This window comes from Scandinavium sp. (genome assembly GCF_036271055.1).
Lineage (GTDB): Bacteria > Pseudomonadota > Gammaproteobacteria > Enterobacterales > Enterobacteriaceae > Scandinavium.
The window spans coordinates 1-57671 of the sequence record NZ_DATBBJ010000101.1 but is presented as its reverse complement, the minus strand read 5'-3'; the positions used below and the strand labels follow the sequence as shown (position 1 = coordinate 57671).

Annotated in this window: 45 protein-coding genes (1 of these 45 running past the window's edge); 32 read left to right on the top strand and 13 right to left on the bottom strand. The window is 53.8% G+C overall.

The window, feature by feature from the left end; translation table 11 throughout:
• The 4 genes in view from nuoK to nuoN are tightly spaced (at most 27 nt apart) and all read left to right on the top strand, a layout consistent with a single transcriptional unit that may run on beyond the window.
• A protein-coding gene (gene nuoK, locus VH187_RS21985) for an NADH-quinone oxidoreductase subunit NuoK (protein ID WP_097161765.1) crosses the window boundary here: on the top strand, positions 1–255 show its 3' portion. Its footprint begins 48 nt before the window's first position; only the last 255 of its 303 coding nucleotides appear in the window; the start codon falls outside the window, past its left edge; the stop codon is at positions 253–255.
• The gene (nuoL, locus tag VH187_RS21980; protein ID WP_329703562.1) at positions 252–2093 is read left to right on the top strand and encodes an NADH-quinone oxidoreductase subunit L; all 1842 of its coding nucleotides are present in this window, start codon (positions 252–254) and stop codon (positions 2091–2093) included. The genes nuoK and nuoL overlap by 4 nt, the downstream gene beginning before the upstream one ends.
• Before the next feature lie 27 nt (positions 2094–2120).
• On the top strand, positions 2121–3650 hold the full coding sequence (gene nuoM / locus VH187_RS21975; protein WP_329703561.1) for an NADH-quinone oxidoreductase subunit M: 1530 nt from the start codon (positions 2121–2123) through the stop codon (positions 3648–3650).
• A gap of 6 nt (positions 3651–3656) precedes the next feature.
• The gene (gene nuoN, locus VH187_RS21970; RefSeq protein WP_329703560.1) at positions 3657–5114 is read left to right on the top strand and encodes an NADH-quinone oxidoreductase subunit NuoN; all 1458 of its coding nucleotides are present in this window, start codon (positions 3657–3659) and stop codon (positions 5112–5114) included.
• A gap of 59 nt (positions 5115–5173) precedes the next feature.
• Here nuoN and VH187_RS21965 read toward each other — a convergent pair whose 3' ends face one another.
• Complete coding sequence (locus VH187_RS21965; protein WP_329703559.1) at positions 5174–6178, bottom strand: chemotaxis protein; 1005 nt, start codon at positions 6176–6178, stop codon at positions 5174–5176.
• Between the two features lie 63 nt (positions 6179–6241).
• The gene (rnz, locus tag VH187_RS21960; protein ID WP_329703558.1) at positions 6242–7162 is read right to left on the bottom strand and encodes a ribonuclease Z; all 921 of its coding nucleotides are present in this window, start codon (positions 7160–7162) and stop codon (positions 6242–6244) included.
• Between the two features lie 47 nt (positions 7163–7209).
• On the opposite strand from rnz, the gene VH187_RS21955 reads away from it, so the two are divergent.
• From VH187_RS21955 to VH187_RS21910, 10 genes are all read left to right on the top strand, one after another.
• Positions 7210–7668 carry a GNAT family N-acetyltransferase gene (locus VH187_RS21955; RefSeq protein WP_329703557.1) on the top strand — a complete coding sequence of 153 codons (459 nt, stop codon included), beginning with the start codon at positions 7210–7212 and terminating at the stop codon, positions 7666–7668.
• A 46-nt stretch (positions 7669–7714) separates the two neighbouring features.
• Positions 7715–8020 (top strand): stress response protein ElaB, encoded by a 306-nt coding sequence (gene elaB, locus VH187_RS21950; RefSeq protein ID WP_329703556.1) that lies wholly within the window; start codon positions 7715–7717, stop codon positions 8018–8020.
• Positions 8021–8118: 98 nt separating this feature from the next.
• Entirely contained in the window at positions 8119–9408 is a 1290-nt protein-coding gene (gene menF / locus VH187_RS21945; RefSeq protein WP_329703555.1) for an isochorismate synthase MenF, read from the top strand.
• Between the two features lie 78 nt (positions 9409–9486).
• Entirely contained in the window at positions 9487–11157 is a 1671-nt protein-coding gene (menD, locus tag VH187_RS21940; protein ID WP_329703554.1) for a 2-succinyl-5-enolpyruvyl-6-hydroxy-3-cyclohexene-1-carboxylic-acid synthase, read from the top strand.
• Entirely contained in the window at positions 11154–11915 is a 762-nt protein-coding gene (gene menH / locus VH187_RS21935; RefSeq protein ID WP_329703553.1) for a 2-succinyl-6-hydroxy-2,4-cyclohexadiene-1-carboxylate synthase, read from the top strand. The genes menD and menH overlap by 4 nt, the downstream gene beginning before the upstream one ends.
• A 14-nt stretch (positions 11916–11929) precedes the next feature.
• The gene (menB, locus tag VH187_RS21930; protein ID WP_329703552.1) at positions 11930–12787 is read left to right on the top strand and encodes a 1,4-dihydroxy-2-naphthoyl-CoA synthase; all 858 of its coding nucleotides are present in this window, start codon (positions 11930–11932) and stop codon (positions 12785–12787) included.
• On the top strand, positions 12787–13752 hold the full coding sequence (gene menC / locus VH187_RS21925; protein ID WP_329703551.1) for an o-succinylbenzoate synthase: 966 nt from the start codon (positions 12787–12789) through the stop codon (positions 13750–13752). Before menB ends, menC begins: the two co-directional genes overlap by 1 nt.
• Positions 13749–15116 (top strand): o-succinylbenzoate--CoA ligase, encoded by a 1368-nt coding sequence (gene menE, locus VH187_RS21920; RefSeq protein WP_329703550.1) that lies wholly within the window; start codon positions 13749–13751, stop codon positions 15114–15116. The genes menC and menE overlap by 4 nt, the downstream gene beginning before the upstream one ends.
• 250 nt (positions 15117–15366) lie before the next feature.
• Positions 15367–15909 (top strand): YfaZ family outer membrane protein, encoded by a 543-nt coding sequence (locus tag VH187_RS21915; protein ID WP_329703549.1) that lies wholly within the window; start codon positions 15367–15369, stop codon positions 15907–15909.
• Positions 15910–15997: 88 nt separating this feature from the next.
• A complete protein-coding gene (locus VH187_RS21910) occupies positions 15998–17200 on the top strand; it encodes a nicotinamide mononucleotide deamidase-related protein YfaY (protein ID WP_329703548.1) in 1203 nt (400 codons plus the stop codon).
• Between the two features lie 40 nt (positions 17201–17240).
• On the opposite strand, the gene yfaE is transcribed toward VH187_RS21910, so the two are convergent.
• The 4 genes from yfaE to ubiG all read right to left on the bottom strand — a co-directional run bounded on the left by yfaE (position 17241) and on the right by ubiG (position 22122).
• Positions 17241–17495: a class I ribonucleotide reductase maintenance protein YfaE gene (yfaE, locus tag VH187_RS21905; protein ID WP_329703547.1), complete on the bottom strand. Its 255-nt coding sequence runs from the start codon at positions 17493–17495 to the stop codon at positions 17241–17243.
• Entirely contained in the window at positions 17495–18625 is a 1131-nt protein-coding gene (gene nrdB / locus VH187_RS21900) for a class Ia ribonucleoside-diphosphate reductase subunit beta (RefSeq protein ID WP_329703546.1), read from the bottom strand. Before nrdB ends, yfaE begins: the two co-directional genes overlap by 1 nt.
• A 145-nt stretch (positions 18626–18770) precedes the next feature.
• Positions 18771–21056 carry a class 1a ribonucleoside-diphosphate reductase subunit alpha gene (gene nrdA / locus VH187_RS21895; RefSeq protein ID WP_329703545.1) on the bottom strand — a complete coding sequence of 762 codons (2286 nt, stop codon included), beginning with the start codon at positions 21054–21056 and terminating at the stop codon, positions 18771–18773.
• 340 nt (positions 21057–21396) lie between these two features.
• Positions 21397–22122 carry a bifunctional 2-polyprenyl-6-hydroxyphenol methylase/3-demethylubiquinol 3-O-methyltransferase UbiG gene (gene ubiG / locus VH187_RS21890; protein ID WP_329703544.1) on the bottom strand — a complete coding sequence of 242 codons (726 nt, stop codon included), beginning with the start codon at positions 22120–22122 and terminating at the stop codon, positions 21397–21399.
• A gap of 160 nt (positions 22123–22282) precedes the next feature.
• Between ubiG and gyrA the strand changes: the two genes are divergently transcribed.
• Together gyrA and rcsC are read left to right on the top strand one after the other, a co-directional pair.
• Positions 22283–24931: a DNA topoisomerase (ATP-hydrolyzing) subunit A gene (gyrA, locus tag VH187_RS21885; RefSeq protein ID WP_329703543.1), complete on the top strand. Its 2649-nt coding sequence runs from the start codon at positions 22283–22285 to the stop codon at positions 24929–24931.
• A 116-nt stretch (positions 24932–25047) separates the two neighbouring features.
• The gene (gene rcsC / locus VH187_RS21880; RefSeq protein ID WP_329703542.1) at positions 25048–27894 is read left to right on the top strand and encodes a two-component system sensor histidine kinase RcsC; all 2847 of its coding nucleotides are present in this window, start codon (positions 25048–25050) and stop codon (positions 27892–27894) included.
• A gap of 34 nt (positions 27895–27928) precedes the next feature.
• On the opposite strand, the gene rcsB is transcribed toward rcsC, so the two are convergent.
• Complete coding sequence (gene rcsB, locus VH187_RS21875) at positions 27929–28579, bottom strand: response regulator transcription factor RcsB (protein ID WP_329703541.1); 651 nt, start codon at positions 28577–28579, stop codon at positions 27929–27931.
• Positions 28580–28595: 16 nt separating this feature from the next.
• Positions 28596–31271, bottom strand: a complete 2676-nt coding sequence (gene rcsD / locus VH187_RS21870; RefSeq protein ID WP_329703540.1) for a phosphotransferase RcsD — start codon at positions 31269–31271, stop codon at positions 28596–28598.
• An 804-nt stretch (positions 31272–32075) separates the two neighbouring features.
• Between rcsD and VH187_RS21865 the strand changes: the two genes are divergently transcribed.
• The 6 genes from VH187_RS21865 to mgtE all read left to right on the top strand — a co-directional run bounded on the left by VH187_RS21865 (position 32076) and on the right by mgtE (position 39445).
• Complete coding sequence (locus VH187_RS21865; RefSeq protein ID WP_329703539.1) at positions 32076–33173, top strand: porin OmpC; 1098 nt, start codon at positions 32076–32078, stop codon at positions 33171–33173.
• A gap of 101 nt (positions 33174–33274) precedes the next feature.
• Positions 33275–34333, top strand: a complete 1059-nt coding sequence (gene apbE, locus VH187_RS21860; protein ID WP_329703538.1) for an FAD:protein FMN transferase ApbE — start codon at positions 33275–33277, stop codon at positions 34331–34333.
• A gap of 76 nt (positions 34334–34409) precedes the next feature.
• Positions 34410–35471 carry a bifunctional DNA-binding transcriptional regulator/O6-methylguanine-DNA methyltransferase Ada gene (ada, locus tag VH187_RS21855; RefSeq protein ID WP_329703537.1) on the top strand — a complete coding sequence of 354 codons (1062 nt, stop codon included), beginning with the start codon at positions 34410–34412 and terminating at the stop codon, positions 35469–35471.
• Positions 35472–35473: 2 nt separating this feature from the next.
• Positions 35474–36112 carry a DNA oxidative demethylase AlkB gene (alkB, locus tag VH187_RS21850; protein ID WP_329703536.1) on the top strand — a complete coding sequence of 213 codons (639 nt, stop codon included), beginning with the start codon at positions 35474–35476 and terminating at the stop codon, positions 36110–36112.
• Between the two features lie 86 nt (positions 36113–36198).
• Positions 36199–37842, top strand: a complete 1644-nt coding sequence (locus VH187_RS21845; RefSeq protein ID WP_329703535.1) for a multidrug ABC transporter permease/ATP-binding protein — start codon at positions 36199–36201, stop codon at positions 37840–37842.
• A gap of 166 nt (positions 37843–38008) precedes the next feature.
• Positions 38009–39445 carry a magnesium transporter gene (gene mgtE / locus VH187_RS21840; RefSeq protein WP_329703534.1) on the top strand — a complete coding sequence of 479 codons (1437 nt, stop codon included), beginning with the start codon at positions 38009–38011 and terminating at the stop codon, positions 39443–39445.
• Here the strand turns inward: mgtE and VH187_RS21835 are convergent.
• Positions 39429–40655: a SulP family inorganic anion transporter gene (locus VH187_RS21835; RefSeq protein ID WP_329703533.1), complete on the bottom strand. Its 1227-nt coding sequence runs from the start codon at positions 40653–40655 to the stop codon at positions 39429–39431. The genes mgtE and VH187_RS21835 overlap by 17 nt on opposite strands.
• A 275-nt stretch (positions 40656–40930) precedes the next feature.
• On the opposite strand from VH187_RS21835, the gene mqo reads away from it, so the two are divergent.
• Positions 40931–42583, top strand: a complete 1653-nt coding sequence (gene mqo, locus VH187_RS21830) for a malate dehydrogenase (quinone) (protein ID WP_329703532.1) — start codon at positions 40931–40933, stop codon at positions 42581–42583.
• 80 nt (positions 42584–42663) lie between these two features.
• Here mqo and eco read toward each other — a convergent pair whose 3' ends face one another.
• Entirely contained in the window at positions 42664–43155 is a 492-nt protein-coding gene (gene eco / locus VH187_RS21825; protein WP_329703531.1) for a serine protease inhibitor ecotin, read from the bottom strand.
• 167 nt (positions 43156–43322) lie between these two features.
• On the bottom strand, positions 43323–45296 hold the full coding sequence (locus VH187_RS21820) for an alkyl/aryl-sulfatase (protein ID WP_329703530.1): 1974 nt from the start codon (positions 45294–45296) through the stop codon (positions 43323–43325).
• 199 nt (positions 45297–45495) lie between these two features.
• Here VH187_RS21820 and VH187_RS21815 point away from each other — a divergent pair, with 199 nt between their 5' ends.
• Complete coding sequence (locus tag VH187_RS21815) at positions 45496–46131, top strand: helix-turn-helix domain-containing protein (protein WP_329703529.1); 636 nt, start codon at positions 45496–45498, stop codon at positions 46129–46131.
• Between the two features lie 8 nt (positions 46132–46139).
• Here the strand turns inward: VH187_RS21815 and VH187_RS21810 are convergent, their stop codons facing one another.
• Entirely contained in the window at positions 46140–46238 is a 99-nt protein-coding gene (locus VH187_RS21810) for a YoaK family small membrane protein (RefSeq protein ID WP_329703528.1), read from the bottom strand.
• Positions 46239–46325: 87 nt separating this feature from the next.
• Entirely contained in the window at positions 46326–46808 is a 483-nt protein-coding gene (locus tag VH187_RS21805; RefSeq protein ID WP_329703527.1) for a hypothetical protein, read from the bottom strand.
• A gap of 631 nt (positions 46809–47439) precedes the next feature.
• On the opposite strand from VH187_RS21805, the gene tssB reads away from it, so the two are divergent.
• The 8 genes from tssB to vgrG form a co-directional block, all read left to right on the top strand.
• Positions 47440–47937: a type VI secretion system contractile sheath small subunit gene (gene tssB, locus VH187_RS21800; RefSeq protein ID WP_329703526.1), complete on the top strand. Its 498-nt coding sequence runs from the start codon at positions 47440–47442 to the stop codon at positions 47935–47937.
• Positions 47938–47972: 35 nt separating this feature from the next.
• Complete coding sequence (tssC, locus tag VH187_RS21795; RefSeq protein WP_329703525.1) at positions 47973–49523, top strand: type VI secretion system contractile sheath large subunit; 1551 nt, start codon at positions 47973–47975, stop codon at positions 49521–49523.
• 17 nt (positions 49524–49540) lie between these two features.
• Positions 49541–50881 (top strand): type VI secretion system baseplate subunit TssK, encoded by a 1341-nt coding sequence (tssK, locus tag VH187_RS21790; RefSeq protein WP_329703524.1) that lies wholly within the window; start codon positions 49541–49543, stop codon positions 50879–50881.
• Positions 50878–51567 carry a type VI secretion system protein TssL, short form gene (tssL, locus tag VH187_RS21785; protein WP_329703523.1) on the top strand — a complete coding sequence of 230 codons (690 nt, stop codon included), beginning with the start codon at positions 50878–50880 and terminating at the stop codon, positions 51565–51567. Before tssK ends, tssL begins: the two co-directional genes overlap by 4 nt.
• Positions 51564–53279, top strand: a complete 1716-nt coding sequence (locus tag VH187_RS21780) for an OmpA family protein (RefSeq protein ID WP_329703522.1) — start codon at positions 51564–51566, stop codon at positions 53277–53279. The genes tssL and VH187_RS21780 overlap by 4 nt, the downstream gene beginning before the upstream one ends.
• 3 nt (positions 53280–53282) lie before the next feature.
• The gene (gene hcp / locus VH187_RS21775; RefSeq protein ID WP_329703521.1) at positions 53283–53774 is read left to right on the top strand and encodes a type VI secretion system effector Hcp; all 492 of its coding nucleotides are present in this window, start codon (positions 53283–53285) and stop codon (positions 53772–53774) included.
• Between the two features lie 170 nt (positions 53775–53944).
• Positions 53945–56593 (top strand): type VI secretion system ATPase TssH, encoded by a 2649-nt coding sequence (gene tssH, locus VH187_RS21770; RefSeq protein ID WP_329703582.1) that lies wholly within the window; start codon positions 53945–53947, stop codon positions 56591–56593.
• Positions 56590–57671: type VI secretion system tip protein VgrG (vgrG, locus tag VH187_RS21765; protein WP_329703520.1), on the top strand; the 1082-nt coding region annotated here is incomplete at its 3' end. The genes tssH and vgrG, both read left to right, overlap by 4 nt.

The following is a 57671-nucleotide window of genomic DNA, read 5'->3' as shown; positions in this document are numbered from 1 at the left end:
CTCGGTCTGACCGGTCTGGTTATCCGCCGCAATCTGCTGTTTATGCTGATCGGGCTGGAAATCATGATTAACGCCGCCGCGCTGGCCTTTGTGGTCGCCGGAAGCTACTGGGGCCAGACCGACGGTCAGGTGATGTATATCCTCGCTATCAGCCTCGCGGCTGCGGAGGCGAGTATTGGCCTGGCGCTGCTGTTGCAGCTCCACCGTCGCCGCCAGAACCTGAACATCGATTCAGTAAGTGAGTTGCGTGGATGAACATGCTTGCCTTAACCATTATTTTGCCATTGATTGGCTTCCTGCTGCTAGCCTTCTCCCGCGGCCGCTGGTCGGAGAACGTTTCCGCCACCATCGGTATGGGTTCTGTTGGCCTCGCCGCGTTGACCACCGCGTTTGTTGGCGTTGATTTCTTCGCTAACGGCAAACAGGCTATCAGCGTTCCGCTGTGGAACTGGATGTCGGTCGGTGATTTCAATATCGGCTTCAACCTGGTACTCGATGGCCTGTCACTGACCATGCTGTCAGTCGTGACCGGTGTCGGCTTCCTGATCCACATGTTCGCTTCCTGGTACATGCGCGGTGAAGAGGGTTACTCCCGCTTCTTCGCCTACACCAACCTGTTCATCGCGAGCATGGTGGTGTTAGTCCTGGGCGACAACCTCCTGCTGATGTACCTCGGCTGGGAAGGCGTGGGCCTGTGCTCCTATCTGCTGATCGGTTTCTACTACACCGATCCGAAGAATGGCGCTGCGGCAATGAAAGCTTTCGTGGTGACCCGTGTCGGTGACGTATTCCTCGCCTTCGCGCTGTTCATTCTCTACAACGAATTGGGCACCCTGAACTTCCGCGAAATGGTTGAACTGGCACCACAGCACTTCGAAGCGGGCAACAACATGTTGACCTGGGCGACGTTGATGCTGTTGGGCGGTGCGGTCGGTAAATCTGCCCAGCTGCCGTTGCAGACCTGGCTTGCAGATGCGATGGCCGGTCCTACGCCAGTTTCAGCGCTGATCCACGCCGCGACCATGGTAACTGCGGGCGTCTATCTGATTGCCCGTACCCACGGTCTGTTCCTGATGACGCCGGAAATTCTGCATCTGGTGGGTATCGTTGGTGCGGTCACGCTGGTGCTGGCAGGTTTCGCCGCGCTGGTGCAAACCGACATCAAACGCGTACTCGCATACTCCACCATGAGTCAGATTGGCTACATGTTCCTGGCGCTCGGCGTTCAGGCGTGGGATGCGGCGATTTTCCATCTGATGACGCATGCGTTCTTTAAAGCGCTGCTGTTCCTCTCCTCTGGTTCGGTGATCCTGGCTTGCCATCACGAGCAGAACATCTTCAAGATGGGCGGTCTGCGTAAGTCTATTCCGCTGGTGTATGTCTGCTTCCTGGTCGGGGGCGCGGCGTTGTCCGCTCTGCCGCTGATTACCGCAGGCTTCTTCAGTAAGGACGAAATCCTTGCCGGTGCGATGGCAAACGGTCACATCAATCTGATGGTGGCGGGTCTGGTTGGGGCGTTTATGACTTCCCTCTACACCTTCCGCATGATCTTCATCGTGTTCCACGGCAAAGAGCAGATCCACGCTCACGCAGGGAAGGGGATTACCCATCATCTCCCGCTGATCGTGCTGCTGGTTCTGTCCACCTTCGTTGGCGCAATGATTGTTCCGCCACTGCAGGGTGTACTGCCTCAGACCACTGAGCTTGAACATAGCCACGTGATGGCGCTGGAAATCACCTCCGGGATTGTCGCGATTGCAGGCATTTTGATTGCCGCATGGCTGTGGCTCGGGAAACGTACACTGGTTACCGCGATTGCTAACAGCGCACCGGGCCGTCTGCTCGGGACCTGGTGGTACAACGCGTGGGGCTTCGACTGGCTGTACGACAACATCTTCGTCAAACCGTATCTGGGTATTGCGTGGCTGCTGAAACGCGATCCGCTGAACAGTATGATGAATATCCCGGCCATTCTTTCCCGCTTCGCAGGCAAAGGCCTGTTGGTGAGCGAGAATGGTTACCTGCGCTGGTATGTGGCATCCATGAGCATTGGCGCGGTGGTTGTTCTCGCGCTGCTGATGGTTTTGCGTTGAGTTGACAGAAAAGGAATATAAATCGCCATGTTATTACCCTGGCTAATACTAATCCCGTTTATCGGCGGCTTCTTATGCTGGCAGACTGAACGCTTCGGCGAGAAGATGCCGCGCTGGATTGCGCTTATCACAATGGGACTGACGCTGGCCCTCTCCCTGCAGCTGTGGCTGCAGGGCGGCTACTCTCTGACGCAAGCCGCAGGTCTTCCGCAATGGCAGTCTGAATTTATTCTGCAGTGGATCCCGCGCTTTGGTATCACGTTCCACCTCGCCCTCGACGGTCTGTCGCTGCTGATGGTGGTACTGACCGGCCTGCTCGGTGTTCTGGCAGTACTTTGTTCCTGGCAAGAAATTCAAAAATACCAGGGCTTCTTCTACCTGAACCTGATGTGGATCCTGGGCGGCGTGATTGGCGTGTTCCTCGCCATCGACATGTTCCTGTTCTTCTTCTTCTGGGAGATGATGCTGGTCCCGATGTACTTCCTGATCGCGCTGTGGGGCCACAAAGCCTCTGACGGTAAAACGCGTATCACGGCGGCGACCAAGTTCTTCATCTACACCCAGGCGAGTGGTCTGGTGATGTTGATTGCGATTCTGGGTCTGGTGTTTGTGCACTACAACGCGACCGGCGTGTGGACCTTCAGCTATGAAGAACTGCTGAAAACACCGATGTCCCACAATGTGGAATATCTGCTGATGCTCGGCTTCTTCATTGCGTTCGCAGTGAAAATGCCGGTGGTGCCGCTGCACGGCTGGTTGCCGGATGCACACTCTCAGGCGCCAACAGCGGGTTCTGTTGACCTCGCGGGTATCTTGCTGAAAACGGCGGCCTACGGTCTGCTGCGTTTCGCGCTGCCGCTGTTCCCGAACGCATCCCACGAATTCGCGCCAATCGCGATGTGGCTTGGCGTTATCGGTATTTTCTACGGCGCGTGGATGGCCTTTGCTCAGTACGATATCAAACGTCTGATTGCCTACACCTCGGTATCGCACATGGGCTTCGTGCTGATTGCGATTTACACTGGCAGCCAGCTGGCCTATCAGGGCGCCATTATCATGATGATTGCGCACGGTTTGTCTGCGGCGGGTATGTTCATCATCTGCGGCCAGCTATACGAACGTCTGCACACGCGTGACATGCGCATGATGGGCGGTCTGTGGAGCAAAATTAAGTGGCTGCCAGCACTGTCGATGTTCTTTGCGGTCGCAACGCTCGGGATGCCGGGCACCGGTAACTTCGTGGGCGAATTCATGATCCTGTTCGGCAGTTTCCACGTGGTGCCGACCATTACCGTGATTTCCACCTTCGGTCTGGTCTTTGCTTCCGTTTACTCGCTGGCGATGCTGCATCGCGCTTACTTCGGTAAAGCGAAGAGCGAAATTGCGGCGAAAGAACTGCCAGGGATGTCGCTGCGCGAGCTGTTTATCATCCTGCTGCTGGTTGTGCTGCTGGTTCTGCTCGGGTTCTACCCGCAGCCGATCCTCGACACCTCTCACGGCGCGATGAGCAATATCCAGCAGTGGTTTGTTAATTCTGTTTCTACTACAAGGCCGTAAATCGCCATGACAATAACTCCACAACAACTGATCGCACTGCTACCGCTGCTGATCGTCGGCTTGACGGTGGTGGTTGTGATGCTCTCCATTGCGTGGCGACGCAATCATTTCCTGAATGCCACGCTTGCGGTTGTCGGTCTTAACGCCGCACTGCTGTCGCTCTGGTTTGTTGGTCACGCAGGGGCAATGGACGTCACACCGCTGATGCGTGTAGATGGCTATGCCATGCTTTACACCGGGCTTGTGCTGTTGGCGAGTCTCGCCACCTGTACCTTTGCCTACCCGTGGCTTGAGGGCTATTACGACAACAAAGAAGAGTTCTACCTGCTGGTGCTGATTGCTGCACTGGGTGGCATTCTTCTGGCGAATGCTAACCACATGGCGGCGCTGTTCCTCGGTATCGAGCTTATCTCGCTGCCGCTGTTCGGCCTGATTGGGTATGCGTATCGTCAGAAGCGTTCCCTCGAAGCGAGCATCAAATACACCATCCTGTCTGCCGCAGCGTCTTCCTTCCTGCTGTTCGGTATGGCGCTGGTGTATGCGAACTCCGGCGCGCTGTCCTTCCTTGCCATCGGTAAAGCACTTGCAGACAACATGCTGCACGAGCCGCTGCTGCTGGCAGGTCTGGGTCTGATGATTGTTGGCCTCGGCTTTAAACTCTCTCTGGTGCCGTTCCACTTGTGGACGCCAGATGTGTATCAGGGCGCGCCTGCACCGGTTTCCACTTTCCTGGCGACCGCGAGTAAAATCGCAATCTTCGGCGTGGTAATGCGTCTGTTCCTGTACGCTCCGGTGGGCAACAGTGAAGCCGTTCGTGTGGTACTGGGCGTGATTGCCTTCGTGTCTATCATCTTCGGTAACCTGATGGCGCTGAGCCAGACCAACATCAAGCGTCTGCTCGGTTACTCCTCCATCTCGCATTTGGGTTATCTGATGGTGGCGCTGATTGCAATGCACAGCGGCAAAATGTCCATGGAAACCGTGGGCGTGTATCTGGCCGGTTACCTGTTCAGCAGCCTTGGCGCGTTCGGCGTAGTCAGCCTGATGTCCAGCCCATACCGTGGCCCGGATGCAGATTCTCTGTACTCCTACCGTGGTCTGTTCTGGCACCGTCCGATTCTGTCTGCGGTCATGACTGTGATGATGCTGTCCCTGGCAGGTATCCCGATGACGCTTGGCTTCATCGGTAAATTCTACGTGCTGGCGGTTGGTGTTCAGGCACACCTGTGGTGGCTGACTGCTGCGGTGGTGATTGGTTCTGCGATTGGTCTTTACTACTACCTGCGCGTAGCGGTGAGCCTGTATCTGGAAGCGCCACAGCAACTGAATCGCGATGCACCACGCAACTGGCAGTACAGCGCTGGCGGTATTGTGGTGCTGATTTCCGCGCTGCTGGTGCTGATCCTCGGTATCTATCCACAGCCGCTGATCAATATCGTCCAGATGGCGATGCCAATGATGTAATCTGATGATTACATAATAAAAAACCCGCTTCGGCGGGTTTTTTTATGGCAGCGTTTCAGTCACACCGAATGCAATCGGCTGATCAACGGTCCGTCTTCGTGGCGGTCGGCGCGTTCCAGCACTTCTTTAATCACCGTCGACAGTTCGTTGATTTCAAACTTGGCGACATAGCCGTCGGCCTTCACTTTACGGATATGATCTTCGTTGGCGTTGCCCGACAGTGAAGAGTGGATAACTACCGGAATGGATTTCAGGCGCGGGTCAGTTTTGATTTTACGCGTCAGGGTAAAGCCGTCCATCTCCGGCATTTCCAGATCGGTCAGCACCAGCGCAATTTTATCAGTTATCGGGATGCCTTCGTCCTGGGCTTCTTTCGCCAGCTTTTCGATAGTCTCCCAGGCCTGGAGTCCGGTAACGTGCATTTTGGCCGGGATTTCCATCGCCTCCAGACCTTTCTCCAGCATCACTCGCGCGACTTTAGAATCTTCCGCCACAATCGCGATAGCACCGGACTTGATGCTTTGTTTTGGCGCGGTTAAGCGTGTGGAATGTAAATCGTGGTCGGCTGGAACGATGTCGTACAGAATTTGTTCCACGTCGATAACCATCGCCAGGTTATTACTGTCTCTTTCGTTATCGAGACAGGCGATGCTGGTGATGTATTGACCGTTCACGGCTTTTTCAGCGGTGTGCACCTGGGTCCAGTCGAGGCGCGTGATGTTTTCGACCGACTCGACAGCAAACGCCTGAACGCTGCGTGCGTATTCGGTGATCAGCAGAATATTCAGCCCACCTTCCGCTTTACAGCCCAGCACCGATGGCAGGTCGATAACCGGGATAATCTGGTCACGAATATTCACCATCCCCATTACCGGGGGCTTCATGCCTGCGGGTTTGGTGAAGGCAGGCATCGGCACGATTTCGCGCAGTTTGAAAACGTTAATGCCGAAGAGTTCTGACTTGCCGCCTTCGACCGATGCCCCTAAACGGAACAGCAGCAATTCAAAGCGGTTCGACAGGGTCAGATTTGCCCTGTCGTCGATATCTTTCTGGAAATTGTCCATGTTGCCCTCAGAGTGAAGATAAGGCCGAGCCTTTACTCTGTTATCGGCATGCGTGGACAAAAGTTAAGCCAGCGGGAAAATACTGAAGTCTTCTGCAAGGTCGCAGGGTGTAAACACAGTGCGACACTCTTCCAGTAATCGCTGACAGCCTTGCCAGTCATAGCGGGAACTGACATGCGTAATGATAAGTTTGCCTACCTGGGCCTCGCGTGCCAGCTCTGCTGCCTGAATGGACGAGGAATGACCACGGCTGTTGGCTTTTTCAGCCATCTCATGTTCAAGCGTTGTTTCGTGTACCATCACATCCACGCCCTGAGCCAGTTCCAGCGCTGCGGGGCAGGGGGCGGTATCGCCGAAAATAGCCAGTTTGATACCCGGCGTGCTCGGGCCAAGATAATCCTGACCGTTGACGATGCGCCCGTCAGGCATTTCCACTGTCAGCCCTTTCTTGAGATCCTGGAATAACGGCCCGGCTTTGATACCGTCTGCCAATAATCTCGCCGCATCAAGCGGACCGGGTTTATCGTGCTGCTCAATGCGATAGCCATAGCACTCCACCGGGTGATTCAGCGGATAAGCGGTGACACGAAAGAGGCCATCGTCAAACACTTCACCTTCGCTAATTTCTTCAACGGTCAGCGGAAAGTCTGTCCACGAGCCGCTCAGGCGCAGTGTTGTTTCGACAAACTCACGGATCCCTTTCGGTCCGTAAATGGTCAGTGGGGATGGATTCCCTTGCATCGAACGGCTGCACAGCAGGCCCGGCAGGCCGAATAAATGATCGCCGTGCAGATGGGTGATAAATATTTTATCGAGCTTTCCCGGATGGTGGCTGGTTTTCAGAAACTGATGCTGAGTGCCTTCGCCACAGTCAAACAGCCACATTTGCGACAGCGTTGGCTGTTGCAAATTAAGCACTATCGACGTCATATTACGGTGACGGGTCGGTACGCCTGCGGATGTCCCGAGAAAAATCAATTCCATAACGCATTTCCTTCTTTGTCAGAATACTCAGTATACCGGAGCGCAATATGATTCAGTGGAACGATCTTCACCACAGCCAGTTAACGGTCCAGCAACTGTACGCTTTATTGCAGTTACGCTGTGAAGTGTTTGTGGTGGAGCAGGCCTGTGCCTATCAGGATGTCGATGGCGATGACCTGGTGGGCGAGAACCGACATATTCTCGGCTGGCGCGATGGCGAGCTGGTGGCGTATGCGAGGATTCTGAAAAGTGAGGCTGAATTTGAACCGGTGGTGATTGGTCGGGTGATTGTCAGCAGTGCGGTTCGCGGCGAAAAATTGGGCGTACAACTGATGGAACAAACCCTCGCCAGTTGCCAGCAATATTGGCCGCAGAAGGCGTTGTACCTGGGCGCGCAGGCACATCTGCAACCGTTTTACGCGCGCTTTGGGTTTTCCCCGGTGACGGACGTTTATGATGAAGACGGCATCCCGCACATTGGCATGGCGCGGGAAGCGAAGTCCTGAACCATTGTCTATAGTTAGCGGACAGGTTTAACCAAGGAGAAAACTGATGGCATATCATTCTTATGAATCACGTATTGATGACGATTTGGCTCTGCTGAGTGAGACTCTGGAAGAAGTTTTAAGCTCCTCCGGCGACCCCGCCGATCAGAAGTACATCGAACTTAAACTTCGTGCAGAACAGGCGCTACAGGACGTACAGGCCCGCGTGAGCCAGGCTTCCGACACCTATTACTATCGCGCCAAACAGGCGGTAACACGTGCCGATGATTACGTGCATGAGAAACCCTGGCAAGGAATTGGCGTAGGGGCTGCTGTTGGCCTGGTACTGGGTCTGTTGCTGGCCCGCCGATAACCGTTCGCGCATTGATTTAAACCGCTCCCTCGTCATGGGTACTGCTTTTTTCCGGCAGTACCCTTTATAATGCGTGGTTTTATCAGAGGGAGATTTGCGTGCATTCCATTACCGCTGCGTTAGAAAACCTGTTGGGTTTTCTGTCTGACGACATGCCTGATGCGCCTGGCTCGCGAATTTTTGACACTCCCTTTCCTCTGAATGATGCGTTTGATCCCCTGAGCTGGCTTTGCTGTCAGCCCATTTTCCCGCAGTTTTACTGGCAGCATCGCAGTGGTCATGAAGAGTCAGCGGCACTCGGCGCAGTGCGCTTTTTTACCTCTCTTCCCGAAGCTAATCATTTTCTCCAGCAGGCGCAAACGGACTTCCGCATATGGGGGCTCAACGCCTTTGAACCCGAAGCAGGGCAACTCTTTTTGCCACGCCTGGAGTGGCGACGTGATGCGGGTAAAGCTTCATTGCGCCTGACACTGAGTAGTGATGTTTCGCTGCGTGATGATGCCCAACAGGCCCGGACGTTTTTATCTTCTCTGCTGCTTTCCCACCCACTGCCTGTTTTAAGCGGCGAGTTTAAAGGCGAGCGCCATTTCCCTGATCGCGCTGGCTGGATCCGTTTGATTGAAACCGCAACCGGGGCCATCGAGGAAGGTATGCTGGATAAAGTCGTCCTCGCCCGTGCCACCGATTTACGTTTTGCCGCACCGCTACATGCCGGGGCAATGATGGCTGCCAGCCGCCGCGTAAACCTTAATTGCTACCATTTTCTGATGGCCTTCGATGCACAAAACGCGTTTCTCGGCTCGACGCCAGAACGGCTTTGGCAGCGCCAGGGAACACAGCTTGAAACCGAAGCGCTGGCGGGAACAGTGGCGAGTCATCACGACGATAAACAAGCCCTGCATTTTGCCGACTGGCTGATGCGTGATGATAAAAATCAGCGGGAAAATCTGCTGGTGGTGGAAGATATTTGCCAGCGCTTGCAACAGGATGTGAGTGCGTTGGAAGTGCTGCCGCCAGAGGTCATTCGGCTGCGTAAAGTCCAGCATCTGCGCCGTTGCATTCAGGCTGAACTCAAAATGCCTGATGATGTGCGTTGTTTGTTCCAGCTTCAACCGACGGCGGCTGTCGCAGGTTTACCGCGCGAAAAGGCACGCCAGTTTATCGAGCACCATGAACCTTTTACCCGTGAATGGTATGCGGGTTCGGCGGGCTATCTCAGCTTACCAAAGAGCGAATTTTGCGTGGCGCTGCGTTCAGCAAAAATCAGCGGCGAAGTGGCACGATTGTATGCCGGGGCTGGCATTGTTCGCGGTTCGGATCCCGAGCAGGAATGGCAGGAAATCACCCAAAAAGCAGCCGGGCTACGCTCGCTGCTGCTCTCGGATTAGCCTATAACCGACACAAATCAATAACCTGTCGTAATCGCTCATCTATAATAATAAGCTAAATTGATACCGGACAATCTCATGTCAGTAAGCGCATTTAACCGACGCTGGGCGGCGGTGATCCTTGAAGCATTAACTCGCCACGGCGTGCAGCACGTCTGCATCGCGCCGGGGTCGCGCTCGACGCCGCTGACGCTGGCAGCAGCGGAAAATCGCGCGCTGATTGCTCACACCCATTTTGATGAGCGTGGCCTGGGCCATCTGGCGTTAGGGCTGGCAAAAGCCAGTCAGCAGCCGGTGGCCGTGATTGTCACCTCAGGCACAGCGGTGGCTAATCTCTACCCTGCGCTGATTGAAGCGGGGCTGACCGGTGAAAAAATCATCTTACTGACTGCGGACAGGCCGCCGGAGCTTATCGACTGCGGCGCGAATCAGGCCATTCGCCAGCCGGGCATGTTCGGCTCGCACCCTTCACAAACGCTTTCTCTTCCTCGCCCGAGCCACGATATTCCGGCCCGCTGGCTGGTTTCGTCGATTGATAATGCATTGGGTCAACTGCACAGCGGCGGCGTGCACATCAACTGCCCGTTCGCAGAACCGCTGTATGGCGAAATTGACGACACCGGGCTCGACTGGCAACAGGCGCTCGGCGACTGGTGGCAGAGTGACAAACCGTGGCTGCGCGAAGGGCTGCATCTGGAAAGCGAAAAACAGCGCGACTGGTTCTTCTGGCGACAGAAGCGTGGCGTGGTTGTCGCAGGGCGAATGAGTGCCGCAGAAGGCAAAAAAGTGGCTGAATGGGCGAAAACGCTCGGCTGGCCGCTGATTGGCGATGTGCTCTCGCAAACCGGGCAGCCCTTGCCGTGCGCGGATTTATGGCTCGGTAATGCCAAAGCGGTAACCGAACTGGCGCAGGCGCAAATTGTCGTTCAGCTTGGTAGCAGCCTGACGGGTAAACGCGTTCTGCAATGGCAGGCTACCTGTGAACCTGATGAATACTGGCTGGTGGACAATCTGCCGGGCCGTCTTGATCCGGCCCATCACCGTGGACGTCGACTGGTGTGCAGCATCGATCGTTGGCTGGAACAGCATCCCGCAGAGCAGCGTCAACCCTGGTGCGCCGATGTGCCTTACCTTTCGGAACAGGCATGGAAAACCACCGTGGCGCAGCGCGAGACATTCGGTGAGGCGCAACTGGCCCATCGAATCAGCGACTATTTGCCCGATCAGGGCCAGCTTTTTGTCGGCAACAGTCTGGTGGTGCGTCTGATTGATGCGCTCGGACAGCTTCCTGCGGGTTATCCGGTGTACAGCAACCGTGGGGCCAGTGGCATCGACGGGCTGATTTCTACCGCCGCAGGCGTACAGCGTGGCAGTGCAAAATCGACGCTGGCAATTATTGGCGATCTCTCTGCGTTGTACGATCTCAACGGTCTGGCGTTGCTGCGCCAGGTTTCAGCGCCGATGGTGCTGATTGTGGTGAACAATAACGGCGGGCAGATTTTCTCGCTATTGCCGACGCCCGCCGAAGAGCGCGAGCGTTTCTACCTGATGCCGCAAAACGTCAATTTTGAACATGCCGCGAACCTGTTTGGTCTGCGTTACCATCGCCCTGAAAATTGGGCTGAACTGGACGATGCGCTGAGCGGCGCATGGCGTCAACCGCTGACAACGGTCATTGAACTGGTGGTCAATGACACCGACGGCGCGCAGACGTTGCAACATTTGCTGGCGCAGGTCAGCCAGCTATGACGCTTCACGCTGTCGAGCGGGAAGGCCAGCAGGGCCTGCCCTGGCTGGTGTTTCTGCACGGCTTTTCAGGCGATAACCGGGAGTGGCAAGAGGTGGGAGAGCAGTTAACTGCTTTTCCCCGACTGTATGTCGATTTGCCCGGTCACGGCGGTTCTGCTGACATTTCGGCGGCGAATTTTGATGATGTGTGTCGCCAATTACAGGAAACGTTGGTTAGTTACAACATCCTTGACTATTGGCTGGTGGGGTATTCGCTTGGCGGCCGTGTGGCGATGTATGCAGCAAACCAGACGCAGTTGCCTGGTTTGAAAGGAGTGATCGTTGAAGGCGGGCATCCCGGGTTACAGGCTGACGCCAGCCGCCGTTCGCGTTTGCTGTCCGATTCGCAATGGGCGCAGCGCTTTCGTAATGAACCCCTCAGCGAAGTCTTTTATGCCTGGTATCGCCAGCCGGTGTTTGCCACGCTCACCGAACCACAACGACACGAACTCATTGCGCTGCGGGCTGATAACAACGGCCCACGACTGGCTGAGATGTTGCTCGCCACCTCCCTTGCGGTACAACCTGATTTACGCGCGGCGCTCCGTCGCCGTGACTATGCTTTCTGGTACTTATGCGGCGAACACGACGCCAAATTCCGCGCACTGGCGGATGAACTTAGCGCGCCATGCCACCTAATTCCTCACGCCGGGCACAACGCCCATCGGGAAAACCCTGATGCGGTGGCTGACTGTCTGGCACAGATTCTGAACGACTGACGACAGGACTTACTATGATCTATCCAGATGAAAAAATGTTGTACGCCCCGGTTGAGTGGCAGGACTGCTCCGAAGGTTTTGAAGATATTCGTTATCAGAAATCCGCTGATGGCATCGCCAAAATCACCATCAACCGTCCACAGGTGCGTAACGCCTTCCGTCCATTGACGGTCAAAGAGATGATCCAGGCGCTGGCTGACGCGCGCTACGACGACAACGTCGGCGTGATCATTCTGACCGGTGAAGGTGACAAAGCCTTCTGCGCAGGCGGCGATCAGAAAGTTCGCGGGGATTATGGCGGATACCAGGATGCTTCCGGCACCCATCATCTGAACGTGCTGGATTTCCAGCGTCAAATCCGCACCTGTCCAAAACCGGTTGTGGCGATGGTGGCGGGTTATTCCATCGGCGGTGGTCACGTTCTGCACATGATGTGTGACCTGACGATTGCAGCGGAGAACGCCATCTTTGGGCAGACCGGCCCGAAAGTCGGCTCTTTCGACGGCGGCTGGGGCGCATCTTATATGGCTCGTATCGTCGGTCAGAAGAAAGCGCGTGAAATCTGGTTCCTGTGTCGTCAGTACGACGCGAAAGCGGCGCTGGACATGGGCCTCGTGAATACCGTGGTTCCGCTGGCCGATCTGGAAAAAGAAACCGTTCGCTGGTGTCGTGAAATGCTGGAAAACAGCCCGATGGCGCTACGTTGTCTGAAAGCGGCGCTCAACGCCGACTGCGACGGTCAGGCCGGTCTGCAGGAGTTGGCGGGTAACGCCACGATGCTGTTCTACATGACCGAAGAAGGTCAGGAAGGCCGCAACGCGTTTAACGAAAAGCGTCAGCCAGATTTCAGCAAATTCAAACGGAATCCGTAATGCGCAACGCCCAGATATACCGCTGGCAGATCCCAATGGACGCGGGAGTGGTTCTGCGCGAGCGGCGACTGAAAACCCGCGATGGATTGTTTGTCCGCTTAAATCTGGGCGAAGCCGAAGGCTGGGGCGAGATCTCGCCTTTGCCAGGATTTAGCCAGGAAACGCTGGAAGACGCGCAGTCGGCTTTAGTCGCCTGGGTTAACGCCTGGCGCGAAGGGCAAGACCCGGCGCTTCCGGAAATACCTTCTGCGGCGTTTGGCATTAGCTGCGCACTGGCAGAATTGAATGACGAATTGCCGCAGGCTGCGGATTATCGTGCGGCTCCATTATGTACCGGCGACCCGGATGAACTGTTCGCGGTGCTGCAGGCCATGCCGGGCGAGAAAGTGGCGAAGGTCAAAGTCGGGCTATGGGAAGCAGTCCGCGACGGCATGACAGTCAATCTGCTGTTAGAAGCGATCCCCGATTTACAGCTCCGTCTGGATGCCAACCGTGCCTGGACGCCGCTGAAAGCGCAACAGTTTGCGAAATACGTTAATCCTGAATACCGCCCGCGTATCGCGTTCATCGAAGAGCCGTGTCGAACGCGTGACGATTCGCGTGCGTTTGCGCAGGAAACTGGAATCGCCATCGCCTGGGACGAAAGCCTCCGCGAAGCTGATTTCACGTTTATCGCCGAACCGGGCGTTAAAGCGGTGGTGATCAAGCCCACGCTCACCGGTAGTCTGCAAAAAGTACGCGAGCAGGTTGCTGCCGCGCATGCACAAGGCTTAACGGCGGTGATTAGTTCTTCGATTGAATCCAGCCTTGGGCTGACACAGTTGGCTCGCATTGCCGCGTGGCTGACGCCGGACACGATGCCGGGACTGGATACGCTGAATCTGATGCAGGCGCAGTTGATTCGCCGTTGGCCGGAGAATGACTTGCCGTGCATGACCCACGAGAGTCTGGATCCGCTGCTATGACGTTCAACGATTACCCGTGGCGGCACTGGCGCGCTTTGCGTCCGCAGGCTTCTGCGCTCCGTCTTGGCGATGACACACTGAACTGGCAACAGTTGTGCGAACGCATTGATACGCTGGCGGCGAGCTTTGTTGCGCAAAATGTGCAGCCAGATGATGGCGTGCTGCTTCGTGCTTATAACAATCCGCAAACGCTTCTGGCGTGGCTCGCGCTGTTACAGTGCGGCGCGCGCGTTTTACCAGTCAATCCTCAGCTCCCTCGCGAACTGGTGTCGGCTTTACTGCCACAGTTTTCGCTTCGTCACGCTTTGTTGCTGACGGAAGAACAACCTTTCGACAATCTCTGTGCGCTCGCGCTTAAGCACGCTGAACGGGTGGCAGAAGCTACCTGGCAGCCAGAACGCCTGGCAACCATGACGCTCACCTCTGGTTCCAGCGGCTTGCCGAAAGCGGCAGTGCATACGCTGAATGCTCATCTTGCCAGCGCAGAGGGCGTATTAGCGCTGATGCCGTTTACTGAAACGGATGACTGGCTGCTATCGTTACCGCTGTTTCATGTTTCCGGGCAGGGGATTCTCTGGCGCTGGCTGCTGAAAGGCGCGCGTTTAACCGTGCGCGAGCACATGCCTTTAGCGCAGATGTTGGCAGGTTGCACTCATGCTTCGCTGGTGCCGACTCAGTTGTGGCGGCTGCTCAATGACGACGAACCACTGACGTTGAAAACCGTGCTGCTCGGCGGCGCTGCGATCCCTGTTGAACTGGCGGAACAGTCTCATGCTCGTGGGATCCGTACCTTTTGTGGCTACGGGCTGACGGAATTCGCATCAACGGTCTGCGCCAAAGAAACCGACGGCGAAGCCGATGTCGGTTCTGCGTTGCCGGGGCGAGAAGTGAAAATTGTCGACGGTGAAATCTGGCTGCGGGCGAAAAGTATGGCGGCGGGTTACTGGCGTGACGGCGAGTTGATACCGTTGACCAATGCCGAAGGCTGGTTTGCTACACGCGATCGTGGTGAGTTACATGGCGACCGTCTGAGCGTACTTGGACGAATGGACAATCTCTTTTTCTGCGGCGGAGAAGGCATTCAACCAGAAGAAGTTGAGCGGGTGATCATTGCTCATCCTCACATCGAACAGATCTTTATTGTGCCGCTGGATGACGCCGAATTTGGTCAGCGTCCGGTGGCTGTTGTGGAAGGTCATGACGACTTTGACGTTACACAAATGCCGCAATGGGCAATGGGCAAGCTGGCACGCTTTCAGCAGCCGGTGTACTGGCTAATGCTGCCCACCAGCCTGAAAACCGGCGGGATTAAAATTTCCCGCCGCGCTTTGCAGGAGTGGGTGAACGCCATGCTTAAAGGGTAAGGCGAATAACCTTACCTTAACAACACATCGTTACACCTGATGTTACATTCTCCAGGTTCACCTGATGCCTTTCGCCTCATTTTCTGCGAATGATGGGTGAAACGTCCGGTAATATCCCGATTAAAGGTAGTAACTGGTTACAATCATGTTGCTGTTCGCCTTTTTAGTGCATTGATTCCTGAGCATTCGGCAGTACAATTTGGTCGTTTTTGGGCGATTTTATTAATTTGTGTTTGCTGGAACGTTAAAAATGAAAAAAGGTATTATGTTAGGTCTGTCCGGACTGCTGTTTGTTTCTGCCGCCGCGAACGCTATCAGCGTGAGTGGTGAAGCGGGTGAACATTACACCAATCTGGGCGTTGGCTTTGGAACGGAATCTACCGGCCTCGCGCTGACCGGTAACTGGACACACAGCGATAACGACGGTGATGTTGCCGGTGTGGGTGTGGGTCTGAACATTCCACTGGGGCCGTTCATCGCAACCGTTGGGGGTAAAGGCATTTACACCAACCCAAATGATGGCGATGAAGGCTATGCGGCAGCGGTCGGTGGCGGTCTGCAGTGGGCGATTGGCGACAGCTTCCGTCTGTTCGGTGAGTACTACTACTCTCCGGATTCGCTCTCCAGTGGCATCGAAAGCTACCAGGAAGCGAATGCAGGTGGTCAATGGACAATCATGCGTCCAATCAGCATTCAAGCGGGCTACCGCTACCTGAGCCTTGCGGGCAAAGATGGCAATCGCGATAACACCATCGCTGACGGTCCGTATCTTGGCGTAAAAGCAGCGTTCTAATCTTCCGGCGCGGCATTCTGTCGCGCCTGTTTTCCTTTTCTTCCCCGTCTCCGCTATAGTGAATCGTCCTCTTGTTAAGGAGATAACGATGATAAACGTGGAGATGCTTTCCACTGGCGACGAAGTGCTGCATGGTCAAATCATTGATACCAATGCCGCGTGGCTTGCCGATTACTTATTTACTCAGGGATTGCCGTTAACCCGGCGTAACACCGTTGGTGACAGCCTCGATTCACTGGTGTCGATTCTGCGCGAACGCAGTAATTATGCAGATATTCTGATCGTTAACGGTGGCCTCGGCCCGACCAGCGACGATTTAAGTGCTCTGGCCGCTGCAACTGCGAAAGGGGAAGGGCTGGTGTTGCATGAAGCCTGGCTCAGTCAGATGGAGCGCTTTTTTAGCGATCGTGGCCGGGTGATGGCCCCGAGCAACCGAAAGCAGGCAGAAATCCCCGCCAGCGCAGAATTTATCGATAATCCTGTCGGTACGGCCTGTGGTTTTGCGCTACAGCTTAATCGCTGCCTGATGTTCTTCACGCCGGGTGTGCCTTCCGAATTCAAAGTTATGGTCGCAGAGCAAATTGTGCCGCGACTGCGTGAGCGCTTCACGCTCCCGGAACCCCCACTGTGCCTGCGTTTAACCACGTTTGGGCGATCGGAAAGTGATTTGGCACAAAGTCTGGATCACCTGACATTACCGCCGGGTGTGACGATGGGCTACCGCTCCTCAATGCCGATCATTGAGTTGAAGCTGACGGGGCCGGCGAGCGAGCGTGAGGCGATGCTGAAACTGTGGCCGGAAGTGCAAAAGGTGGCGGGCGAAAGTCTGATTTTTGAAGGCACAGAAGGGCTGGCGGCACAAATTGCGCGAACGTTACAGGAGCGCAAATTGAGTATCACGCTGAGCGAGCAGTTTACCTCCGGGCTTATTGCGCTCCAGCTTGGGCGTGAAAGCGCGCCGCTGCTGGCGAGTGAAGTCGTGCCGTGTCAGGAAGAAACTCTGGCGCAAACGGCACACTGGACGGCGGATCGTCGAGTGAACCACTTCGCCGGACTGGCATTGGCTGTCAGTGGGCTTGAGCATGATCATCTTAACTTTGCGCTTGCAACACCGGATGGCACGTACGCGCTACGCGTTCAGCTCAGCACATCACGGCACAGCCTGGCGGTGCGTCAGGAAGTCTGCGCAATGATGGCGTTGAATATTCTGCGTCGTTGGTTGAATGGCAAATCGGTGAGCAGTGAACACGGTTGGGTCAACGTTGTGGATGATTTGTTTTTGCCTGCCTAGCGCAGAACAAAAATAAGAAGGGTCGCAGCGCGACCCTTTTTTACATATCTATCTCAATATCACCTTTGGCTTTGCAGCAACAGGGCAGAATTTCCCCGTGCTGCACAAAAGCCAGCGGCTCGGTCAGCCAGTCAACCTGACCGGAAACCAATCGACAACGGCAGGAACCGCAATAACCTTCACGACATTGAAACTCGACTGCCACGTTGTGTGACTCCAGCGCGGCCAGCAGCGAGGGGTGTTCTTCCTGGCACAACAACTGCGTGCCAGTCAGACGAAGGGTCACGCGGCTCATCAGAGCTGGAAATTGCTCAGGTCATCGGCATCGACTTCAGAGTCGATCTGCCCCACCAGATAGGAGCTGACTTCCACTTCCTGCGGCGCAACCTGCACGTTATCGGACACCAGCCAGGTGTTGATCCACGGGATTGGGTTAGAGCGAGTTTTGAATGGCATCTCAAGACCAACGGCCTGCATACGGATGTTGGTGATGTACTCAATGTACTGGCAGAGAATGTCTTTATTCAGGCCAATCATTGAACCGTCACGGAACAGGTAGCCTGCCCACTCTTTCTCTTGTAACGCCGCCAGCACGAACAGGTCATAACATTCCTGTTTGCACTCTTCGGCGATTTCCGCCATTTCCGGGTCATCCTGACCAGAACGCAACAGGTTCAGCATATGCTGAGTGCCGGTCAGGTGCAGGGCTTCATCGCGCGCTATCAGACGAATGATTTTGGCATTGCCTTCCATCAGCTTGCGTTCAGCAAAGGCGAACGAGCAGGCGAAGCTGACGTAGAAACGGATGGCTTCCAGCGCGTTGACGCTCATCAGGCACAGATACAGCTTTTTCTTCAGCTCACGCAGGTTCACGGTCACGATTTTGCCGTTGACGGTGTGCGTGCCTTCGCCCAGCAAATGCCAGTAGCTGGTCAGCTCGATCAGTGAATCGTAGTAATGGGAAATCCCTTCGGCACGTTTCTGAATCTGCTCGTTGGTGACAATGTCATCGAACACAGTCGCCGGATCGTTGACGATGTTACGAATGATATGGGTGTAAGAGCGCGAGTGAATGGTCTCAGAAAATGCCCATGTTTCTACCCAGGTTTCCAGTTCCGGAATGGAAATCAGCGGCAGCAGCGCCACGTTTGGACTACGACCCTGAATGGAATCCAGCAATGTCTGGTATTTCAGGTTGCTGATGAAAATGTGTTTTTCATGGTCAGGCAGCGCCTGATAGTCGATACGATCGCGGGACACATCCACTTCTTCCGGACGCCAGAAGAAGGAGAGTTGCTTTTCGATCAGCTTTTCGAAGATGTCATATTTTTGCTGATCGTAGCGGGCCACGTTGACTGGTTGACCAAAGAACATAGGCTCAAGCAACTGATTATTCTTGGTCTGTGAAAAAGTGGTGTATGCCATTGAAGAGTCCTGTCAGAAGATTTTATTGCCCGGCGCCGTGATACTTGCCGGGCCTAAAAAATCGTAGGCCGGGTAAGCGAAGCGCCACCCGGCAGAGTTACTTTGCACATAGTCCGGATAGCATCGCGCTACCCGGAACAGTGGATTAAATCTTGCACGCGCCGCTTTCGCAGCCATCGTCCTGGATGGACGGAGCCAGATCGTCCTGAGCATCTTCCGCGCCATCACGGGTATTGTGATAGTACAGTGTTTTCACACCAAATTTATAGGCGTTGAGCAGGTCTTTCAGCAACTGCTGCATCGGCACTTTACCTGACGGGAAACGTGTCGGGTCATAGTTGGTGTTGGCCGAAATCGACTGATCGATAAACTTCTGCATGATGCCAACCAACTGAATGTAGCCATCGTTGTTCGGCATTTCCCACAGCAGCTCATAGCTGTTTTGCAGGTTTTCGTAATCCGGCACCACCTGGCGCAGAATGCCGTCTTTCGACGCTTTAATGCTCACGTGGCCGCGTGGTGGCTCAATGCCGTTAGTGGCGTTAGAGATCTGCGAAGAGGTCTCAGACGGCATCAGGGCAGACAGCGTGGAGTTACGCAGACCGTGCGTTTTAATTGATTCGCGCAGGCTATCCCAGTCGAGGTGCAGCGGCTCGTTAACGATCGCATCCAGGTCTTTCTTATAGGTGTCGATCGGCAGAATGCCTTTCGCGTAAGTGGTTTCGTTGAACCACGGGCACGCGCCTTGCTCTTTCGCCAGTTCGTTAGAGGCTTTCAGCAGGTAGTACTGAATCGCTTCGAACGTTTTGTGGGTCAGGTTGTTGCCGCTGCCGTCGGAATAACGCTTACCGTGTTTCGCGAGGTAATGGGCAAAGTTGATCACGCCAATACCCAGAGTACGACGGCCCATTGCGCCACGTTTAGCGGCCAGAATTGGGTAATCCTGGTAATCCAGAAGGGCATCCAGCGCACGTACGGCCAGGATCGCCAACTCTTCCAGATCGTCGAGGCTGTCGATAGCGCCAAGGTTAAACGCTGACAGCGTACACAGGGCGATTTCACCGTTTTCGTCGTTGACGTCATTCAGCGGTTTGGTCGGCAGCGCGATTTCCAGACACAGGTTGGACTGGCGCACTGGCGCGATAACAGGATCAAACGGGCTGTGGGTGTTGCAGTGATCAACGTTCTGAATGTAGATACGGCCAGTCGACGCACGTTCCTGCATCACCAGAGAGAACAGCTCCACCGCTTTGATGCGTTGTTTACGAATGCTGCTGTCTTTTTCGTATTTCACATACAGACGTTCAAACTCGTCCTGATTGGCGAAGAACGCATCGTACAGGCCCGGTACATCCGACGGGCTGAACAGGGTGATGTCTTCACCTTTCAACAGACGGGTATACATCAGTTTGTTGATCTGGACGCCGTAGTCCATGTGACGCACGCGGTTCGCTTCAGTGCCACGGTTGTTTTTCAGCACCAGCAGGCTTTCCACTTCCAGATGCCACATCGGGTAGAAGAGGGTCGCTGCACCGCCGCGAACGCCGCCCTGAGAACAGGATTTCACCGCAGTCTGGAAGTGCTTATAGAACGGGATACAGCCGGTGTGGAATGCTTCACCGCCACGGATTGGGCTACCCAGCGCACGAATACGACCGGCGTTGATACCGATACCGGCACGTTGGGAAACGTATTTCACAATCGCGCTGGAGGTGGCGTTGATGGAGTCGAGGCTGTCGCCGCACTCAATCAGCACACAAGAGCTGAACTGACGCGTTGGGGTACGCACGCCGGACATAATAGGCGTCGGCAGTGAAATTTTGAACGTGGACACGGCGTCATAGAAACGCTTCACGTAGTCCAGGCGGGTTTCGCGCGGATAGTTAGAGAACAGACAGGCGGCAACCAGAATGTAGAGGAACTGTGCGCTCTCATAGATCTCACCGGTCACACGGTTCTGAACCAGATATTTCCCTTCCAGCTGCTTCACCGCGGCGTAGGAGAAGTTCATGTCGCGCCAGTGGTCGATAAAACCATCCATCTGCTGGAACTCTTCTTCCGTGTAGTCTTCCAGCAGATGACTGTCGTATTTACCCAGCTCAACCATGTTGACGACGTGGGAGTAGAGCGCGGGTGGCTCAAACTGGCCATACGCTTTCTTACGCAGATGGAAAATAGCCAGGCGTGCAGCCAGGTACTGGTAATCAGGGGCATCACGGGAAATCAAATCCGCAGCAGCCTTGATGATGGTCTCATGGATGTCGGCGGTTTTGATGCCGTCGTAGAACTGGATGTGAGAGCGCAGTTCAACCTGAGAAATGGAAACGTTGTTCAGCCCTTCGGCCGCCCAGTCCAGCACGCGATGAATTTTATCGAGATTGATTTGTTCAGTCTCGCCATCACGCTTAGTCACCATCAGACTCTGAGTCATGTACCTGTCCTTGAAAATAGAAAATATCCCCCGCTTATCCACAGAAAGCCGCTGTGACTAACTCTGTGGATAAATACTATATATAGGGGTTATTCGATTAATGAAACGCTATATGGTGAGTATTCTAGTAAGGATTCGTTTGAGTACAAGAGTTGATTTTGACGTTAATTTAAGGTTGCTAAAGGGTAGCGAAGGCTAAGTCCACGATTCGTAAGGCCTGGCGAGATTGTCAATATTCGAATAAAAAAAATGAAAATTTGATCGAGTGCTGATTTCTTCAACGAGAAGGAGAATTGCGCAACAGAATGCTGCGCAAACTTCATAAGAATAATCTATAGCGTCAGGCGTTTTTTGCTGTTGTATGCAACATGTAATTAACATCAACGCCCGGCGCGAGCTTAAAATGGTTGGTGATAGGGTTGTAGTGCAGGCCGGTAATGTGGCGTTCCTGAAGCACGGTTTTATCGACCCAGCCCAGTAGTTCTGCGGGTTTGATAAATTTCTTCACATCATGCGTGCCTTTCGGGACCATTTTTAGCACGTACTCCGCGCCAACAACGGCCATCAGCCAGGCTTTACCGTTACGGTTGATGGTGGAGAAAAAGACTTGTCCGCCCGGTTTGACCAGTTTTGCGCAGGCATTCACGACGGATTGCGGGTCCGGGACGTGCTCGAGCATTTCCATGCAGGTCACGACATCGTATTGGTGGGCGTGCTTTTCGGCGTGGTCTTCGACCGTTTCTTGCACGTAGTCCACCTGAATTCCGGTTTCCAGCGCATGTAAACGCGCAACCTGTAACGGTTCAAAACCCATATCCAGCCCGGTAACGTTCGCCCCTTCACGTGCCATACTTTCGGCGAGGATCCCGCCGCCGCAGCCAACGTCCAGAACTTTCTTAGCAAACAGACCGCCAGAACGAGTGGCAATGTAGCCTAAACGCAGCGGATTGATGCGATGCAGCGGTTTAAATTCCCCTTCCAGGTCCCACCAGCGTGAGGCGACAGCTTCAAATTTCGCAATTTCGTCGTGATCGACGTTAGCCACCGCAGGTTTTTCGGCATTCATGGGCGCATTGACTCCTTTTATCATCAGGCCTGTGAGTATATCAGCACCCCGGCACGAATAAAGCGCCTTGCGGGTACTATAGATTTACCTGAACGACGTCGGTTGTGTTATAATTTGCGACCTTTGAATCCGGGAAAAACAGTAGAGGGATAGCGGTTAGATGAGCGACCTTGCGAGAGAAATTACACCGGTTAACATCGAGGAAGAGCTTAAGAGCTCCTATCTGGACTATGCGATGTCGGTTATTGTTGGCCGTGCGCTTCCAGATGTCCGCGATGGCTTAAAGCCGGTACACCGTCGCGTACTTTACGCCATGAACGTATTGGGCAATGACTGGAATAAAGCCTACAAAAAATCTGCCCGTGTGGTTGGTGACGTTATCGGTAAATATCACCCTCATGGTGATACCGCCGTTTACGACACTATCGTACGTATGGCGCAGCCATTCTCCTTACGTTACATGTTGGTTGATGGTCAGGGTAACTTCGGTTCAGTAGATGGCGACTCCGCCGCAGCGATGCGTTATACGGAAATCCGTATGTCGAAAATCGCCCATGAACTGATGGCCGATCTGGAAAAAGAAACGGTAGATTTCGTCGATAACTACGACGGCACCGAAAGAATTCCGGACGTTATGCCGACCAAAATCCCTAACCTGCTGGTTAACGGTTCTTCAGGTATTGCAGTAGGTATGGCGACGAACATTCCGCCACACAACATTACTGAAGTGATCAACGGCTGCCTGGCCTATATCGATGATGAAGACATCACCATCGAAGGTCTGATGGAACACATTCCGGGTCCTGACTTCCCGACTGCCGCGATCATCAATGGTCGTCGTGGTATCGAAGAAGCCTATCGTACCGGCCGTGGGAAAATTTATATTCGCGCCCGTGCGGAAGTGGAAGCTGACGCCAAAACCGGTCGTGAAACCATCATCGTGCACGAAATTCCGTATCAGGTGAACAAAGCGCGCCTGATCGAGAAAATTGCCGAACTGGTAAAAGACAAACGCGTAGAAGGCATCAGTGCGCTGCGTGATGAGTCTGATAAAGACGGCATGCGTATCGTCATTGAAATCAAACGCGATGCTGTGGGCGAAGTTGTTCTCAACAACCTCTACTCTCAAACTCAGCTCCAGACGTCCTTCGGTATCAACATGGTGGCTCTGCACCAGGGACAGCCGAAGATCATGAACCTGAAAGATATTCTTTCTGCGTTCGTGCGCCACCGTCGTGAAGTGGTTACGCGTCGTACTATCTTCGAACTGCGTAAAGCACGCGACCGCGCGCATATACTGGAAGCGCTGGCTATCGCACTGGCAAACATCGATCCGATCATTGAACTGATCCGTCGTGCGGCAACGCCTGCCGAAGCGAAAGCAGGGCTGATTGCACAGTCGTGGGAACTCGGCAATGTCTCGGCGATGCTGGAACGTGCTGGCGATGATGCTGCGCGTCCGGAATGGCTGGAGCCGCAGTTCGGTATTCACGATGGTAAATACTTCCTGACTGAACAACAGGCGCAGGCGATTCTGGATCTGCGTTTGCAGAAACTGACCGGTCTTGAGCATGAAAAACTGCTCGATGAGTACAAAGAGCTGTTGGAACAGATTGCTGAACTGCTGCACATTCTGGGCAACGCCGATCGTCTGATGGAAGTGATTCGTGAAGAACTGGAAATCGCACGCGATCAATTCGGCGACCAGCGTCGCACCGAAATCACCGCCAACACCGCAGATATCAACATCGAAGACCTGATCAACCAGGAAGATGTTGTCGTGACGCTGTCTCATCAGGGTTACGTGAAATACCAGCCGCTGACCGATTACGAAGCTCAGCGACGCGGTGGTAAAGGTAAATCTGCTGCCCGTATTAAAGAAGAAGACTTCATTGACCGCCTGTTGGTGGCCAATACGCATGACACCATTCTGATGTTCTCCAGCCGTGGTCGTCTGTACTGGATGAAAGTTTATCAGTTGCCAGAAGCGAGCCGTGGTGCGCGTGGACGTCCAATCGTCAACCTGCTGCCGCTGGAAGCGAACGAACGTATCACCGCCATTCTGCCGGTACGTGAATACGAAGAAGGCATCAACGTCTTCATGGCAACCGCCAGCGGTACGGTGAAGAAAACGGCGCTGAAAGAGTTCAGTCGTCCGCGTTCTGCCGGGATCATCGCGGTGAACCTGAATGAAGGCGATGAGCTGATCGGCGTTGATCTGACGAACGGCAACGATGAAGCGATGCTGTTCTCAGCCGCCGGTAAAGTGGTGCGCTTTAAAGAGAGCGCAGTACGTGCCATGGGCCGTACCGCAACCGGTGTTCGCGGTATCAAGCTCGCGGGTGAAGACAAAGTGGTGTCGCTGATTATCCCACGCGGTGAAGGTGCGGTTCTGACCGTGACCCAGAACGGCTACGGTAAGCGTACCGCTGAGACGGAATACCCAACCAAATCACGCGGTACTCAGGGTGTTATCTCGATCAAAGTGACCGAGCGTAATGGTTCTGTGGTTGGCGCGGTTCAGGTTGTCGACAGCGACCAGATCATGATGATCACCGATGCGGGTACGCTTGTGCGTACACGTGTGTCGGAAGTCAGCGTGGTAGGGCGTAATACTCAGGGCGTTATTCTCATCCGTACTGCGGATGATGAGAACGTGGTGGGTCTGCAGCGTGTAGCGGAACCGGTTGACGATGAAGAACTCGACGCTATCGACGGTAGCGTGGCCGAAGGTGATGATGAAATCGCACCAGAAGCGGAGTCCGACGATGAAGTCGCCGATGACGCAGACGTAGACACAGACGAGTAATTGTCTGAAATGCTGAACGAAGGGCCAGTGAAAACTGGCCCTTTTTCTTTGAATATTGCGGGTGTGGTCATTTACCGCTACCTTAATCCCATCTTTTGCATGCACACGGCCAAACGTTGAAATACCTCGTCTCTTTTCGCACAACTCTGAAAGTCTCCCGCTATCTTTTTCGGGCGCTGGCGCTGCTTCTCTGGCTGCTGATTGCGTTTGTTTCGGTGTTCTACATCGTCAATGCATTACATACCAAAGAAGCGGAAATCCGTCAGGAGTTTAATCTCAGCTACGATCAGGCACAGCGCTATATACAGCGCACGTCAGATGTGATGAAAGAGCTGAAGTACATTGCTGAAAATCGGCTGGGTGTTGAAAATGGTGTGCTCTCATCACGCGCGACAAAAGACGACACCGAAGTACCGGAATTTGAGCCACTGTTCCAGGATTCTGACTGCGGCGCAATGAGTAACTCCTGGCGTGGGTCGCTGGAATCACTGGCGTGGTTCATGCGCTACTGGCGCGACAATTTCTCCGCAGCCTACGATCTCAACCGCGTATTTCTGATCGGCAATGAAAACCTGTGTATGGCCAATTTTGGTCTGCGTGATATGCCTATGGAGCGCGATCAGGCGTTAAAAACCCTGCATGAGCGGATCATGAAATACCGTAACGCGCCGCAGGATGAGCGGGGTAATAATCTGTACTGGGTGAGCCAGGGGCAGCGTCCGGGTGTGGGCGCTTTCTATGCGCTGACGCCGGTTTATCTCGCCAATCGCCTGCAGGCATTGCTCGGCATTGAGCAAACCATCCGTATGGAAAACTTCTTCACACCGGGCAGTATGCCAATGGGCGTCACCATCCTCGATGAGAGTGGGCAACCGCTGATTGCGCTCACGGGGGGGGAAAGCAAACTCAAAATCGATCCGCACTGGATGCAGGAACGCGCCTGGTTTGGTTACACCTCGGGTTTCCGTGAGCTGGTGCTGAAAAAGAGCCTGCCGCCTTCATCGTTAAGTATTGTCTATTCCGTACCGGTCGATCTGGTACTGGAACGGATAAGAATTCTGATACTCAACGCTGTGTTGCTGAATATTCTGAGCGGCGTGGCGTTGTTTACCATGGCGCGTATGTACGAGCGTCGCATCTTCCTGCCAGCTGAAGCCGATGCCCAGCGCCTCGAAGAGCATGAGCAGTTCAACCGCAAAATTGTCGCCTCGGCACCGGTCGGGATTTGTATTCTGCGAACGCTGGATGGCACCAACATTCTGAGCAATGAACTGGCGCACAATTACCTGAACATGCTCACCCACGAAGACCGACAGCGCTTAACGCAGATAATTTGCGGTCAGCAGGTTAACTTCGTGGATGTGCTCACCAGTAACAATACCAATCTGCAAATCAGCTTCGTACATTCGCGCTATCGCAATGAAAACGTGGCAATTTGCGTGCTGGTCGATGTGTCTTCGCGCGTGAAAATGGAAGAGTCGTTACAGGAAATGGCACAAGCGGCAGAGCAGGCGAGCCAGTCAAAATCCATGTTCCTGGCGACAGTCAGCCATGAGCTTCGCACGCCGCTGTACGGCATTATCGGTAACCTCGATCTGCTGCAAACTAAAGAGTTGCCGAAGGGTGTCGACAGGCTGGTGACGGCGATGAATAACTCGTCGAGCCTGCTGTTGAAAATCATCAGCGACATTCTCGACTTCTCGAAAATTGAGTCAGAACAACTCAAAATTGAACCGCGCGAATTTTCCCCGCGTGAGGTCATGAGCCACATTACCGCGAACTATTTGCCGCTGGTGGTGCGCAAACAACTTGGCCTTTACTGCTTTGTCGAGCCAGACGTGCCGCAGCAGTTGGCGGGCGACCCTATGCGTCTTCAACAGGTTATTTCTAACCTGTTGAGTAACGCCATCAAATTTACCGATACCGGCTGCATCATTTTGCATCTGAATCGGGATGAAGATTATCTGAGTATCAGCGTGCGTGATACCGGCGTGGGCATTCCAGCGAAAGAAGTGGTGCGTCTGTTTGACCCGTTCTTCCAGGTGGGAACCGGCGTGCAGCGTAATTTCCAGGGGACAGGTCTGGGTCTGGCTATCTGCGAAAAACTGATCAACATGATGGACGGCGATATTTCGGTTGAGACGGAACCGGGTATGGGCAGCCAGTTCATCATTCGTATTCCGCTCTACGGGGCGCAAAATATCAAGCCTGCAATGATCGAAGGACTCGCCGGCAAACGCTGCTGGCTGGCGGTGCGCAATGCTTCACTGGCGCAATTTGTCGAATCGCTGTTGAAGCGGCATGGCATTGACGTGTTGGCCTATGAAGGCCAAACGCCACACGCGGACGATATGCTCATTTCCGACGATGAACTGACCCAACCGTGGACCGGTCGTGGCGCGATCATTTTCTGCCGCCGCCATATTGGTATTCCGCTTGAGCGAGTGCCAGGCGAATGGATCCACAGCGTCGCCTCGCCGCATGAGTTACTGGCGTTGCTTGGCCGTATATATCGTATTGAAGTCGAAAGCACTGAGAACAGCGGGGCGTTGCCGTCGGCAGAAAGTGAAGCGGCAGCCAACGACGATATGATGATTCTGGTGGTGGACGATCATCCGATTAACCGCCGTTTGTTGGCCGATCAGCTGGGATCGCTGGGTTATCAGTGCAAAACTGCCAACGACGGCGTCGATGCGCTGAATGTGCTCAGTAAGAACCACATCGACATCGTGCTAAGTGATGTCAACATGCCAAATATGGACGGTTATCGCCTCACGCAACGCATACGTCAGCTTGGTTTAACGTTACCAGTCGTTGGGGTAACGGCGAACGCGCTGGCAGAAGAGAAACAGCGTTGTCTGGAGTCAGGGATGGATAGTTGTTTGTCGAAACCGGTGACACTGGATGTGTTGAAACAGACGCTGGCGGTCTATGCCGCGAGGGTGAGGAAAACCAGGGAATAAATATCCCCCCGGCGGGGGCCGGGGGAAATAGGTATCAGTCTTTGTCGCTCGCGCTCAGGGTGACAGAAGACAGATAGTTCAGCAGAGCGATGTCGTTTTCTACACCCAGTTTCATCATCGCCGACTTCTTCTGGCTACTGATGGTTTTGATGCTGCGGTTCAGCTTCTTGGCAATCTCAGTCACCAGGAAACCTTCTGCAAACAGGCGTAATACTTCACTCTCTTTCGGTGACAGACGTTTGTCGCCGTAACCGCCCGCGCTGATTTTTTCCAGCAGACGGGAAACGCTTTCCGGGGTGAATTTCTTCCCTTTCTGCAAGGCCGCCAGGGCTTTAGGCAAATCGGTTGGCGCACCCTGTTTCAGGACAATCCCTTCGATATCCAGTTCCAGCACGGCACTCAAAATGGCCGGGTTATTGTTCATGGTCAGAACAATAATCGAGATCGCCGGGAAGTGACGTTTAATGTATTTAATCAGCGTAATGCCATCACCGTATTTGTCTCCAGGCATGGAGAGATCGGTGATAAGCACATGGGCGTCCAGTTTCGGCAGATTGTTGATAAGCGCAGTGGAGTCTTCAAATTCGCCAACGACATTCACCCACTCGATCTGCTCAAGTGATTTGCGAATACCAAACAGGACAATCGGGTGATCGTCGGCAATAATAACGTTCATATTATTCATGTATTAGGCTACCTTGCTACATCAAGCTTTTGACGTAGGCGTCAATGTCGCTGATATATTTTTCTGTGCCGGGGGCATCCTTCTCACGAATGAGATGCTCCAGCGTTTCACATAACTGCTTGCCGGGTACCAGATTGAGCATGGCAAACACCCCTTTTAGGCGGTGAGCCGTCTGTGCCAGCGCAGCGAAATCGCCTGCTGCTGATTCAGTATACAACCTCTTAACATCTTCCGGTACCGTGTCAACAAACAGCGCATAATAACCGCTGGCATGGAGCTCGGCGTTTTCATTTACACCCGCAGGTGTTCCCAGTAACTCTCCCTGTGCGAGTTGTTCTTCTATAAGTTGCAGCACAGCTTCCTGCATGGCATTACTGATATTGAAGTTGACTCGCAATTGGCCGGGGCCAATTTTACGAATACCGGCCTCATCATCGCTTAAAAGCAAGCCAGGCGCAGTAAGATTAGACGGATTATCCGTTAAAAACAGATCATATTCTTGACTTGTTAGTCGCTCATCCGGGGAAATGCAGCTTGCGCCCCAGTTTTCAAGCTGTCGAACGACCACGCTGCGCACTTCATTTGATGTAATGTCGATCATCGCAATCACATCGTCCAGCAGATTTTCTTCCGACACCACTTCCTGTTCACGCGGTGCCATTTTGACGTGCAGAGAATAACGCGTACCCAATGATTCCCGGGCTTTAATGTTCAGATGACCGCCGAGCTTACGAGCAAGCTGATCGCACAGCCAGAAGGTGAGGGCATCGGCTTTGCCGAAGCGGTCTTCCTGCGTTTCGTTCTGGAACGGGAAATGCAGATTGTCGATTTCGCTGTTGGTCACGCCGTTGCCCGTATCAAGAATACGGAACGTCAGGCGATCTTCTGCGGATTCATCTTTACCTACTTCAAGCGTGACTTTGCCTATTTGCGTTGTGGTCACTGCATATTGAATCAGCAACAGCAGGATACGTTTCAGTGCGTCGCGATCGCCATGGCGCTGTTCACTGGCGGCCAGGTGGTTGTTGATCAGCAGTTGTAAGCCTTTGCGCTTGATGACGGGCAACACTTCAGGCACCACTTCATCAATCAAATCCTGGATTGAGAATAATACGGAAGAGCCTTTCCAACTGTCGCTTTCCAGCATGTTTGCCAGTTGAATTTCATCCACGAGGCGAACCAGGGTGTCGGCGTGCTGAGCGAGTTTCTGATTCTCAGCACCTGATAACCCGGCGGCTTCCTCGGCAAGCGATTTCACCGGTTGTTTGAGGGCATCACCGATGTTTTGCATAAACGCGATACGGCCTTGCTGGTTTTTCTCGTACAGACGCTGCGCCTGTTTGAGTTTCTTGTTCACCAGCACTTCTTTGTCCTGATCGCGAATAATAAAGATCTGGGTTCGTGGGGCCACCTGGCTGCGGAACTGGCGAATTTCGTACAGCTCGTTGTTGATGGTCGCCTGGATCACGCCCTGATGCTGATCCGCCATGCTGGTGATGTTTTGCAGGTTCAGATGCGGCAGCAGGTGATCGGCGATTTTATTGCTAAGAACGGTTCGGTTGGATTCCTGGTCATGCACCAGCAATCCCAACGGGAGAACGGAGACAATCTCTTCATTGATGGCTTTGAGTACACGAAGCTCCGTGTTGACCGTACCAGACGTCGCGGTATCGCTCTCACGTCGGCCAGAGTAATTGCGGAAAGTGTTATAGCCAAATAGCGCCAGCGCCAGCAAGCCAATGTTCAGCAGCAGCGGCAGCAAAATATTTTGTAGTGTATCGAGTAGCAGTGTACCAAACGGCACTTGCCACACCAGGCGCATGCCCGTGGAGTTCACCGATGAGGCAATTTCAATTCGTGAGCTGTTGAAATTGATGTTTACGCTATCAGCCGCTTCTTTATTCTGGCTGCGCAGATTTTTTTGCGAAGGGTCAGCCTCAAGGCGGAAACTGTCTAACGTCATGCCCGGTGGAATTAAATCGTTGATCGGTAAATCAAAGGCCACAACGGTTGCCAGATGACCAGGCTGGTTGAACGTCGTGCGTAGCGTAAAGTAGTGACCGTTTTGCCAGGCCAGGCGACGCAGGGAGGAGAAGGTTTCGCGCTCATCAAGCGTGTTTGCCTGCTGCAACATTTCTGCCCGGCGTGAATCGACAATACTGCCCACGGTGGATTCTTTAAAACCCGCAGACAAATCTTTCAGTGGCAGGGTAGAGATAAGAATGAGGCTATTGTCCTGACCATTGAGGTAGTACATCGACCACGGCACGGTTTCTGCGCCCCACAGCGTGTCGAGATAGTTCGACATCTTCTGAGTCATGTCGAGTGTTGCCCCGTCATGGGAACCGAAAATCAGCGCTTCCGTTTTACGACGAGGTTTTTCGAGGTAATAGACATCCTGCTTCAACCGCGTTTCTTGCAACCCGTCACCGGCAGATGAAGCCGTTGCTGAGGCGGCGATGTTGTCGTAAATCTGCCAGGTCGCGTAGCGCCATGTATCGACACGTTTATGGATGGCGTGTGTCATATCGACAATCTGATAGCTTTTATCCTTAAGCCACGCATTCACCGCACTTTGGACCATCACGCCCATCGTGACTAACAGCACGACGATCAGCAGCAGAAAGAAACGGGTGATGCTCCCGGGGATAAGGGAAAACTTGTTAGACAAAGTCGTGTCGGAATGACTCATTAGTGTGTGTAACCCATGATGACTGCACCAGAAAACGCGTTGAAACCCAGCTCGCTGCCTTTGGCGAAAACCTGTAATCGGCTTACTGCTGTTGTGGGCCGAGGCAACTCCAGCAGGCAGTATAAAGGGTAATGCGCCAATTTCCACATTCTCAGGCCCGATGATGGCTTTCTGAGCGATCTCCACAATTGCCTTTAAAAGATGTACACAGTTACATTTTCTGTACAAATATTTACGTGATCAGTTGGGAGAATAGCACGAAATAACAAGAGATTATTTATAGCGTGGCGCTTAAGGGGAATTTTTTCGGTGCCTCTGATTACTTAATAGTCGTTATAATTTCGTGCTGGTAGCACATGGCTATTAGAATTGCGTAAAGAAAGGTAAAAAAAAACCGGATGCGAAGCACCCGGTAGAAATATGAGTAAACAGACATTCAGAACTGAATGACGGTAATAAATAAAGTTAATGATGATAGCGTTGATTATTCTAGTGATCGTGGGCGGATTTGTTTTGTCATTCAGTGCTATACATCGATACTTGGTCATTTTGTTGATTTTTATAGGTTATTTATTATTTTTGATTTTTGATGCTATATTTTTTGGCTTTTCGTGGCATGAAAAAGTTCCATCATATTTACATGTTGAAACATCTAGTGGGTAATTTGAAACACCTTAAAAGTTCTCGTATCATTTTCTTGTTGGATATTTCTGTATTTTACAGCACAATGGGGTTGCCGACTGATTAGAGGGTTAATCAGTAAGCAGTGGCATATAAAAAGGCATATAACAGAGGGTTAATAAAATGAAAGTTAAAGTACTGTCCCTCCTGGTACCAGCACTGCTGGTAGCGGGCGCAGCGAATGCGGCTGAAATTTATAACAAAGATGGCAACAAATTAGATCTGTACGGTAAAGTAGACGGCCTGCACTATTTCTCTGATGACAAAGGTGCCGACGGCGACCAGTCTTACATTCGTCTGGGCTTCAAAGGCGAAACTCAGGTTAACGACCAGATCACCGGTTACGGCCAGTGGGAATACAACGTACAGGCGAACAACGTTGAAGGTTCTGCCGATCAGGCGTGGACTCGTGTTGGCTTCGCAGGTATCCGCGTTAAAGACGCTGGCTCTTTCGACTACGGTCGTAACTACGGCGTAGTTTACGACGTAACGTCCTGGACCGACGTCCTGCCAGAATTCGGCGGTGACACTTACGGTTCTGACAACTTCATGCAGCAGCGTGGTAATGGCTACGCAACTTACCGTAACACCGACTTCTTCGGTCTGGTTGACGGTCTGAACTTTGCTGTGCAGTACCAGGGCAAAAACGGCAGCCCAAGCGGCGAAGGCTCAACGGCTAACGGTCGTACCGCTCTGAAACAGAACGGCGACGGCGTTGGCGGCTCCATCACTTATGATCTGGGCGAAGGCTTCGGTCTGGGTGGCGCAATTTCCAGCTCCAAACGTACTACTGACCAGAACAATGGCACCTACCTGGGCGAAGGCGACCGCGCTGAAACCTACACTGGCGGCCTGAAATATGATGCGAACAACATCTACCTGGCAACTCAGTACACCCAGACTTACAACGCAACCCGCGCAGGCGATCTGGGCTGGGCGAACAAAGCTCAGAACTTTGAAATCGTTGCTCAGTACCAGTTCGACTTCGGCCTGCGTCCATCCATCGCTTACCTGCAGTCCAAAGGTAAAGATATGGGCAACGGTTACGGCGACCAGGATCTGCTGAAATATGTTGATGTAGGCGCGACTTACTACTTCAACAAAAACATGTCTACCTATGTTGATTACAAAATCAACCTGCTGGATGACAACGACTTCACTCGCGCTTCCGGCATCTCTACTGACAACATCGTAGCGACCGGCCTGGTTTACCAGTTCTAATCGACTGATAAGCTTGAAAAAGGGCCCTTCGGGGCCCTTTTTTTATCCTTTGTTTAAGCAGAATAGTGTACCCTTGCGCGCAAACATGAGGGGCATTACGTATGGATTTCACTATCTTCCGCGCGGCACTGATGGCCGTCGCTCTCGTTATTTCTGGCTGTGATAACAGCACACCAGCCACCACTTCAGCGCAAAAAGCGCCAGCCACCGTTCTCGAAGGCAAGACTATGGGGACTTTCTGGCGAGTGAGCGTCATCAATCTGGATAACGACAAAGCTGCGGCGTTACGCCAGCAAGTACAAAGCCTGTTGGATGGCGACGATCAGCTGCTTTCCACCTGGAAAAACGACTCTGCGCTGATGCGTTTCAACCATTCCACAAGCACAGCACTGTGGCCAGTGAGTGAAGCGATGGCGGATATCGTTACCGAATCGCTGCGAATTGGCGCGAAAACGCAGGGTGCGATGGATATTACCGTCGGGCCGCTGGTTAATCTGTGGGGTTTTGGCCCGGATAAACAGCCGGTGAAAACGCCGGATCAGGCGCAGATAGAGGCCGCAAAAGCGCGTACCGGTCTGCGACATCTGACGGTGGTTAATCAGTCCGGCAGCCAGTATCTGCAAAAAGATATTCCCGATTTATATGTTGATCTCTCGACTGTCGGCGAAGGCTACGCCGCTGATCATTTGGCTCGCTTAATGGAGCAACAGGGCATTAATCGCTATTTGGTTTCTGTGGGCGGCGCACTGGTGAGCCGTGGCATGAATGCGCAAGGGCAGCCGTGGCGTGTCGCTATCCAAAAGCCGACCGACAAAGAAAATGCGGTACAGGCGATTGTCGATATCAACGGGCATGGCATCAGTACATCCGGCAGCTACCGCAATTATTATGAGCTCGACGGCAAACGTATTTCTCACGTGATTGACCCGCAAACCGGCACACCAATCCAGCATAAACTGGTGTCAGTCACGGTTATCTCCCCAACGGCGCTGGAAGCCGATGGCTGGGATACCGGTCTGATGGTGTTGGGGCCTGAGAAAGCAAAAGAAGTCGTGCGCGAACAGGGCCTGGCGGTGTATATGATTATCAAGGACGGCGACGGTTTTAAAACCTGGATGTCACCGCAGTTCGAAACCTTCCTGGTCGACGGCAAAAATTAAAAAGCAAGAATGGTGGTTTTTTTAGCTGCCTTCTGCGCCAGACTCAGGCTACCCTAAAGAGAGAGCCGGAGTGTGTATGAAAAATAATGCCATCCTGAATGACGAGTGCCGCTGGCAGGCGGTGCTCGACAGGAACCCAAAAGCCGATGGTCAGTTCGTGTTTGCGGTACAGACCACCGGTATCTATTGCCGCCCATCTTGTCGGGCGCGTCATGCGCTACGCCAGAATGTCCATTTTTACGCTGACGCCGATGCCGCACAGGCCGCCGGTTTTCGGGCGTGCAAACGCTGCCAGCCAGATAAAGCCGATCCTCAACAACAGCGAATCGATAACGTTGCGAAAGCATGCCGATTGCTTGAACAAGAGCAAACAGTAACGCTCGATGAGTTGGCGAATGAAATTGCCGTTAGTCCATACCATTTCCACCGTTTGTTTAAATCTGTCACTGGCATGACGCCTCGTGCATGGCAGCAGGCATGGCGCGCACGCAAGTTAAGAGAAACGCTGGCGAGCAGCGAAAGCGTCACCGAAGCCGTGTTGGCGGCCGGTTTTCCGGCCAGCAGCAGTTATTACCGCCAGGCGGATAACACGCTCGGCATGACAGCAAAACAGTATCGACGTGGTGGCGACGATCAGCTCGTGCGCTACACGTTGCAATCCTGCGTGCTGGGGCGATGTCTGGTGGCTATCAGCTCACGGGGGATTTGTGCCGTTTTACCCGGCGATAATGATGAAGCGCTGATCGGTGAATTGCAGCAGATCTTCCCCCATGCGCAGCGGGAAGAGGCTGACGAAGCGTTTAGTTTGCAGGTTGCACAAGTGATCGCGTTGCTGGACGGACAGCAAAACGCCGTCCAATTGCCACTGGATATTCGCGGTACGGCTTTCCAGCAGCAGGTCTGGCAGGCGCTGCGCGACATTCCAGTGGGTGAAACGCGCAGCTATCAACAGGTGGCCGAAATCATCAACAAACCGAAAGCCGTCCGTGCGGTGGCGAGCGCTTGTGCCGCCAATAAACTGGCGCTGATTATTCCGTGCCACCGTGTCGTTCGTCAGAGCGGGGCGCTGTCCGGCTATCGCTGGGGCTTAGCGCGAAAAGCCGAGTTACTCCGGCGTGAAGCTGAACAGGAAAGCTAACCATGCTCGATCTCTTTGCGGATACACCGCCCTGGCAGGAACCGCTGGCGCCGGGGGCGACGATTTTGCGCCGTCGCGCGCTGGCGAACGCAGATATTTTAATGGCAGGCATTCGCGACGTGTCGGCACAGTCGCCGTTTCGCCAGATGGTCACTCCCGGCGGGTATACCATGTCAGTTGCGATGACCAATTGTGGCAGCGTGGGCTGGGCGACGGATATTCATGGTTATGTGTACGCCAGACTTGATCCGCAGACCGGGCGCAATTGGCCCGAGATGCCTGCGGCGTTTTTAGCGCTGGCGCAAGCCTGTGCTCAGGAAGCCGGGTATGAACACTTTCAACCCGATGCCTGTCTGATTAATCGTTACGCGCCGGGTGCCAAGCTGTCATTGCATCAGGATAAAGATGAGAAAACGCTGCAAGCGCCGATTGTGTCCGTCTCTCTCGGGCTGCCTGCCGTGTTTCAGTTTGGCGGTTTAAAACGCAACGATCCCCTGCAACGCGTACTGCTGGAACACGGTGATGTTGTCGTCTGGGGCGGTGAGTCGCGCCTGTTTTATCATGGCATTCAGCCGCTAAAAGAAGGGCATCATCCCACCACAGATGCTTTTCGCTACAATCTCACCTTCCGCCATACCTGAAACAGCAATAAAAATAAGAATTATTCTTGATGTGACGCCCGAGCCGTTTAAACTGCTGGCTGTTTTGGCTGTCCGGAATGGTCTGTATGCAACTTCTTCTTCTTGTCTGGCGGCAGTACCGCTGGCCTTTTATTGCCGTGATGGCGCTGAGTCTGTTGAGTGCCGCGCTGGGCATTGGTCTTATCGCTTTCATAAACCTGCGCCTGATTGAGAGCGCCGATGCGTCATTCGCCGTACTGCCTGAATTTCTCGGCTTGTTACTGCTGCTGATGGCGGTCACACTCGGTTCTCAACTGGCGCTGACCATTCTCGGACATCATTTTGTCTATCGCCTGCGCAGTGAATTCATCAAGCGAATTCTCGACACCCAAATCGAGCGGGTGGAGAAACTCGGCAGTGCCGCGCTGCTTGCCGGGCTCACCAGCGATATTCGCAACATCACCATTGCCTTTGTCCGTTTGCCGGAGCTGGTGCAGGGGATAATCCTGACTTTCGGTTCGGCGGCGTATCTGTTTTTCCTGTCCGGCAAAATGCTGGTGATCACCGCGTTGTGGATGGCGTTGACCATCTGGGGCGGGTTTGTACTGGTGGCGCGTGTCTATAAACACATGGCGACGCTGCGCGAAACCGAAGACAAGCTTTATCACGATTACCAGACAGTGCTGGAAGGGCGCAAAGAGCTGACGCTCAACCGTGAACGCGCAGAACATATCTTCAATAACTTGTATGTTCCGGATGCCCAAGAGTATCGCCATCACATCATCCGCGCCGATACGTTCCACCTTAGCGCCGTAAACTGGTCGAATATCATGATGCTCGGCGCGATTGGGTTGGTGTTCTGGATGGCGAACGGCCTTGGCTGGGCAGACACCGCCGTGGCAGCGACTTATTCGCTGACGTTGTTGTTCCTGCGCACGCCACTGCTCTCAGCGGTCGGCGCATTGCCGACGCTTTTAAGCGCGCAGGTGGCGTTTAATAAGCTCAATAAATTCTCGCTCGCGCCTTATCGCGCCGAGTTCCCGAAACCAGAAGTCCATCCACACTGGCAAACGCTGGAACTGCGCGACGTAGCGTTTCATTATCAGGACAACACCTTTGCCGTTGGGCCGATTAACCTGACCCTTAACCGTGGGGAACTGGTGTTCCTGATTGGCGGTAACGGCAGCGGGAAATCAACGCTGGCGATGTTGCTGACCGGGCTGTATCAGCCGGTATCCGGGCAAATTCTGCTCGACGGTCAGCCGCTGGCGGTCGACAAACCAGAAGATTACCGCAAGCTGTTCTCGGCGGTGTTTACCGATGTCTGGTTGTTCGACCAGCTGCTAGGCCCGGAAGGTCAGCAGGCGAAACCGGAACTGATTGCCAAATGGCTTGAGCATTTGAAAATGGGCCACAAGCTGCAACTGGAAAACGGCAAAATTCTCGACCTCAAGCTCTCCAAAGGGCAGAAAAAGCGCGTTGCACTACTACTGGCGCTGGCGGAAGAACGAGACATCGTGTTGCTGGATGAATGGGCCGCCGATCAGGACCCGCATTTCCGCCGCGAGTTTTATCAGGTATTACTGCCGCTGATGCAGGAGATGGGCAAAACCATTTTCGCGATCAGTCATGATGACCATTACTTCATTCATGCTGATCGTCTGCTGGAAATGCGTAACGGCAAGCTCAGTGAACTGACTGGCGAAGAACGCGACGCGGCTTCCCGTGACGCTGTCGCGCGAACGGCGTAACGTCAAACGCCCGGCGGCTCTTGCATGCCGGGCCAACATCAGCATGATCGTCGTTTCACTAAACGCCGCGATTTCCCGCTATCTTCCCATCGTTATGCTTTTTTACATTCACTCGCGCTATGCTTAGAGGCTGGAAACTGCCTCCCCGCTCAAGGATTGCTTACCAATGTCCGTCTTTCACAAAAACAGCGCCCGACTGCGCGATCAGGAACGTGCTCGCCTTATCTGGCTTTTGACCACCGATAAAGCCATTACGTCGGCGCTGACCAACAAACTGACGCTGGCAGAACAATATGACGAAGGGCAGCTGGCAGACGACATTGCGGAAGTCGGCGCGCTGGTGGCGCATCTTCCCGCCCCCGATTTAGCAGATACCCTTGAAGCGTTGCCCTCCGATGAGCGTCATGCCCTCTGGGGGCTGGTGGACGACAGCAAACGCGGTAACGTGCTGCTTGAAGCCTCCGAGAGTGTATATGACGATCTCATCGAAGGGATGAGTGACAAAGCGCTATTCGACGCGATGGAAAGCCTCGACATCGATGAAAAAATCTATCTGGTTCAGCATCTTCCGCGCAACCTGACCGGCCGCTTACTGGCAACGCTTCCGCCAGTAGAGCGCGCTCGCGTTCGTGAGGTGATGAATTACGCCCACGACAGCGTGGGGGCGATCATGGAGTTCGAGGTGATCACCATTCGCCCGGACGTCACGCTCGGCGCGGTGCAGCGCTATCTTCGTCGACTTGGCAAAATGCCACGCAACACCGACAAACTGTTTGTCACCGCGCGCGATAAAACGCTATTAGGTGAACTGGCGCTACAAACTATTCTGCTCAACCCAGCGCAACGTCGCGTTGATGAGGTGATGGAGGCAGGGCCGGTGACGTTCCACCCGCAGGAAGACGCGGAAAAAGTGGCGCGTACGTTCGAACGTGATGACTTGTTGAGTGCGGCGGTGATCAACGTGGAAGGCAAGCTGTTAGGGCGTCTGACCATCGATGAAATTGTTGATGTGGTTTATGAAGAAACGGATAACGATATCCGCCAGATGAGCGGCTTGAGCAACGAAGAAGATGTCTTCGCCCCGGTCAGCAAAGCGTTAAAAACGCGCTGGGCATGGCTCGCGGTTAATCTCTGTACCGCGTTTATCGCGTCGCGAGTGATCGACGGTTTCGAGCACACGATTTCACAACTGGTGGCGCTGGCTTCACTGATGCCTATCGTCGCCGGGATCGGCGGTAATACTGGCAACCAAACCATCACTATGATTGTTCGTGCGCTTGCGCTCCAGCATATTCAGCCGGGTAACTTCTCGTTCCTGATCTTGCGTGAAATGGGCGTGGCGCTGATCAACGGCCTGGTGTGGGGCGGGATTATGGGAGGGATAACCTGGTGGCTGTATGCCGATCCGCAACTTGGCGGCGTAATGATGCTGGCGATGGTGCTTAATCTGCTGGTGGCGTCATTGATGGGCGTGCTGATCCCAATGACCATGACCAAACTTGGGCGTGACCCGGCTGTCGGGGCCAGCGTGATGATCACCGCCGTCACCGATACCGGCGGCTTCTTTATTTTCCTGGGGCTGGCGACTATTTTTCTGCTTTGATTGCGTGATGTCTGCGGATCCGCTTTGGAATCAACACCAGCGAGACAATCCCGGCCAATACGCCAATCGCCAGATTACCGGTGCTGACGGTGGCGACAACCGTGACCAGCATGACCAGCGTGACTGACCATGGTGTTTGTTTAAGCGTAGCGGGTTGAACGCTGTGCCAGCTAAAGGTTTTCACCGCCACAATCACCATAATCCCGGCGAGCACCGACATCGGGATTTTTGCCATCACGCTGCTTAGCCCTGTGACCAGTAGCAAAAGCACCAGCCCGGCAACAAGAGTCGACACGCGGCTGCGGCCTTTGCCCATCTCAACGTTGACGATGGTTTGCCCGATCATCGCGCATCCGGCAATTCCGCCGTAGAAACCTGCCAGAATATTAGCGATGCCAAGCCCGGCGCTTTCCCGTGCTTTATTCGATGGCGTAACCGTCAAATCATCGACCAGTTTTGCCGTCAGCAGTGATTCCATCAATCCAACAAAAGCAATGCTCAGCGCGCAGGGCCAGATTATCTGTAGTGTGTCCAGATTGAGAGGAACGAGCAGTTGGGTGAAACCAGGTAAGCCGCCACTCATCGACCCTTCATCGCCGACGGTTGGCAAAATTTGCCCGCTGAATACGGTATAGATCGTCAGGACCACAATGGCGATAAGCGGGGAAGGGATGCTTTTAATCACGCGCGGAGCCCACAGTACGATCAGCAACGTGGCAGCAAACAGCGCCAGAATCAGCGGCTCTTTACTCCAGAAATGCGGGACCTGGGCAAAGAAGATAAGAATGCCCAGCGCGTTGACGAAACCGGTCATGACCGCCTGTGGGATGAATCGCATCAGCTTTGCCATCCCGAGCAGGCCAAACGCAATTTGAATCACCCCCGCCATCATCACCGCAGGCAAGATATACGCCACACCGTGCTGGTGCACCATCGGCCCAATCACCAACGCCACCGAACCCGCTGCGGCGGTGACCATCGCCGGACGCCCACCTAAGAAAGACATCGCCAGACACAGCACCACAGAGGCTATCAAGCTGACTTTTGGGTCCACGCCTGCAATCACCGAAAAAGAGATCACTTCAGGGATTAATGCCAACGCGGTGATCACTCCGGCTAACGATTCACGCAGCAGAAGATAAGGGGAACGCAAGATGTGGGTGACTGCGCTTTGTTCAACCGCAGAGTGTGACGATGGGGTATTAGGCATAGATAAATTATGGTTATGGATGGTGTATTGAGCATAAGACGCGCAGTGTGCGATGCGTCACAAAACGCGCGATATTACCGCGTTGTGTCACATTTCACCAGTAGCAATATGTATTTGTGTGACACATTTATTAAACATTTTTATAACAGTTATCAAAACACAACTTAAATTTTAAACAATATTTAAAACTTTCACCGTCAGTGCTAACGTGGATTTCCCCGAATCGTTTCACCTGCGCTAAAACAAAAAACGCGAGTACTGTAAGGCTCATTACAATGACTAAAAAAATGGCCGTACTCAGCTCACAGGCGGTTGGTTTGCATGCCGAACCTCTGGCAGAAAACTCCAACTCCCACAACGAGCATGAGACGGATGTATTGTTGATTGGCGGCGGCATCATGAGCGCCACGCTGGGTACCTGGCTTCAGGAACTGGAACCCGATTGGTCTATTACGATGGTTGAACGCATGGAAAGCGTCGCCGAAGAAAGCTCTAACGGCTGGAATAATGCCGGGACGGGCCATGCCGCGCTGATGGAACTGAATTACACGCCGCAAAAGGCAGACGGTTCTGTCAGTATCGACAAAGCCATCGAAATCAACGAAGCCTTCCAGATCTCGCGCCAGTTTTGGGCGCATCAGGTGACTCGCGGCGTCCTGCAACAGCCGAAGACTTTCATTAACACCGTGCCGCACATGAGCTTTGTCTGGGGCGAAGAGAACGTGAATTTCCTGCGCGCCCGCTATGCCGCGCTGCAGCAAAACTTGCTGTTCCAGGGAATGCGTTATTCCGAAGACTTCGGACAAATCAAAAAATGGGCACCGCTGGTGATGGAAGGCCGCGACCCGCAGCAAAAAGTGGCTGCGACGCGCACCGAAGTTGGCACGGATGTGAACTACGGAGAAATTACCCGTCAGCTGATTGCAGGTCTGCGTGCTCATGACAATTTCACATTACAGCTCAATACCGTGGTTCGTCGTTTCAGGCGTAACGCGGATAAGAGCTGGACGGTGACGGTATCGGATGCCACCGATCGCAAAATTCGCCGTACTATTCGGGCGAAATTTATCTTTATTGGTGCTGGTGGGGCTGCGTTAAAACTGTTGCAACAGACCGGCATTCCGCAGGCCAAAGAGTACGCAGGCTTCCCGGTGGGTGGGCAATTCCTGGTGTGTGAGAACCCGGAAGTTGTAAATCATCATCTGGCTAAAGTGTACGGTCAGGCGTCGGTCGGCGCGCCACCGATGTCGGTGCCACACATCGATACTCGCATCATCGACGGCAAACGCGCGGTGTTGTTCGGGCCGTTCGCCACCTTCTCCACCAAATTCCTGAAAAATGGCTCGCTCTGGGATCTGATGGGCTCAACCAACAAATCGAATATTCTGCCGATGATCAATGTCGGTCTCGATAATTTCAGTCTGGTGAAATACCTGGTAGGCCAGGTGATGCAAAACGATAAAGACCGACTGGCGGCGTTGCAGGAATATTATCCGCGGGCGAAAAAAGGTGACTGGCGGCTGTGGCAAGCCGGGCAGCGCGTGCAGATAATCAAGCGTGATGAGGCGAAAGGCGGCGTGTTACGCCTGGGTACAGAAGTGGTCAGCGATGACGAAGGCACTGTGGCAGCACTGTTGGGCGCTTCGCCCGGCGCTTCAACCGCTGCGCCAATCATGTTGCATTTGATGGAACAGGTGTTTAAGGACAAAGTGCAGTCGGCTGCGTGGCAGGAAAAACTGCGCTCGGTTGTGCCGACTTACGGCAGTCGGTTGAGTGGCGATCCGTTAGCCATTCGGCAAACGCTGGCACACACCAGTGAAGTGCTTGGCTTACGTTATGACGCTGACACTGTGGCTGATCCCGTGCCACAGCCGCAATTTACACCGTCACTTGTGGCGCTCGAACCCGTAGCCGATATTGCCCTCTAAACGTTGTAAAAAAGCCCGATAGCACAGGCGCTTATCGGGCTTTCATTCATGGCCGGGCAACCGGTCAAAATAACATCGGTTTATCGTTTCTCGGCGTTCTGTACGCTCTCTTCCGCTTTCCAGATACGATATTTCACATCAATATTTTCCGGGGCATAAACCACGATCGGCAATTTGCTGTTGTAGCGCACCATGGCATCATCGCCCTGGTACGCGGTCACGAATTTCTGCGTTTTCTTGCCGTCCGGACAGGCCATCATCGTCGACACAGGCGAAGTCACTTTGTCGAACACATAATAGTTGTATCCCCAACCTTCCAGCGTTTTGCTCTCAAGCTTGCCGCCAAGGCGATGCTGGTTGCAGTCGACTTCCAGCGTTTGCCCTATCATCAGTTCCACTTTGTAGTCCGATTCGTTTTTCTTTTCCGGCAAGGTGATGACCTGACGTGTCATCCCTTTTTCTGCCTGCGGATAAGGGGCGATTTTTTCCAGTGGGGTATTGGCCGCGAATGCGCTGGTGGAAACACAGGCCAGAGAAAGTAAGGCCACTGCAAATTTGGATGCGTTTTTCACTGTTAATCCTTTCGATCAGTTAGCAACGCCCTGATCGTACCATTCCTTTGGTGAATGATAAGTTGGATTTACTTATATTTTAATAAATGACGGTGATATGTTCTGTGAGGAGAGTTTGGCGGGAAATTAAATTCCCTGCGACGGGGGGCCGCCGCAGGGAAGGGATATTACGGTGAAACGATGTTAAACCAGAAGTCGAACTTGTCCATGTAACTCATCAGTTCGTCCAGTTTGGCAGCGTTGCCGCTGATTTTCATATCGCCGTTGTCTTTCGCCTGCTGTACGGTTTCCTCTTTGAGGATAATGCGGTTCAGCGTATCGCGAGACAGGGTGATTGTGGCATCGGCATCTTTCGCCTGAGCATTCACTGTGTGGTTAAGCACACCGTTTTCCAGCTCAAGCTTATATTTGCCCTGCTCACCAAAATCAAAGTTCAGCAGCGCTTTTGCGTTCGCCGCCTTCATACCGTTCACGTGAACAGCCATGTAGTCGAAGAACATTTCTGGCGTCATTGCACGAACGGTATCCGGGCTCGCAGTGTTTGGCGTTGGACCTTTTACCACGCCATTACGCAGTTCTTGCGCGCCAGTGAGGTAGAAGTTGCGCCAGGTGCCTGCTTCAGCCTGATAACCCATCTGCTCAAGTGCATCAGCTTCCAGATTACGTGCCGCTTCGTTGTTCGGATCGGCGAAGACGACTTTGCTGACCACTTGCGCAACCCAACGGTAGTTGCCCTGTGCGTAGTCATCCTTCGCTTTCTTCAGGATGTTATCCGCACCGCCCATGTAATCGACGAATTTCTTCGCCGCTTCTTCTGGCGGCAGTTCGTCGAGGGTTGCCGGGTTGCCATCGAACCAGCCGAGATAAAACACGTAAGTGGCTTTTACATCGTGGCTGACGGAACCGTAGTAACCACGGCTAGCCCAGGTTTTTTCCAGTTCTTCTGGCAGCTTGAAGTTGGCAGCGATTTCATCGCGGGTCAAACCTTCATTCGCCATACGCAACGTCTGGTCATTGATGTAACGGTACATATCACGCTGACCTTTCATCAGTTTGATAATGTTTTCGTTACCCCAGGTCGGCCAGTGGTGCTGAGCGATGATCACCTGAGCATCGTTGCCCCAGCGCTCAATCGCAGCATTGATATATTTAGACCATGCCAGTGGATCGCGGATTTTCGCGCCACGCAGAGAATAGGTGTTGTGCAGCGTGTGCGTCACATCTTCCGCGGCTTCGATCATCTTCTTCTCTTTGACGTACCACAGCATTTCTGAAGGTGCTTCAGAACCTGGGGCCATCATAAAGTCGTAGGTCAGACCATCGATCACTTCTTCCTGACCGGTATGGGTGATGTAGTTGGTCGGTGCCAATAACGTCACAGTACCAGCAGAAGTCGTCGTTCCCAGACCTGCGCCGACCTGGCCTTTAGGGTCAGCTTTCAGCAGGTTGCCATACATATAGCTGGCGCGACGGCTCATGGCGTTACCGGCCATGATATTTTCGTCAACGGCCGCTTCCATAAAGACGGCAGGGGCGTAGATTTTAACTTTGCCAGATTTCACGTCGGCTTCGTCAACCACACCGCGTACACCACCGTAGTGGTCAACGTGGCTGTGGGTGAAGATAACGGCCACAACCGGCTTTTTGCCACGGTTCTTGTAGTACAGTTCCAGCGCTGCTTTTGCCGGTTCGGCGGTCAGCAGTGGATCGACAATGGTAATGCCCTCTTTACCTTCAATGATCGTCATGTTCGACAAATCGAAGTTACGGACCTGATAGACCCCATCGGTCACTTGATACAAACCGCTGATGTTGATCAGCTGTGACTGACGCCACAGACTTGGGTTGACGGTTGCCGGGGCTTTCTCGCCTTCTTTAATGAATGCGTATTTTGCCGGATCCCAGATGACATTGCCTTTCTCGCCTTTGATAACATCTTGTGGCAGGGCAGCAATAAAGCCTTTGTGCGCGTTATCAAAATCAGTGCGGTCAGCGAACGGGAGTTTATTCAGGAGCGCGTCATTTGCCTTAATCGTGGCCTCGGTGGCCTCTTTCGGCATGACCTCGGCCAGCGCGGTTACTGACACAGATGTCAGCAACCCGGCGACTGCCAGGTTTATGGCTATTTGGTTAAGCTTCATTAAATGGCCTCTTCGTTTTTAGTGCCAGGATGGTTATTTTCTAAATCAGGTGTGCTGAAAAGATATTCGATATTGTATTGCCTTAGTATTTTGAGGCCAGTCCCATATGGGAGCGTTGGTACAGAAATACGCCATGATCTTTTGTGAAGCAAAAATGCTATAATCATGCAGTGAATATTAGAAAGATAAGAGGCGAAACATGAATTTTGCAGAGCTGCACAGTTACTATAAATCGCTCAATATTGGTAGCCATCTCACCGAGTTGCACGCGAAGGGCTGTCAGTCTCAGCACCCTCAGAATCATACGTTGGCTCTGGATCCAGGATGCATTTATTTTATTACTGAAGGGTCATTATCCATTTCTGTCAAAGGGAATGATTTAATCATTGGCAATGCGATTGAATATATGCCGATTGGATTGATGGAAAGGTATTGCCCGTTAGTGAATTTCGAATATACCAGTATGACCCCGATCACGGTGATGAAAGTCTCGTATGAAGAGTTTGACGCTATATTTATTCATGCCTCCCCAGAAAGGATCACTGAGTTAGTCACAATTGTTATCTATATGACTATCTTCAGTCTCGATCTGCATTTCGAAAGAAAACAACTGACGAGCTATCAAACGATCAAACCGATGTTGTTTCGCTATCTCTACCGCAGCCAGACGCATAAGAATGAACGCGAGGGGCTGGCTGCATTTATCATGCGCAGAACCAACCTTTCCCGTACTCATGTTTTTCGGGTGTTGGCCGACCTGAAAGAGGGCGGCTATATCACTGTCGAAAAAGGCAGGTTGGTTTCCATTAATAAGACGCTTCCTGAAGAATATTAAGGTTTTTCTTAAGAGCCAGGCGTGGCATAACCGCCAAGCACAAACCAGGCTAAGAATGCCACTGCAACAATAAAGACTAAGATGGGAAAGGCGATACCAATGCGCATAAAACCTCATGGAGACAGGATGTAGAGTGAAGGGCTAACTTTACTTCACTCTTCTGCTTGAGTGAAGGGAAACAACAGAGGATGCACTTAACCAGGATTACGCGACCCTTTTTTGAGTCTTTGTTTCGCTTTTGCAATGGAGATTCGCGTTCTGCCGGGAAAATAATGCAGTAATTGCAATGGGGTCAGATGATTGTTATCTCTGAGCGTTTGCCACTCTGCCTCTGTCCAGATGCGTTGATGAGCACCGTGTTCTTTTCCTCCCTGGTAACGGATATCCAGGGCATTAGCCATTATCTTTATGGCTTCTTTTTTTCTCTTAGGCAATTTTTTTACTACCTGGGTGCCTAATGCTGGATAAAACTGACGAAGCACAGAGAGCTCTTCTTCACTCCATTGACGCGATTTATAACGACCACTTGTGATCCCTAATTTTCTGGCATGAGCCTGAATGGATTTAGGACTGCGTCCGGGTAAAAGTTGGCAGACTCGATGAATGCCAGCGTCTCCAGCATAGTGTGTGCGTAAAATAGCAATTTCTACCTCATTCCAGGGCAACATCACTTTCAATTTACGGCAACCGAGTTCCCTGGCCGCTAATCTGACAGAAACGATAGAACGCCCCAGCGTTTCAGCTATCTTGCGGTTTTTTCTTTCCCATAGTGCCTCTCCAGATAACTCAGTTCCTGGACTGTCCAGCGGTCTCGATGGTTACGGGGAGGGCTATTATTGCTCAACGCAATATCGCTCAGGAGAGGAGTGCGTCGAAAAAAATCTCTTATGTGCTTTATCCATTGTTATGACCCTTCCTGAAATCTCATGACAGCTATCGGACTGTGGTCTTCGGTAAATGTTCCTTTAACGTTTCTGATTCATTCATTCGGAATAACTGAATTCAGTATCGTATATAGGATTATTTGTATGACGATAGAATACCTGTTGCGACCAAATCATGAGATGCGTGAAAAGTCCGATAATAGATATCAATATTTTTTGATTTTATGCTGCTCTTCCTCGCACAGGCTGATATGGCAAGGATGTTAAGTGAATGGAATTATATTTAAGCATTGCTTAACTATAGAAATTCCGCTTTGTCTGCTTTACCTTTAATTACAATGCTGCTAAAAAGGAAAATCCCCTTTTTTCTATACGACTACCCTGGCTATTAAAGGGCTTAATACATACAGGAGATATATATATCATGGCTGATTCATTTCAGGCGGAAATTCCTAAAGCACGCGTTAATATAAAATTAGACTTGCACACCGGTGGCGCACAGAAGAAAGTGGAGCTGCCGTTAAAGCTACTGACCGTCGGTGACTTCAGTAATGGTAAGTCTGAAGGCACGCTCTCTGAGCGGGAGAAAATTAACGTTAACAAGAACAATTTTAATAGCGTTCTTGCTGATATCAATCCCGAAGTTAATCTCACCGTAAAAAACACCCTGGCGGATGATGGTTCCGAAGAAAACGTGAAACTGGTCTTCAGTGACATGAAAGACTTTGAGCCAGAACAGATTGCTCGCCAAATTCCTCAGCTCAAAGCGATGCTGTCGATGCGTAATTTACTCCGCGATTTAAAATCCAATCTTCTTGATAATGTTACTTTCAGGAAAGAACTGGAAACCATCCTGAAAGACCCCGCGTTAAGTGATGAGCTGCGCAACGAACTGAATGCACTTGCCCCGTCCCAAAAGTAATTACTGGAAACATTAACGGAATAATATCGGAAAACATGCTTATGTCAGTTAATAACGAATCTCAGGCTCAGTCGGGCGGCGCTACGCTTGAAAAAACACTGCCAGCCGATGGTGTTTACGCATCACTTTTTGAAAAAATCAATCTGAAGCCCGTCTCTGCTATTAGTGATCTTGACGGCTACGAAGATAACACTGTGATGGCTGAAGCATCTGCTGATGCACGTGTCACTGCGGCCGTTAAAGTCTTTATGCAGTGTCTGCAAAAATCCGGTCAGAAAGTCGATAAACTCGACAAGACGATCCTTGACCAGCAAATCGCCGAATTGGATCACGCTATCAGCCGCCAGCTAGACGAAGTAATGCACCACGACGAGTTCCAGCGCATTGAAGGTGTCTGGCGTGGTCTGAAATCGCTGGTCGATAAAACCGATTTCCGTCAGAGCGTAAAACTGGAACTGCTGGACCTGTCGAAAGATGAACTGCGTCAGGATTTTGAAGATTCCCCGGAAATTATCCAGAGTGGATTGTATTGCCAGACTTACATTGCCGAATACGACACCCCAGGCGGCGAGCCCATTGCTGCAGTCATCTCCGCTTATGAGTTCGATGCGTCTGCACAAGACGTTGCGCTGATGCGTAATATCTCTAAAGTTTCTGCCGCCGCTCACATGCCATTCATCGGTTCGGCAGGTCCAAAATTCTTCCTGAAAGACAACATGGAAGAAGTGGCAGCAATTAAAGATATCGGCAACTACTTTGACCGCGCTGAGTACATCAAATGGAAATCCTTCCGCGATACCGATGACAGTCGTTATATCGGACTGGTGATGCCGCGTGTTCTGGGTCGTCTGCCATACGGTCCGGATACTGTGCCAGTACGCAGCTTTAACTATGTTGAAGAAGTGAAAGGCCCGGATCACGACAAATACCTGTGGACCAATGCCTCTTTCTCTTTCGCCGCCAATATGGTGAAAAGCTTTATCAATAACGGCTGGTGTGTACAGATCCGTGGCCCGCAGGCCGGTGGTGCAGTGAAAGACCTGCCAATCCATCTGTATGACCTCGGCACCGGCAACCAGGTGAAAATCCCGAGCGAGGTGATGATCCCGGAAACGCGCGAGTTTGAATTCGCCAACCTCGGCTTCATCCCGCTGTCGTACTACAAAAACCGCGATTACTCCTGCTTCTTCTCTGCCAACTCTACCCAAAAACCTGCCCTGTATGACACCGCAGATGCAACGGCCAACAGCCGTATCAATGCCCGCCTGCCGTACATCTTCCTGCTGTCACGTATCGCCCACTACCTGAAGCTGATTCAGCGTGAAAACATCGGTACTACCAAAGACCGCCGCCTGCTGGAATTGGAACTCAACACTTGGGTACGTGGTCTGGTCACCGAAATGACCGATCCGGGCGACGAATTGCAGGGTTCTCACCCGCTGCGCGATGCGAAAGTGACTGTGGAAGACATCGAAGATAACCCGGGCTTCTTCCGTGTGAAACTGTACGCCGTACCGCACTTCCAGGTAGAAGGCATGGACGTCAACCTGTCACTGGTTTCCCAGATGCCGAAGGCGAAATCCTAAGCGAAGGCAGGAAGCCAATGAAAACGGAACAACCGTTATGGGGCAGGGGCCAGATGGTCTCACCCCAGCATTTCCAGCAGCAGGCCGCGTATGCGGCCTGGACTGTCGAATGCATTGCCCAAATGGGTCTCTCCCAGCCCTGGGGGATGATTGACGCGACCTTCGAACCGGATGCACTGAAGCTGGGTCGTTTGCAGGCCCGTCATCTGCAGGTTCGCTTTCGTGACGGCACGCTGATCGACACCGACAATGCGGACGCGCTGCCACCGGTCCTGTCGCTGGAAGGCGAATCTCATGAAGTGGTAGTGGTACTGGCTCTGCCACTGCTGCGGGCCAACGGCGGCAACTGCCTCAAACCCGATGAAGTGGCCGAACGTCCGGTACGTTACCGTCAGCGCTGGCGCGATGTGCGTAACAGCGTTGGTGAAGATACCCGCCAGATTGCGGTAATGCAGCCGGAACTGACTCTGCGCTTTGCACACCAGGCCAACGGGGATTACCTGACCTGTCCGGTCGCTCGCCTGCATCAGGATTCGCAGGGGGTCTGGGCGCTGGACGACACCTTCCTGCCTCCGTTGCTGACGGTACAGAGTAGCCGCTGGCTGGTTACCCAGCTTGAACAGCTGATGACTCAGCTGCGTGCTCGTCTGACCCGCCTGATGGCGATGCGCAGGGAAAGTAACGAACGGATGGCCGATTTTGCCGTGGCCGACGTGTCTCTGTTCTGGCTGCTGAATGCTCTCAACAGCGCCGAGCCGGTGCTGGGTCAGTATCAGCGCAACCTGCAAAGCCCGCCTGAACGTCTGTATCCGGAACTGGCACGTCTGGCCGGCAGTCTGCTGACCTTCTCCCTTGATCATCAGGTCAGCGCCATTCCGGCGTACCAGCATGAACAACTGAATGCCGCATTCCCGCAGCTGTTCGATTTACTGGGCGATTTGCTGGAAGCCAGCCTGCCATCACGGGTGGTGTCTATCGAACTTGAGCACGACGCCCGGCTGCACTTCTGGCAGGCCCGTCTGCACGATCCGCGTCTGCGCGAAGGGGCCGATTATTACCTCTCCGTACGTTCGCCGATGCCGGTGGCACAGTTGCAGGAGCAGTTCCCGCGCCAGTGCAAAGTGGGCAGTCCGGATCATGTCCGAGGCATTGTGAACTCCTCCAAACTGGGCGTGCCACTGAAGCCATTACGTCATGTTCCTGCCGCCATCCCGTTGCGTCTGGAAAACCAGTATTTCAGCCTCGACGTGTCGCATCCGCTGGCCGCAGAAATGCTCCAGAGCGGCAGCTGCATGTTTTATGTCCCGGGCATGCTGGGTGAGCCTGAACTTGAACTCTTTGCGGTACTGAGAACATGAGTGAGCGTAAACGCGGCATGACCGCGTCCATCGATATTGATGCGCTGCTGCAGGACACCTGGCTGCAGGTTATCAGCCTGCGCCATGGCCCGCAGTTTCAGGAAGGGGAAGGCCGGGTGCTGTGGGAACGCTGCATTGCCGATGTGGAACGCGTGCAGCGCGAACTGAAAGCCAGCGAACTGGACGACGCGAGTTGTCAGCACATCCTGACCGCGCAATGTGCACTGCTCGATGAAGCCGTCAAAGGCCGTGGCGTCGAAGATGATGCCTGTGTGCAGTGGTACGACATTCCGCTGCAGGGACATTTTCTCGGCACCATGGATGCGGGCGATACGCTGTGTACCCGCATGACTGAAGTGCTACGTGGACCGGCCCCCGAACCGGCGGTGCTGACCTGCTTCCAGCGGGTGATGATGCTGGGGTTCCTCGGGAGTTTCCGCTCCCTGAATGACCCTGATCGTCAGAAGCTGGTCAGCGCGCTCAGTGAACAGGTTGAACCTTTCACCTATCCGCAGACCCATCCGGTACTGGCAGAAAGCCGTGCCGGACGGGGCATGAGCGGCTGGCTGGCCTCCTGGCCTGCACGTATCGGCCTGAGTGTGCTGGTGCTGGCGGCTCTGTGGTGGGGACTTGATCACTGGCTGGACCTGACGCTGACGACGCTGTTGCCGGGAGCGGTGAAATGAGTCCTGCACAACAGCGCTGGCTGGCAGTGTGGGCCGCACTGCTGAGTGCCGTCGTCTGCCTGGGTTTTCTGCCCGTCACGCGTCTGGTGTCGGTGCTCATCCTGCTGGCGGTGCTGGGGCTTATCGCTGCGGTCTGGTATGTCGCCAGCCGTCGCACGGAGCATGAAGTCACCCTGCGTCTGGACAACCTGCCGGATGCGACGTACCGCCAGCCGGTGGTGCTGGTCTGTGGTGATTTGCCGCAGGCCTGGCCGGAACAGTCTCAGGTACTGACTGTGACACAGGGCTGCTGGATCCGCGTGGAAGACCATCAGGATCTGGAGCAGGTGGCCCGGCAGGTGCTGTGGCAACGTCCGGACTGGGGACGCCAGTTGTCAGTGATGGTCAGTGTCTGTCCGCAGAAACACGCGGACGGCGAAGCGCTCACCAGCCGTCTGCTGGCCCTGCGCTGGCAAATCAGCCAGCTGCGTAAGGAAACCGGGCACACCGTGCCGCTGGTGCTTAACGGTCAGGCGGGCAGCGCGATGATGAACGACATGCTCTGGCAGGCGGCCATCCCGGGGGAAGGTATCAGCGTCTGGCGTGAGTCTTCTGCGCCGAGTTCGATTGCGGCGTGGGTCACCACCGGGGGTGCCATTGCCATGCAGCAGCAGGTGCTGATGAACAGCCTGATGACCTGGTTCCAGGCCCACGTCAAAGCCGTGTTTATGGATGCGAACCCGGATATCCCGCCGGTAGCACCTGTGGCTGTGTTGTGGGGCATGGGACCGATTCTGGCCGGGAGCCTCGCGTCGTCCATCTGGACCGCCTGGCTTTCTCGTCATACGGCAATGCAGCATGTGGCCGGTTGGCAGCCAGTAGGAACGGATACGACGGTGATGTCACTGTTCCCGGATTTTGTGCTGCCGTTGCTGCCGGAAGGGCAGGGCCTGACGCCACGCGGAAGGACATGGCGCTGTGCACTGAGTTTTTTCACGCTGGCGGCGATTGCCGCCCTGCTGAGCAGTGGCTGGAATAACCGTCAGTTACTGCAGCGCCTGAGTTTCGACATTGCCCGCTACGACCGTATCTCGATGGATGATTACGGCCTGAAAGCCGATGCCGTGAAGGTGCTGCGTGAGGATGCGGCCCAACTGGATAACTGGTCGCGCAACGGTGAACTGCTGCGCATGAGTCTTGGTCTGTACCAGGGCGAACGCCTGCGTATGCCGCTGCTGGATGCCATTCGCTCGTATGTGCCGCCACCTCCGCCGCCTAAACCCGAGCCGAAGCTAAAACCGGTGCCGAAGATTATCCGTCTCGACAGTATGTCACTGTTCGATTCCGGAAAATCGGTGCTGAAAACGGGTTCCACCAAAGTGCTGGTGAACTCGCTGGTCGGTATCAAGGCCAAGCCGGGCTGGCTGATTGTGGTCGCGGGTCACACCGATAACACCGGAAGCGCCCCCCTGAATCAAACACTCTCCCTGAAGCGTGCCGAATCGGTACGTAACTGGATGCGTGATACCGGCGATGTGCCGGAAAGCTGTTTTGCCGTGCAGGGTTATGGCGAAAGCCGTCCTGTGGCAACGAACGACACCCCGGACGGCCGTGCGCTGAACCGCCGGGTTGAAATCAGTCTGGTACCGCAGGCCAATGCCTGTCAGATACCGGGCAAACCCGACGCGTCATCGCAGGATGATGACGTGATTGACAATGAAATGGAGAAATAACACATGGCTATTCCTGTTTATCTTTGGCTGAAAGACGATGGCGGCGCGGACATTAAAGGTTCCGTTGACGTTCAGGACCGTGAAGGCAGCATCGAAGTGGTTGCACAGGAACACAAACTGTACATCCCGACCGATAACAACACCGGCAAGCTGACCGGTACGCGCATCCACACGCCGTTCGAATTCACCAAAGAAATCGATTCGTCCAGCCCGTACCTGTACAAGGCCGTGACCAGCGGTCAGACCCTGAAATCTGCGGAATTCAAGTGGTACAAAATCAACGACGCGGGCCAGGAAGTTGAATACTTCAACACCAAACTGGAAAACGTGAAAGTGGTGAAAGTGAATCCAGTGATGCACGACATCAAGGATCCTTCTTTCGAGAAGCATAACCACCTTGAGCAGGTAGAACTGCGTTACGAAAAAATCACCTGGACTTACAAAGACGGCAACATCATTCATTCCGATTCCTGGAACGAACGAGCCACGGCGTAAGTCATCTGGCGGGCAGCCCCTATCTGCCCGCCTTTTTTCTTTGCTGAGCGTCTGCCATACGGGCGCTGAGCAAAGAAAACATCACATCCCGGAAACAGACCTTATGGGCCTCGGTAACGGCCAGGGGCGGTAGCGTGTCCGAAAGGTCCTCAACAGTGAGTAAAAAATACATGGAAAACCCGGCAATCCTCCTTCGACGTCTCAATCCTTACTGTGCCCGTGCGCTGGAAGGCGCAGCCAGCCTGTGTCAGACCCGCGCCCACGCTGAAATTCTGCCGGAGCACTGGCTGCTGAAACTGCTGGAGCAGGGCGAAGGCGACTTGACGGTGCTGGCGCGCCGCTACGAATGGGATATGGACGCGCTGTGGCAGGATTTGCTGGGCTGGCTGGATAAGCTGCCGCGCTCGGTACGTAATCGTCCAGAGCTGTCGGGGTCGGTGGAATCCCTGTTGAAACAGGCGTGGATGTTTGCCTCTCTCGAAGGCAGCGAGCAGATTCGCGGCGCGCACCTGCTGGCAGCGATGATTGAGATGCCGAAACTTCTGCGCTGCGACGGTTTGTGGCCGCTGCTGACGCTGGGCCAGAGCCAGCTTGAGCGTCTGCGCCCGCTGCTGGATGCGCAGTCGGATGAACGTGAAGAAGTACAGCAGGAAGCAGAACTGGCGCAAAGCGGCGGCGATGTGGAAATGGTCGGTCGCCCTGCCGGCGCGACAAAAGAAGGTGAACTGAATCCGGCCCTGCAAAACGCGCTGGATAAATTCACCCTTGATGTCACCGCCAAAGCGAAAGAAGGCAACATCGACCCGGTGTTTGGTCGCGATACCGAAATCCGCCAGATGGTCGACATTCTCTCGCGCCGTCGCAAAAATAACCCGATTCTGGTCGGGGAGCCGGGCGTGGGTAAAACCGCACTGGTTGAAGGCCTGGCGCTGCGTATCGCGGAAGGCAACGTGCCGGAATCACTCAAAACCGTCTCCCTGCGCACCCTTGACCTTGGTCTGTTACAGGCCGGCGCTGGCGTGAAAGGTGAGTTTGAACAGCGCCTGAAAAACGTCATTGATGCGGTGCAGCAGTCGCCAAACCCCGTCTTACTGTTTATCGACGAAGCGCACACCATTATCGGCGCAGGCAACCAGGCGGGCGGGGCCGATGCCGCTAACCTGCTGAAACCGGCCCTGGCGCGCGGCGAACTGCGCACCATCGCCGCGACCACCTGGTCTGAATACAAGCAATATTTTGAACGCGATGCCGCGCTGGAACGCCGCTTCCAGATGGTGAAAGTTGACGAGCCGGATGACGATACCGCCTGCCTGATGCTGCGCGGCCTGAAATCCCGCTATGCAGAACACCACGGCGTACACATTACCGATGATGCAGTGCGCGCGGCGGTCACCCTTTCTCGCCGTTATCTCACCGGTCGTCAGTTGCCGGACAAAGCCGTGGACCTGCTCGATACCGCCTCTGCACGCGTACGCATGACGCTGGACACGGTGCCGGAAGCGTTGACAAAGCTGAAAGCCGCTATCACCGCGCTGGAAATCGAAAAGCAGGCGCTGCTGGAAGACATCGCCGTCGGGAATCACACCCAGGGCGAGCGTCTGGCCGACATCGAGCGGGAAGAAGTCAACGTGATTGTCGAACTCGATCTGCTGGAAACCCAGTACGGGAAAGAACTGGCGCTGGTGGAACAATTGCTGGCCTGCCGGGCGGACATCTCCCGCCAGGCGGAAGTTACTCAGTTGCAGTCTGAACTCCATGCCGCACAGCAGGGCAACCCGATGCTGGGGCTGGATGTCGACACCCGTACCGTCGCCAACGTGATTGCCGACTGGACGGGCGTGCCGCTCTCTTCATTAATGAAAGATGAGCAGACCGAATTGCTGACCCTGGAAGATGAAATCGGCAAGCGCGTGGTTGGCCAGGATATTTCCCTGAATGCCATTGCTCAGCGTCTGCGTGCCGCCAAAACCGGTCTGACGTCTGAAAACGGTCCACAGGGCGTGTTCCTGCTGGTTGGCCCAAGCGGCGTGGGTAAAACTGAAACCGCGCTGGCATTAGCCGATGTAATGTACGGCGGTGAAAAATCGCTGATTACCATCAACCTCTCCGAATACCAGGAACCGCACACCGTTTCACAACTGAAAGGCTCACCTCCGGGTTACGTGGGTTACGGGCAGGGCGGTATTCTGACCGAAGCCGTGCGCAAGCGTCCGTACAGCGTGGTGCTGCTTGATGAAGTCGAAAAAGCGCACCGCGACGTGATGAACCTGTTCTATCAGGTGTTTGATCGCGGCTTCATGCGCGACGGCGAAGGGCGTGAAATCGACTTCCGCAACACTGTTATTCTGATGACCTCAAATCTCGGCAGCGACCACATCATGCAGTTGCTGGAGGAACAGCCGGAAGCGACCGAAGGTGATTTGCAGGAACTGCTGCACCCGATCCTGCGCGACCACTTCCAGCCCGCGCTGCTGGCGCGTTTCCAGACCGTGATTTACCGCCCGCTGAGTGAGCCCGCGATGCGTACCATCGTCGAAATGAAACTCGACCAGGTCAGCAAGCGCCTGAATCGGCACTACGGTCTGACCACGCACATTGATGACAGCCTGTTCGATACCCTGACTTCCGCCTGCCTGCTACCAGACACCGGCGCACGTAATGTCGACAGCCTGCTCAATCAGCAAATTCTGCCGGTGCTGAGTCAGCAACTTTTAACCCATATGGCGGCGAAACAAAAATCGCAGTCGTTACGCCTTAGCTGGAGTGAAGAAGAGGGCATCGGGCTGGCGTTTGACGGAGCACAAGGAGTGAATGCATGAGCAGCAACCCCCCGATAAGATTCAGTCATAACCACCATGTACTGGCGGTTAAAGGGTGCAGTGCGGATATAGATGTGCTGGCGTTTGAGGGCAATGAAGCCCTGAGTAAGCCATTCAGCTACCGCGTGGAGTTCACCAGCGCCGACCATGCCATCAGTAAAGAGACGATGCTGATGAAGGCCGGCTCCCTGACCCTGCAGGCCCCGGTTGACCAGGGTTATGGCATCAAAATGCAGCAAGCCGTGCGAACCCTTCAGGGTGTGGTCTCGGGCTTTGAGCGCCTGAGCACCTCGAAGGATGAAACGCACTACGCCCTGACGCTCAGTCCACGCCTGTCGCTGCTCGACCGTTCACACCAGAACGCGATTTACCAGGACATGTCGGTGCCGCAAATCGTGGAGAAAATCCTGCGTGAGCGCCACAGTATGCGCGGTCAGGATTTTCTGTTCTCACTGAGCAAGGAATACCCACGCCGTGAACAGGTGATGCAGTACGGTGAGGATGACCTGCACTTTATCACCCGCCTGCTGGGCGAGGTGGGTATCTGGTTCCGCTTCACCACCGACACCCGTCTGAATATCGATGTGGTGGAGTTTTACGACAGCGCGCAGGGTTATGAGAAAGGCCTGACTCTGCCGTCCGTGCCGCCATCGGGTCAGCACGCGAAAGGGGTGGACTCGGTCTGGGGAATGGAAAGCCACCACAACGTGGTGCAGAAACAAGTCAGCACCCGCGACTATAACTACCGTCAGGCGACGGAAGACATGAATACGCAGGTGGACGCTACCCGGGGCGACACCACTACCTACGGCGATGCCTATCACTACGCCGACAACTACCTGACGCCGGGCAGCACCTATGACCGCAATCCGGCCCCGGAGTCCGGGGCGTTTTATGCCCGCCTTCGTCATGAGCGCTACCTGAACGGTCAGACACTGACCCGCGGCATCACCAGTTGCCCGACACTCTCGCCGGGCCAGGTGCTGAAAGTCACCGGCGGCTATGAAGTGGCTGAGGTGTTCAGTCAGGGCGTGGTGGTCACGGCGATGCAGACCCATGCGCGGCGCGATAAAGACTT

What these genes read in the sequence shown, in the direction of transcription:
- nuoL (WP_329703562.1), top strand. Translation starts at nt 252, where the DNA reads ATGAACATGCTTGCCTTAACCATTATTTTGCCATTGATTGGCTTCCTG.
- nuoM (WP_329703561.1), top strand. Translation starts at nt 2,121, where the DNA reads ATGTTATTACCCTGGCTAATACTAATCCCGTTTATCGGCGGCTTCTTA.
- nuoN (WP_329703560.1), top strand. Translation starts at nt 3,657, where the DNA reads ATGACAATAACTCCACAACAACTGATCGCACTGCTACCGCTGCTGATC.
- VH187_RS21965 (WP_329703559.1), bottom strand. Translation starts at nt 6,178, where the DNA reads ATGGACAATTTCCAGAAAGATATCGACGACAGGGCAAATCTGACCCTG.
- rnz (WP_329703558.1), bottom strand. Translation starts at nt 7,162, where the DNA reads ATGGAATTGATTTTTCTCGGGACATCCGCAGGCGTACCGACCCGTCAC.
- VH187_RS21955 (WP_329703557.1), top strand. Translation starts at nt 7,210, where the DNA reads ATGATTCAGTGGAACGATCTTCACCACAGCCAGTTAACGGTCCAGCAA.
- elaB (WP_329703556.1), top strand. Translation starts at nt 7,715, where the DNA reads ATGGCATATCATTCTTATGAATCACGTATTGATGACGATTTGGCTCTG.
- menD (WP_329703554.1), top strand. Translation starts at nt 9,487, where the DNA reads ATGTCAGTAAGCGCATTTAACCGACGCTGGGCGGCGGTGATCCTTGAA.
- menH (WP_329703553.1), top strand. Translation starts at nt 11,154, where the DNA reads ATGACGCTTCACGCTGTCGAGCGGGAAGGCCAGCAGGGCCTGCCCTGG.
- menB (WP_329703552.1), top strand. Translation starts at nt 11,930, where the DNA reads ATGATCTATCCAGATGAAAAAATGTTGTACGCCCCGGTTGAGTGGCAG.
- menC (WP_329703551.1), top strand. Translation starts at nt 12,787, where the DNA reads ATGCGCAACGCCCAGATATACCGCTGGCAGATCCCAATGGACGCGGGA.
- menE (WP_329703550.1), top strand. Translation starts at nt 13,749, where the DNA reads ATGACGTTCAACGATTACCCGTGGCGGCACTGGCGCGCTTTGCGTCCG.
- VH187_RS21915 (WP_329703549.1), top strand. Translation starts at nt 15,367, where the DNA reads ATGAAAAAAGGTATTATGTTAGGTCTGTCCGGACTGCTGTTTGTTTCT.
- VH187_RS21910 (WP_329703548.1), top strand. Translation starts at nt 15,998, where the DNA reads ATGATAAACGTGGAGATGCTTTCCACTGGCGACGAAGTGCTGCATGGT.
- yfaE (WP_329703547.1), bottom strand. Translation starts at nt 17,495, where the DNA reads ATGAGCCGCGTGACCCTTCGTCTGACTGGCACGCAGTTGTTGTGCCAG.
- nrdB (WP_329703546.1), bottom strand. Translation starts at nt 18,625, where the DNA reads ATGGCATACACCACTTTTTCACAGACCAAGAATAATCAGTTGCTTGAG.
- nrdA (WP_329703545.1), bottom strand. Translation starts at nt 21,056, where the DNA reads ATGACTCAGAGTCTGATGGTGACTAAGCGTGATGGCGAGACTGAACAA.
- ubiG (WP_329703544.1), bottom strand. Translation starts at nt 22,122, where the DNA reads ATGAATGCCGAAAAACCTGCGGTGGCTAACGTCGATCACGACGAAATT.
- gyrA (WP_329703543.1), top strand. Translation starts at nt 22,283, where the DNA reads ATGAGCGACCTTGCGAGAGAAATTACACCGGTTAACATCGAGGAAGAG.
- rcsB (WP_329703541.1), bottom strand. Translation starts at nt 28,579, where the DNA reads ATGAATAATATGAACGTTATTATTGCCGACGATCACCCGATTGTCCTG.
- rcsD (WP_329703540.1), bottom strand. Translation starts at nt 31,271, where the DNA reads ATGAGTCATTCCGACACGACTTTGTCTAACAAGTTTTCCCTTATCCCC.
- VH187_RS21865 (WP_329703539.1), top strand. Translation starts at nt 32,076, where the DNA reads ATGAAAGTTAAAGTACTGTCCCTCCTGGTACCAGCACTGCTGGTAGCG.
- apbE (WP_329703538.1), top strand. Translation starts at nt 33,275, where the DNA reads ATGGATTTCACTATCTTCCGCGCGGCACTGATGGCCGTCGCTCTCGTT.
- ada (WP_329703537.1), top strand. Translation starts at nt 34,410, where the DNA reads ATGAAAAATAATGCCATCCTGAATGACGAGTGCCGCTGGCAGGCGGTG.
- alkB (WP_329703536.1), top strand. Translation starts at nt 35,474, where the DNA reads ATGCTCGATCTCTTTGCGGATACACCGCCCTGGCAGGAACCGCTGGCG.
- VH187_RS21845 (WP_329703535.1), top strand. Translation starts at nt 36,199, where the DNA reads ATGCAACTTCTTCTTCTTGTCTGGCGGCAGTACCGCTGGCCTTTTATT.
- mgtE (WP_329703534.1), top strand. Translation starts at nt 38,009, where the DNA reads ATGTCCGTCTTTCACAAAAACAGCGCCCGACTGCGCGATCAGGAACGT.
- VH187_RS21835 (WP_329703533.1), bottom strand. Translation starts at nt 40,655, where the DNA reads ATGCCTAATACCCCATCGTCACACTCTGCGGTTGAACAAAGCGCAGTC.
- mqo (WP_329703532.1), top strand. Translation starts at nt 40,931, where the DNA reads ATGACTAAAAAAATGGCCGTACTCAGCTCACAGGCGGTTGGTTTGCAT.
- VH187_RS21820 (WP_329703530.1), bottom strand. Translation starts at nt 45,296, where the DNA reads ATGAAGCTTAACCAAATAGCCATAAACCTGGCAGTCGCCGGGTTGCTG.
- VH187_RS21815 (WP_329703529.1), top strand. Translation starts at nt 45,496, where the DNA reads ATGAATTTTGCAGAGCTGCACAGTTACTATAAATCGCTCAATATTGGT.
- VH187_RS21810 (WP_329703528.1), bottom strand. Translation starts at nt 46,238, where the DNA reads ATGCGCATTGGTATCGCCTTTCCCATCTTAGTCTTTATTGTTGCAGTG.
- tssB (WP_329703526.1), top strand. Translation starts at nt 47,440, where the DNA reads ATGGCTGATTCATTTCAGGCGGAAATTCCTAAAGCACGCGTTAATATA.
- tssC (WP_329703525.1), top strand. Translation starts at nt 47,973, where the DNA reads ATGCTTATGTCAGTTAATAACGAATCTCAGGCTCAGTCGGGCGGCGCT.
- tssK (WP_329703524.1), top strand. Translation starts at nt 49,541, where the DNA reads ATGAAAACGGAACAACCGTTATGGGGCAGGGGCCAGATGGTCTCACCC.
- tssL (WP_329703523.1), top strand. Translation starts at nt 50,878, where the DNA reads ATGAGTGAGCGTAAACGCGGCATGACCGCGTCCATCGATATTGATGCG.
- VH187_RS21780 (WP_329703522.1), top strand. Translation starts at nt 51,564, where the DNA reads ATGAGTCCTGCACAACAGCGCTGGCTGGCAGTGTGGGCCGCACTGCTG.
- hcp (WP_329703521.1), top strand. Translation starts at nt 53,283, where the DNA reads ATGGCTATTCCTGTTTATCTTTGGCTGAAAGACGATGGCGGCGCGGAC.
- tssH (WP_329703582.1), top strand. Translation starts at nt 53,945, where the DNA reads ATGGAAAACCCGGCAATCCTCCTTCGACGTCTCAATCCTTACTGTGCC.